The following is a 57,671-nucleotide window of genomic DNA, read 5'->3' as shown; positions in this document are numbered from 1 at the left end:
TGTTGCGTAAGTTCCGATTGCCAAGGTCTGTCGTGGTCTTTGTCGGGGCATGGGGGTCTGTGGTCTTAACGGCGCTGGCAGGAGCCGTAGAGCTTGCCTTGTCAGGTGTGGTGTCGTTGGAGTTGGCTTCCAAGGCGCTGTTGTTCTGGCATTTCTTTATCGGATTGGGAGAAGGACTCATTACCGCCTTGGTGGTTCCGTTTGCTCTTCGTTCCAGCTTCATGATCCGTAGGAAGGAGATGACACTCGAATGAACAAGCGAGTTGCTGGCTGGTTCCTCTTTTCCGTGGTGATTGCGGGTCTGTTGTCCCTGTTTGCATCTACTCACCCGGATGGGTATGAAACTGCGGGGGCTGAGTTAGGTTTTATCGGAAAAGCGACAAGCTATTTTCACGCACCAATCCCCGACTATTCACTGCCAGGAACCGGATCTTGGGGTTCTAGTATCGCGGGTGTGATCGGTGTATGTATTACGTTCGGCGTCTTCTATATGATCGGCAAATGGATAGGCAGAAAACCGCAATGACACATTGGATCGAACAACCGAAACTGCGTGTTATTATCGCGCTATTCCTGATTGTGATCGGCGTATCACTAAAGGAATGGCAAACGATCCTTCTGATTCTTCTATTTGGGCAGGGGCTTCTGACGATCAGTCGGGTGCCTTTTTCGCTTTTCTGGAAGCGGCTTCGGCTTATTTTGCCGTTTATGCTGTTTACTTTTCTCTTCTTCCCGCTATATGAGCAGGGGTCTGTCGCTCTATCCCTGTGGGGCGTCACTCTCTCGTGGCAAGGGCTGGAGAAAGCTTTTCAATATACAGGAAGATTAATTTTCGTGACCCAAATTCTGACGCTAATGTTTCAGACGGTGACGATTCCGCTGTTTATCCAGGTTTTGCACCAATTGAAGGTACCTGATATCATTCTTCAATTAATCCTGTTTGCCTTGCGGTTTATGGAGGTCTTTGCGGAAGAGGCGAGGGTGATGACTAAGGCGATGCAAAGCAGGGGATTTCGCCCCAGCAAGTGGTTTTCCTATCGTGGCTATTCGATATTGGCTTCACTCATCGGTAGTCTGCTGATTCGTGCGATGCGCCGTTCTGATCGAATTTATCTCGGTATGCTGTCACGGGGGTATCAAGGAAGGATGCCGGTCATCTCATGGTCCCGACCTTCCGTACAAGATTGGTTGAACGCTGGAGTTTCCTTGGCAGTTATGCTTGTCGCTTTAGTCTGGAATTTGTGGTAGGAGAGGGAGAAGTCAGGCATGTTTGAATTCCGAAGTGTTACGTATCGATACAAGCAAGAGAAGGATGCCCTTCATAATCTGTCCTTTCGTATCAGGGCAAATTGCAAGACGGCCATTGTCGGTGGAAACGGAGCGGGTAAATCCACGCTGGTCTTCCATTTGAATGGGCTGTTTCGCACTGAGCAAGGGGAGGTGCTATTTCGAGGCGAGCCTATCACCCGCAAGAATCAGGCGCAGTTAGTCCATCACGTGGGCATTGTTTTTCAAGATCCAGATGATCAGTTGGTTTCACTTACGGTTCGAGACGATGTTGCCTTTGGGCCGATTCAATTAGGGGTGTCACCTGAAGAGGTGGAAGCGAGGGTTCGCAAATATTTGGACTTGCTCGATATCACTCACCTGGCGGAGCGAAGCCCGTCGGAGCTTAGTTATGGACAGAAAAAGCTGGCTGCGATTGCTGGAATACTTGCGATGGAGACCGAGGTCATCATTCTTGATGAACCGATGGCCTTCCTTGATCCAGCCGGAAAAAAACGCATTCAGGAGGTCATGCACGACCTTTCCCAAGCAGGTAAAACGGTCATCATCACGACACATGACATGCAGCTCGTCGCTGAATGGGCGGACGAATGCATCGTGATGAAAGAGGGGCAGTGTCTTGGTACCATGACGCCTTCAGAACTCTTTGCAAAGCCATTCCTGGTGGAGGAAGCGCGACTGCAGCTGCCCCCGGTGGCGGAATTACTCTCTGCCGTCTGGACGGGAGCTGCCGAAAGCATGCCCATCCGTCTTGAGGAGGCAAAGGAGTGGCTTATACGCCATCTAAAGGGGCACTTGTAAACTTGCCGTATTTCACACCTTTAAGGCTGATGAGCTGGTCGCTGAACGCGCGCAAATCTTTGGCTTTGCCTTTTACCACGATCAGCTCCAGACAATTGTGGTGATCCAGATGAAAATGCGTCGTAGCCATGATCACGTCATGCATCTGGTGTTGGATGGTGGTCAGCTCATGCAGGACGTCCCGCTGGTGATGGTCGTAGAACAAGAGGACACTGCCCGCGACAATTGATTCATCCGCTTCATATGCTTGTTGAACGAGGGCATGACGCACGAGATCGCGAACGGCCTCCGAACGATTCTCGTAGCCCTTCGTCTTAATCAGCTGATCAAAATCAGCGAGCAGCTTTTCCTCCATGGAGACTCCAAATCGCTTAAGCGATGAATCAGACATATCCAGTCACTTCCTATCCGATTACATAATTCATGGTATTAGTAGCTTTACTGTACCACATCAATTCGTGAGAGAGTAGCAAATCCAGCGAGTGAAGATACGCGCGGAGTGTCATTTACGATTGTAGATTGTTAAAAAAAGTAATATGCTACCCTATAGTGAAGGACTTATTATGTGTAATGGACAGAGGTGGAGACGGATATGTTTATTGTTTTGCCCAAGTATGTAAAAGGACTGGAAGAAGTAGATCAGCATATGGAAGCGCATAAAGAATTTCTGGATAAATACTATCAACTCTCTAAATTCATTGTTTCGGGTCGCCGAAATCCACGGGTAGGCGGAGTCATTCTCGTCAAAGCCGAGAGCGAGGTGGAAGTACTGGAAATCATTAAGGAAGATCCCTTCTACCAAAACCAGGTGGCGGAGTATGAGATTATCGAGTTCCAGCCAACCAAGTGGGATACGAGGTTCGAAGCGTTTCTTTCATAAGCGAATAGGTCCACATACAGATCAAAGAGGGATACTCCAAATCGTGAAAATACGAATGGGGTATCCCTTTTATTTTAACAAAACTTACTAGTAGTCTTATTCCCTACTCTTTTTATATACTCTATCGAGATGTGCACAAGTAAACGGTTACGGCCGTTTTCCCTCCATTTGGTCACATCAAAATTTATGATAAACGGCGGGACGTTTTTCACAGAAATGCGAGGAGTAAAATGAGAAAAACTATAGCAATTCTATTAATGCTTTCGATTTTTGCAGTAACTGGCTGTTCACAACAAGCGCCGATTCTTACGGACGCATTCAAGCAAGCGCAGGATTGGGACTCCTATGAATCACAATCTACGTTGAAAGTAGACACCAATATTCCTGACGCCAAGATTGATGGGCAAACCAAAGCTTATCTCCAGACGCTGCGAGACGGAATCATTTTTAACGCGCAAAAGAAAAATCTAACGGAAGCCCATGTAGGATTTTCGTTGACAAACCCTTCTGATTTAGAAGGAACAGGTCTTTGGCCAAGCAAAGTGGCACCTGCTTTGGATGTATTCGTAAAAGGCGCGGATGTTTATGCGAAAACCAGTTTAGATTCCAAATATCTTGGAGTTTCTTCGGGAATGGATTTGTCTAATCTGACAGAAGAGAATCTTGCTTTGCAAAAACGGTTGGTATCCGACTATCTTGACGGTTTTAATTTTGACTTCTCACAAATCAATACGTTGCCTGAGCAGGAAATTGAGCTCCCGGATGGCAGCAAGGTCAACGCAACTCCAGTACAAATGAAGCTTGATCTGCAACAGGCTGTTGATCTCCTGGAGTACGCGGTGAATCAAATGAAACCTGAGCAAGTAAATGAGATTCTCTCTGGAAGCAACATGCCTGAGGGCGTTTCACCAGTCTCGCTGGAACAGCTCAAAGCCCAGTGGCCTTCTCTTCTGGAAGAGTTGAAAAAAATCAACGCAAAAGAGCTACAAGCCCAAGGCTGGAACGCTGATTTCAATCTGGAGTTTTGGATTACAGCGGATCATCAATTGGTGAAAGCAGCCTACCAAGTACATGTGGAAGCGCCAGGATCTATCATGCCTGAGTGGGCTCTGAATAAACTAGAGGCGAACATCTCCTTAGAAAGTCTGTACTGGAACCAAAAGAAACCTGTACAGTTTACGGTACCAACAGGTGATCAGGTTGTGATGCTTGATCAACTGACAGAAGACCAAGCCCTTTTGGATAAATCCTTCTCGCCTGACAGTCCGTTGTACATGCTGGTTTCCTCCATGCAGACGCCTAAAGTAGAAGATTTTATCGATGTACCCGCCAACTATTGGGCATACAAAGAAATCAACGCTCTCCATCAATTGAACGTTGTGCAGGGTTACGAAAATAATCAATTTAAACCGCAAAAGCAAGTAACACGCGCCGAATTTGTTAAAATGACAGTGAACGCCTTGGGATTGGAAGGCGATGAAGCGCAGAATACCAAACTAACTTTTAAAGATAAGAATCAAGTTCAAGACTGGGCGCTTAGTTCCATGGAAACAGCGGTGAATGCCGGGTTGATCACTGGGTACAAAGATAATACGCTAAGACCGAATCAAACGATTTCCCGAGCGGAAATGACAGCCATACTTGTTCGCGCGCTTAAACTTCCAATGGAAGACCAAGCACTTACGTTTACGGATGCGAAAAATTTACAGCCTTGGGTCGTTCCTTACGTGAAAACAGCGACGGCACACAAATTGATCAAAGGGCGACTGGATGGTCGATTTGCGCCAACCGAGGTTGCTCATCGTGATGAAGTAGCTGCTGTGCTCTATAGAATTATCAATAGCGATGAACCATTGCAACAGAAATAAGGATAACCGTACAAAGCAAAACCCTCTCTAAGTAGATAGAGAGGGTTTTGCGTGTCTAAGAGAACGATTACACTTCAAATTCCATCGTATTTGGAAGTACATCGCTTTCTGTTTGTTTCACTTTATGCTTCACTCGCAAACGATAATAGAGGAGGCAGAAAGCTGTGAACGGAATCGCGCAATAAAGGGCGATTCGTTGTTCCGAGTCAAAAGCAAGGCTTACTAGAACCAGAATGTTCAAGGAGAGAGCAATAATCGGGAGAATTGGATACAACGGTGTCTTGAACTTCAGATCTTCTAACTTGCCGCCGCTGGCCAGATACTTCTTACGGAAAGCCAACTGGGAAGCGGTGATAGAAATCCAGCCAACCTGTGCGCCCAAACCTGCGAGAGAGATTAACCAGACATATACCGTATTTTCCGCGTACACGCTGGAGAGCAAGGACAACAACGCTACGCCAAAGGTCAAGTAAAGAGCATTCATCGGTACGCCTTTGCGATTCAGCTTGCCGAGTGCCGGGCTGGCCATATCTGTCTTGGAGAGAGACCAGAGCATGCGTGTCGCTGCGTACAAGCCAGAGTTGGCAACAGACAACAAGGCCGTCAAGATAACGAAGTTCATAATATCTGCAGCAAACGGGATTCCGATGTTGTCAAATACCATGACGAATGGACTCTCAACTACGCCAGCTTGTTTATAAGGAATCAGACCGGACAGGATGAAGATCGCGAAAACAAAGAAGAACAGCGTACGATAAACGGTCATGTTAATGGACTTTGGAATGTTTTTGACAGGGTCTTCACTTTCCCCAGCCGCAATCCCGATTAATTCGGTTCCCTGGAAGGAGAAGTTTACCGTAATCATGGTAAGCAAGAGACCGACAATTCCGTTAGGCAAGAGTCCAGCAGTGGAGAAGTTGCTGAACATTGGAGCAGCTTGTCCACCTTTCATATGGATAAAACCAAACATGGCTCCTGCACCCAAAATGATAAACAATACAATCGCCGTTACTTTCACACTGGAGAACCAGAACTCTGTTTCACCAAAAGCGCGGGCAGACATAGCGTTCAAGAGGAACAAAATCACACCGAAGATGGCGCACCACATCCAGATTGGGGAACCTGGGAACCATCTTTGCATCATCATACCGGAAGACAACAGCTCAAGTGCGACGGTTACTGCCCAACCTAGCCAGTACAACCAACCTACTGTGAAACCAAGAGCAGGGCTGATAAATCGAGTGGTATAGGTTTGAAAAGAACCGGATACAGGCATTGCCACAGATAACTCACCAAGGCAGAGCATCGTCAGATACATAATGAATCCGCCTACTAAATAGGAGAGAATGGCTCCGATTGGTCCAGCTTGGCTTATGGTGTAACCGGAACCGAGGAATAGTCCGGTACCGATAATACCCCCGAGTGAGATCATAAATAAGTGTCTACTTTTAAGGGCACGCTTCAATTCAGTGTTATTTGGTAATGACATGGACACCTCTCCTTTGATGATGGTTTCTAGCAGATGAATGCGCTTTCAAGGATTGTATTGCAACAAGCGTGCCAATTTTCAGAAGAATGATGCTTATTGCTATTGAGTCAGGTGTATGCAAAATAATTTGTCACTAATCCGCAAAAAATCTTTTCCCTGCCAATAAATTTGGCGGTTATGTGTCGATTTCTGGTCTTTCATTGCTTTTGAGATTCAGTTTGCGGAGTCGGTATTGCAAACTTTGACGACTGAGTCCCAGCTGTTGAGCGGAACGGGAGATATTTCCCTGGTTTTGCTCGACAAGCTTTTGGATATAGAATTTCTCAAACTCTTGAAGGGCATCTTTCAATGGTTTGGTTGTATTTGTTTGCATATCAATGAATGGGGGAGCTTCTATTTCGAGACGCTCATCAAGTGGCTGAAGAAAAGGTTTACGCTTGGTATGATGAATCGGCAGATGAGCATAATTAATGGTCGTTTCATCGATGATGAGATTCATGGCGCCTTCAATCATATGCTGCAATTCTCGTACGTTTCCAGGCCAGTCATATTGCTGGAAGAACTGGTGGACTTCCACGCTTGCATCCGTTACATCCATTTGAAAAGCTTGGTTGTATTTCATAATGAAGTGATTGACAAGCGGCAAGATATCTTCTCGTCGATCGCGCAACGGAGGAATAAAGATCGTCACAACCCCAAGGCGATAGAACAGGTCTTTGCGCAATTGCTGGTTGGCGATGGCTTCAATGGGATCTTCGTTGATCGCTGCAATGATGCGCACATTGATTTTCTTGTCTTTGGTGTCTCCAATGCGCCGGATTGATTTTTCCTGCAAAGCCCGCAACAGCTTGGCTTGGAGCGAAAAGCTGAGTGAGTTGATCTCATCCAAAAAGAGTGTCCCACCCTCAGCCTGTTCAAATAAACCAGGACGCTCAACGGCTCCGGTGAAAGCTCCGCGAGAAGTACCGAATAACAAACCCTCAATGAGGCTGTCTGGCAGTGCCGCGCAGTTTTGAGAGATGAAGGGGGCTTTGGCCCGTGAGCTTGCATTGTGAATGCTTTGGACAAACAGCTCCTTACCAGTTCCAGTCTCTCCCACAATAAGGACGGAGGAAGATGTTCGCGCCGCCCGCTTGGCATGCTCGATCACATCATGAATGGCTTCGCTTTTTCCAATGATGCTCTCAAAGGTATATCGGGTGCTGCCCTTCTCTTTATCGAGTAGGTTCTCTCGGATTAAACGTTCCATCTTGGTCACGTCATTGGCAATCTCGACTGCGCCGATGATTCTGTCCTCGTCCATAATGGCAAAGGTGTTATTAATCGTGGTGATCTCTTTTCCTTTATGGTTAAAATAAGTTTGCCTTACATGGCGGGTACTTGACCCTTGTCTTAGTGACTGTAGAAGGGTGCTCTCTTCACCGTCTGGAAACTGGAAAACGTCTGACAATTTCTTGCCTAGCACTTCATGCTTGTCCAACGACTCTAATTCAGTCATTTTGCGGTTGTATACGACAGAGGTGCCTTCTGAATCAATTACATGAACGCCATCATTAATTTCATCCAAAATGTGCTCATAAACCTTTTTATACTGATTTAATAAGGTAATTTGGTCTTCCAGATACATATCCTCTCACACCTTTTGACAATGTCCAACTATTTTCGATATTGTTCGACAATTGTATTGTAACAAAATGTTCACAATAACGCAAAAATATTTTGCGATTTGGACACTTGTATTTTCTGGTGTGCAAAATTATTTTGCGCTTTTTAGGGTAACATCGAGGCGTGTTCAGCTAAAAAGTGCGTCAATTCACGGTTTTAACCCTTTGGCATAGAAATTGAATAAGAAATTGATCGGATTTTAACATGAAGGAGGCTTCTTACTATGAGCAAGACTCAATCCGTGATTAAACAGACCGAACAATATGGTGCTAGAAACTATCATCCATTGCCAATAGTGATTTCCAAAGCAGAAGGAGTATGGGTAGAAGATCCAGAGGGCAACCGCTACCTCGATATGTTGAGTGCTTATTCCGCGTTGAACCAAGGACACAGACATCCCAAAATTATTCAAGCGCTTAAAGATCAGGCGGATAAGGTAACGCTGACTTCCCGCGCATTCTATAACGATCAATTAGGTGAATTCTACGAAAAACTGTCTCAAGTAACCGGCAAGGATATGATCCTTCCGATGAATACTGGCGCGGAAGCTGTTGAAACCGCTATCAAAGCGGTTCGTCGCTGGGCTTACGACGTGAAGAAGGTACCTGCCAACCAAGCGGAAATCATCGTTTGCGACGGCAACTTCCACGGAAGAACGACCACCATTACGTCTTTCTCCTCCGCCGAAGAGTACAAACGTGGCTTCGGACCTTTCACACCTGGCTTCAAGCTAGTTCCTTACGGTGATATGGAAGCATTGAAAGCAGCGATTACGCCAAACACGGCAGCATTCTTGGTAGAACCGATTCAAGGGGAAGCGGGTATCGTGATTCCTGAGGATGGCTTCTTGAAAGCGGCTGAAACACTTTGCAAAGAAAACAATGTACTACTTGTATGCGACGAGATCCAAACAGGCTTTGGACGTACGGGCAGAATGTTCGCAAGCGACTGGGAAGATATCACTCCAGATGTGTACATCATGGGGAAAGCATTGGGCGGCGGAGTATTCCCGATCTCTGCAGTAGCGGCTAACCGTGAGATTCTTGGCGTGTTTGAACCAGGCTCCCATGGCTCTACTTTTGGCGGTAACCCACTCGGTTGTGCTGTAGCTGTAGCGGCATTGGAAGTATTGGAGGAAGAGGGATTGGTCAAGCGTTCTCTCGATTTGGGCAACTACTTCGTGGAGCAGCTCAAAACCATCGACAATCCAATTATCCACGACATCCGCGGACGCGGCTTGTTCATCGGTTTGGAACTGACAACTGCGGCTCGTCCTTATTGCGAACAGCTGAAGGAACTGGGCTTGCTGTGCAAAGAAACCCATGACACGACGATTCGTTTTGCTCCACCGCTTGTCATCTCCAAGGAAGAATTGGATTGGGCAATTGAGCGTATCAAGCAGGTATTGCATGTAGAAACCACGGTAACCAAGTAGGAGAAGGTGCAGACGATGAGCCAAACAACCGTACAAACCAGCCAAGAGACAAGCAAAAAGTCGGAGAACTTGAATGTGTTGGATAGAACGAAGCAAGTCTTCAAGACAGCATTGGACAGCTTGGGTCATGAGCCAGCCATGTATGAATTGTTGCAAGAGCCTTTGCGCTTGCTGACTGTTCGGATTCCGGTTCACATGGACGACGGATCGGTGAAGGTGTTCACAGGGTATCGTGCTCAACATAACGACGCTGTTGGCCCAACCAAGGGGGGTATTCGCTTCCATCCAGACGTAACCGAAGAGGAAGTGAAGGCGCTCTCCATGTGGATGAGCATTAAGTGCGGAATCACTAATCTTCCTTATGGCGGCGGAAAAGGTGGCATTCAGTGCGACCCAAGAACGATGTCCTTTGGGGAATTGGAGCGTTTGAGCCGCGGGTACGTTAGAGCTGTGAGTCAAATCGTTGGCCCAACCAAGGACATTCCGGCGCCAGACGTATTCACCAATGCTCAAATCATGGCGTGGATGATGGATGAGTACAGCCAAATTCGCGAATTCGACGCACCAGGCTTCATCACCGGCAAACCGCTTGTTTTGGGTGGTTCTGTTGGTCGTGAATCCTCTACGGCAAAAGGGGTAACCATCGTCATGGGCGAAGCTGCCAAAGTTCTTGGCATGACCATCGAGGGCTCCCGTGTGATTATCCAAGGCTTCGGTAATGCTGGAAGCTTTTTAGCCAAATTCTTGCACGATGCTGGCGCCAAGGTAATCGGTATCTCCGACGCAAATGGCGCCTTGTACGATCCGAATGGGTTGGATATTGATACTCTTCTGGATAAACGTGATTCTTTTGGTTCCGTTACCCATTTGTTCCCGAACCGTATTTCCAACTCCGAGTTACTGGTTCAGGAGTGCGACATTCTGGTTCCAGCGGCGATTGAGAATCAGATCACGGAGGACAACGCTCACGAGATCAAGGCCCGAATCCTCGTGGAAGCAGCCAACGGACCAACCACGCTGAAAGCAACCGAGATTCTGACTGAACGCGGAGTGCTGATCGTTCCAGACGTATTGGCAAGTGCGGGCGGAGTAGTCGTTTCGTACTTCGAATGGGTGCAAAACAATCAAGGCTTCTACTGGTCTGAGGAAGAAGTAGACAGCAAGCTGGAGAAAATCCTGACGAGCTCGTTTACCAACGTTTATCAAGCTTCCCAAGAAAAACGCGTAGACATGCGTCTGGCTGCTTACATCGTCGGTTTGCGCCGTATGGCAGAAGCCAGCCGCTTTAGAGGTTGGGTATAGAATAGAAAATCACCAGAAGGCCCATGTTGGCAGGGTAGCCCCCTTGCTGAGGTGGGCTTTAAAAAATTTATAAGATAGGAATGTCCAATTGCTTTACAATGGTAAAATGATTGGACATTCCTTCCATCCGCGCAAGCCCACTAAAGAAAAGACTTTGTCACTCGACGCTCATTTTAAGCGCAACCAAGCGCAGAGAACGAAGGAAGGAAAAGAGTCGTCATTCTTTACATCAGACTGAGAAGCGAAGTGATTTTCTTGTCGACTCCATTCCGTAGAAAGCGGAGCGGACATTAACGCTACAAGCAAGCTTAAACAGAGCACAGAGGGACGAAGTCTTTTCTTACTTTTTCCAAACTGCCCATTGCATACATAAGGGGGGTATAGTATTATTATAATCAGAAGGAGGTAAGACCAATGGAAAACACTCATGACACAAATGAACATTGCTGCCACACATCCGAAAGACAAAGCCACCATTCCGATAAATTAAAGAATAACCTGACAACCAGATTGAACCGAATCGAAGGACAGATTCGGGGAGTCAAGGGAATGATCGAAAAAGACGTCTACTGTGACGATATCCTCAATCAGATTGCCGCGATTCAGTCTGCGCTCAACTCTGTCGGGAAACTGTTGCTTGAGAGCCACATGAAAAGCTGCGTAATTGAGCGAATTCAAGCTGGAGAGCATGAAGTATTAGATGAACTTCTGACAACGATGAATAAATTGATGAAATAATTGGCTTCGTGCCTTTTCTTTTTAAAATATACATACCTTACATGGGTATAGTAAATGAGAGGTGAGATGGATGGATCACAAACAATCAAGCCTGCAAATAACGGGAATGACCTGCGCCGCTTGTGCTACACGGATCGAAAAAGGACTGAAGAAGCTGGACGGTGTAGTTGACGCCAATGTGAATCTGGCCTTGGAGAAAGCCAGTGTTACCTTTAATCCGGAGAAATTGCAAGTCGCTGATTTGGAGAAGAAAATTGAGTCACTTGGATATGGAACGGTGAAGGAAAAAGCGGATTTTACCATCACGGGAATGACTTGTGCCGCTTGTGCTAACCGCATTGAAAAAGGACTGAACAAACTTCCCGGTGTCGTGCAAGCCAACGTCAATCTTGCGCTGGAGACTGCCACAGTGGAGTACTCTCCAAGTGACGTGACGGTAGCCGAGATGATTCAGAAGGTGGAGAAGCTTGGCTATCACGCACATCTCAAAGCGGAGCAGCAAGAAGGCCAAGTGAATCACCGTGAACGAGAAATCAGTAAGCAGAAGCGCAAATTTGTCATCTCAACCATTCTGTCCATTCCTTTGCTGTGGGCGATGGTCAGTCACTTTTCCTGGACGTCGTTTATCTGGGTGCCTGATGTTTTTATGAATCCGTGGTTTCAATTAGCATTGGCAACTCCCGTTCAGTTTATGATCGGCTGGCAGTTTTATGTTGGCGCTTATAAAGCTGTGCGTAACGGCAGCGCCAATATGGATGTACTGGTCGCATTGGGTACATCAGCGGCCTATTTCTACAGCCTTTATTTAACCCTCAGGAGCATCGGTAACGAACATATGCAGGTGGAAATGTACTATGAGACGAGTGCTGTCCTCATTACCTTGATCTTGCTTGGAAAGCTGTTTGAAGCGTTGGCGAAGGGGAGAACATCGGAAGCGATCAAGAAGCTAATGGGACTGCAAGCCAAGACCGCCACGATTATTCGCGAGGGGCAGGAGCAAGTGGTTCCAGTCGAAGAGGTAGTCGTTGGCGATCTCGTGATCGTGAAGCCAGGGGAGAAGATCCCAGTCGATGGGGAGGTCACTGAAGGGCGATCCGCAGTAGACGAATCGATGATTACCGGTGAGAGTATTCCAGTGGATAAACAGCCGGGCGACCTCGTCATTGGAGCTACGATCAACAAAAATGGGATGCTGCAGATCAAAGCGACTAAAGTCGGCCGAGAAACCGCATTGGCCCAAATCATTAAAGTCGTGGAAGAAGCCCAAGGCTCCAAAGCGGAGATTCAACGGGTGGCTGATGTCATCTCTGGCATTTTCGTTCCGATTGTGGTTGGGATTGCCATCGTTACGTTCTTGATCTGGTATTTCTGGGTAGCACCGGGTGATTTTGCGAATGCCTTGGAAAAATTAATCGCCGTCCTTGTCATCGCTTGTCCGTGCGCGCTCGGTTTAGCTACCCCAACCTCGATCATGGCGGGTTCCGGTCGGGCCGCCGAACTAGGGATTTTATTCAAAGGAGGCGAGCATTTAGAAACGACTCATAAAATCAACGCCATCCTCTTAGACAAAACAGGTACGATTACCAAAGGCAAACCAGAGTTAACCGATGTGCTCGTAGCGGACGGTGATGAGCACTTATTCCTGCGATGGGTTGGAGCCGCCGAGAAAAACTCAGAGCATCCACTGGCAGAAGCCATTGTAGAAGGTATCCTGGCTAGAGGCATAACGATTCCCGCAACCAGTCAGTTTGAAGCGATTCCTGGCTACGGTGTCCGCGCTGTTGTTGAAGAGCAGGAAGTATTAATTGGAACCAGAAGGCTCATGATGAAATACGAGATCGAGGCCCAGGAAGCGTTTGAATCCATGAATCAGCTGGAGACGGCAGGCAAGACAGCGATGCTTGTGGCGGTGAATGGCCGTTACGCCGGATTGGTAGCGGTAGCCGATACGATCAAAGAATCATCCAAGGAAGCCATCTCTCGTCTGAAACAAATGGGGATACAGGTCATCATGATTACAGGAGATAATGAGCGGACGGCCAAGGCGATCGCGCAGTCAGTCGGAATCGATCATGTCCGCGCAGAGGTACTCCCCGAGGGAAAAGCAGATGAAGTGAAAAAACTGCAAGCAGAAGGTAAACTTGTGGCCATGGTTGGGGATGGAATTAATGACGCGCCTGCATTGGCTACTGCCAATATTGGGATGGCCATTGGCACTGGCACAGACGTGGCGATGGAAGCGGCTGACGTCACCTTAATGAGAGGCGATCTGAACAGCATTCCAGACGCGATCTATATGAGTCGCAAAACCATGTCCAACATCAAGCAGAACCTCTTCTGGGCATTAGCCTACAATACGCTGGGCATCCCGATCGCTGCAATCGGTCTTCTAGCCCCATGGGTAGCGGGTTCTGCAATGGCACTTAGCTCTGTATCAGTCGTCATCAACGCTCTTCGCTTACAAAAAGTGAAGGTGTGATTAAATATATATGAATAAACCAAATTAGGGAGGAATTGTATTATGCAAAACACAGTATTGAAAGTAGAAGGAATGTCTTGCGGTCATTGCGTCAATTCGGTGGAAACTGCGTTGAAGAATATAGGAGCGACCGGGAAAGTGGATCTCGCCAGCAAAACCGTTAGTGTGCAATATGATGAAAGCAAGCTTAACCTCGAAGCAATTAAGGAGGCAATTGAAGATCAAGGCTACGATGTAGTCTAAGGACATAGGGTAAAAAGGATGCGATGAGCATCCTTTTTATTTATAACCAAACAAATTAAGGTTGACCGAGATGAACAAACTTGCGGTATAGTAGAAAAGGGGAAACTTTCCATCAGGAGGCCTATATGTTTACCATTAAACCGATTGCCGCCGTGTCTAATGCTCGACTCACCCCAGAGGACGATTACTGGGGTCAAGTTGTCTCGATCATTCGTCTAGCCGATTACTTGCCGGATGAAAGTCTAGCCGAAATTGAATCATTCTCTCACTTGGAAGTGATTTTTTACTTTGATCAGGTGGAGGATGACAAGATCCAATATGGCTCCAGGCATCCGCGTAATAATCCAGCTTACCCAAAAGCGGGAATTTTTGCGCAACGTGGAAAAAACCGACCGAATAAACTGGGCTTGTCCATCGTTAAACTTCTCAAACGAGAAGGGCGAGAATTGTTTGTAGAAGGATTGGATGCCGTTGATGGGACACCGATTATCGATTTGAAGCCGGTCATGCGTGAATTCTTGCCGATGGAGAAGATCCGACAACCTGATTGGGCAACAGATCTCATGCAGCATTATTGGAAAGTAAAGTGAAGTAGCTTTTTGTCGGTCTTTGGATGAACACCCAGCCTTCTCTTAGGATAGTTCCAGCCATAAATCCCACAATAAAAATGATCATCAAGGAAAGGAAGCTGAACAATGAGCCAAATTCTCTATATTACTGCTAATCCTAAATCCGAAAGTACATCCTTCTCGATGAGCGTAGGCCGCGAATTTATCAATGCCTATCGCGGAGCCAATCCCAACGATTCCATAACCGAGTTGGATCTGTACAAAGCCAATATTCCAGAAATCGACGAAGATGTGTTCAGTGGTTGGACGAAGCTTCAGCAAGGTTCTTCCTTTGAGAATCTTTCCACTAATGAGAAGGCTAAGATTTCTCGAATCAACGAGCTGACCGATCAGTTTGTTCAAGCAGATCAATATGTGTTTACCATCCCATTATGGAACTTAAGCATACCACCACGCTTGAAGGCGTACATTGATACGATCTGTATTGCCGGGAAAACATTTAAATACACCGCCGAAGGACCAGTTGGTCTGTTGGAAGGCAAAAAAGCCGTTCTCATCCAAGCGGCCGGCGGCGTCTATTCCCAAGGACCTGGGCAGAATATGGATTTCTCCACTCGTTATTTGAAGACGATCTTGGGCTTCATGGGAATTAAAGACGTGGAAACCATCTGGGTGGAAGGAATGGCTGCTGCGCCAGAGCAAGCGGATTCCATTAAATCCAAAGCGATTTCACAAGCTCAAGAAGCTGCAAAACGTTTTGGACGAGCGACTGTAAATTCGTAGGACAAGCTTGAAAAAACGTAATTTCATAAGTTAAACAAATGTTTAAACAGACTCCTAGCCATTTTGGAGTCTGTTTTTTATTAGAGGACGTAAAGAACCGTACCGGGCATTTGTGCATACAATAAAGAGGCGATTGACCAGTGGGAGAGTAACGGTCTGAGAAAGTTTGAACACCTTAATTCATACTTGACAACTAGGAATTGTCGGATTAAACTCAGAAGCAAGATTTCGAACACAGCATAGCTTCACCTTGTACACAATCAAATCCCTACTAAAAAACTCAAGATTATCGAGATGGGGGGAACCAGCGTGAAAGTTTCCAGCAAAGGTGAATATGCCTTACGCGCTTTGATTTATTTGGGACAGCGCGAAGGGAACGTGTTATCAATTGCAGAGATTGCGGAGAAAACTTTGGTTCCTGTAAGCTATCTCGAACAAATTTTATTGCAATTAAAAATGAACGGACATGTCAAAAGCAAGCGAGGTGCAAAGGGGGGATACTCCTTGCGATGTAGTCCATCCGAGATCAATATCGGTGATGTGATTCGTAAACTCGAAGGACCTTTGGCACCAATGGGATGTGCCAGTATCACCGCCTATGAGGCTTGTGAATTGGAATCAGCTTGCGTGTTGAAGCCACTTTGGACACTTGTGCGTGATACGGTGGCGCAGGTTCTTGATCAGACGACCTTGGAAGATTTGTTAGCCAGAAGACTAAATAGATAAAGGGTACGAGGAGAGAAGCAGATGAATAAAATAAAGAATTGGCTGGTCAGTCTCGCGTCCATCAGTTTACTTGTAGGTCTTGCGGGCTGCGGAAAAAGTGAGTCTCCAGAGCCTGCGGATAAAAGTCAAGTCACGTTGCTGAATGTCTCATACGATCCAACTCGAGAGTTTTATGAGGCCTACAATCAGAATTTTGCGGCATATTGGAAGAGTAAAACAGGGCAAACGGTCACGATCAAGCAATCACATGGGGGATCTGGCAAGCAATCCCGCTCGGTACTCGATGGGTTGGAAGCGGATGTAGTGACGTTGGCGCTTGCTTATGATATCGATGCGCTAACCAAGAAGCAGTTGATTCCTGAGGATTGGCAGAAGCGTCTTCCAGAGCAAAGCTCTCCTTATACTTCCACGATTGTGTTTCTGGTACGCAAAGGAAATCCCAAGGGCATCAAGGACTGGGGAGATTTAATCAAACCAGATTTACAGGTAATTACGCCCAATCCCAAAACCTCAGGGGGCGCGCGCTGGAACTACCTGGCTGCCTGGGGCTATGCGCTTCGAAAGAATCATGGCGATCAAGCCAAAGCAAAAGCGTTCGTCCAGGAATTGTTTAAGCATGTACCCGTGCTCGATTCCGGCGCACGCGGTTCGACTACTACCTTCGTTGAGCGGGGGATTGGAGACGTACTGCTCGCTTGGGAAAATGAAGCTTTTCTGGCTGTAGACAGTTTAGGCAAAGACAAGGTGGAGATAGTGGTTCCGCCGAGCAGTATTCTGGCCTTACCACCAGTCAGTGTAGTCGATAAATACGCAGAGAAGCATGGAACAAAGCAAGTAGCCGAAGAGTATCTGAAGTATCTATACTCCGAGCAAGGTCAAGAAATTGCAGCCAAATATTATTACCGTCCAACTTCAAAAACCGTTGCCGCTAAGTATGCGGACCGCTTTCCAAAATTGGAATTGTTCCGACTTGAGGATGTCGCAGGCAGTTGGAAACAGGCCCAACAAACACATTTTGCCGATGGAGGCATATTTGATCAAATCTATAAACCATAACAGGTCAGTGGAGGAATTGGCATCATGAAAGGAATTCAGAAGCGCTATAGTATACTACCAGGCTTCAACTTGACTTTAGGGTATTCCGTTCTGTATTTGTGCCTGCTTGTCTTGATACCGCTTGCCGTCATGCTCATCAAGACGACTTCTCTTACTTGGGGGGAGTTCTGGGCAACGATTACGGCGGAACGAGTCGTGGCTTCCTACTGGCTTAGTCTCTATGCTTCGTTTATCGCGGCAACGCTAAATGCGGTATTTGGCTTATTGGTCGCTTGGGTCCTGGTACGCTATCAGTTTCCGTTGAAACGCTTGGTTGACGCTTTGGTGGATTTGCCTTTCGCATTACCAACCGCAGTGGCCGGAATTTCTCTGACGACCATTTATTCACAGAATGGATGGATCGGTCACTACCTTGAATCTATTGGAATTAAGGTGGCCTTTACCCCGCTTGGAGTCATTCTGGCGCTTACGTTTATCGGCTTGCCTTTTGTGGTGAGAACCGTTCAACCGGTTCTGCACGATTTAGACCAACAGTATGAAGAAGCGGCGGCCATCTTGGGAGCCAATCGGTTTCAGACCTTTCGAAGAGTGATTGTGCCTCATTTATTGCCGGCTGTTCTGACTGGTTTTACGTTGGCATTTGCTCGTGCGATCGGGGAGTATGGCTCGGTGGTCTTTATCTCTGGAAATATGCCGATGAAAACGGAGATTACTCCGCTTCTGATTATGACGAAACTGGAGCAATTCGACTACGTGGGGGCAACAGCCATTGCCAGTGTTATGTTGGTTAGCTCGTTCGCAATTTTGTTTATGATTAACTTTCTCCAATGGAGAAGTGGCAAGAAGTTTTCGATCCACTAAGAGAAAGGGAGAGAGGTATGACAAGCAACAACAGCAGCAACTTACATTCTGGGACGTGGCTACGTTGGTTGATGATCGTGATCGCTCTGGTGTTTCTCTGTTTCTTTTTGTTTATCCCTTTGGCGACCGTATTTGCTGAAGGATTAAAAAAGGGATGGGAAGCCTACCGAGATGCCATCTTGGAACCGGAAGCTCTCGATGCGATCAAGTTGACCTTGCTGATCACAATCGTTACCGTGCCAATCAATCTTATTTTTGGCATTGCCGCAGCCTGGTTGCTTGCCAAATTTGATTTTCGTGGAAAGAATCTTCTGATAACCCTAATCGATCTTCCGTTTGCAGTCTCACCGGTTATCTCCGGATTAATCTTTATCCTGTTATTTGGGGCACAAGGGGTTCTCGGCCCTTGGTTGGAAGCCCATGATATAAAAATAGTGTTTGCAGTTCCAGGAATTATTCTCGCCACTTTGTTCGTTACCTTTCCGTTCGTGGTTCGTGAGGTCATACCTGTGATGCAAGCCGCTGGTTCAGAAGAAGAAGAGGCGGCACTTGTACTGGGAGCAAGCGGTTGGCAGACCTTCTGGCGGATTACGCTGCCCAACATCAAATGGGGACTGCTCTACGGGGTCATCCTGACGAGCGCTCGTGCGATGGGAGAATTCGGAGCCGTCTCGGTGGTTTCCGGACATATTCGGGGCATGACGAATACGATCCCGTTGCATGTTGAGATCTTATACAACGAATATAACTTCGTTGGAGCATTCGCGGTCGCCTCACTGCTTGCGATCTTGGCGATTGTTACATTATTCGTGAAAAGTACAGTGGAGTGGCTTACCAACAAACAGAGAAATCAGGTACTAGGTGATGGAGAAGAGGAGGCGTTGAACGTTGAGTATCGAAGTGAAAAGTATCTCCAAGACGTACGGTAAGTTTCAGGCATTAACGGATATTAATCTTGAGATCGCAACGGGTGAGCTTGTTGCGTTGCTTGGTCCGTCAGGCTCTGGAAAAACTACGTTGCTTCGGATGATTGCTGGTTTGGAAGATACGGAAGTAGGAAGGATCAACTTCCATGGAGAGGATACAACGAATCAACCGGTGGGCAAGCGACAGGTCGGATTTGTGTTCCAACATTATGCGCTGTTTCGGCACCTAACGATTTTTGACAACATCGCCTTCGGTTTACAAGTGAAGAATCGCAAGGAGCGCCCATCGCGGGAATTCATTCGCAAGCGCGTAACGGAGTTGCTCCAATTAGTTCAGCTGGAAGGCTTGGGGAATCGCTATCCCACTCAGTTGTCAGGTGGGCAGCGACAACGGGTGGCATTGGCAAGGGCACTCGCTGTTGAGCCCAAGGTGTTGCTCCTCGACGAACCGTTTGGAGCGCTGGATGCCAAAGTTCGACAGGAGTTGCGACGCTGGCTGAGACAGCTGCATGATAAGCTTCACATCACAACTGTGTTCGTGACGCATGATCAAGAGGAAGCCTTGGAGATGGCGGATCGGGTTGTCATTATGAACCAGGGCAAAATTGAACAGGTCGGCTCTCCCGAGGAAATCTACCACTACCCGGCGAACCCATTCGTCTACAGTTTTTTGGGACGTGTAAATCGCTTTAATGGAGAGAGCTTCAAGCCAACCAGCGACACTGGATCAGCGGCGATCGGGTACGTCCGACCGCATGAAATCGATCTGTCCCGGATCCCGGTGAGTAAGAACTCCTTTGAAGCCACCATTCAGCATATTTATCCGATCGGGCCGACCATTCGTCTGGAGTGCAAGCGTGTGGATAGTGAAGTTTTATTTGAGGTCGAAATCAGTCATGAACGCTACAAGGAATTGGGTTTAAAAATTCACGATAAGGTGTACGCAACGATCAAGAACTTGCGTATGTTTCAAGCCACCAATCAAGTTACGACGGTAATTGCGGAACAAACCAATATTCCCTTCTATACAGCCAATGCCCATAGCTAAAGTTCACCCCCCTTAACTTTCGGGATAAGGGGGGTGATTTTTATAGAATTAGTTCGTAATAATCATTGGCGCCAGTTTCCGTGAAGCCACAGGATTGATAGAGTGTTAGGGCATTCTTGTTCTCGACGGCCACTTCCAACGCAATTCGCTTTGGTTGTTGAAGGAGCAACAGATCGATGGTTTGCTGAAGAATCTGACGTCCATATCCACGCCCTCGCAGCTCAGGAGTGACGCAGAAGCCGAAGATAAAACCATTGCCGCCTTCCAATTGGATGCAGATTTTGGCGATTGGTTCTCCGTTTAATGAAGCAATATAGGTACGATCGGATTTGGAACTTAGCGTAGAATCTACATAGTCGCGGGAATCTTCTTCCGTCATGGAGAATCCGGTAACGTTCAGGTGAATAACCGTGTCTCGATCTGCTTCTGTCGCCTTGCGCAATTCAATATCTCCTGTAACCGCAACACCTTCGCTTCCAGCCTGATACTCCATCCAATATTCGGAGAACGAGTAGGGCACATTCAAGGATCCCATCAACTGTTTTCCTGATTGGGAACGGTTGTGAACGATAAAAATAATCTTGGGAATCTCTCGTTGTTTACACTCATCAATCGCTTCTTGGAGGAGTGAGCGGAAGATACCCTTCCTGCGATAATCAGGGTGAACCATTCCACTTACTTCAGCCTCTGTAGAACGGAAGGAGTAGATTCCTAAGAATCCAACAAGTTGATTATCCTCGTAGTAGAGAAAATCATTGGTTTCATTAGTGGGACGGTTGCGCAGCATGTCCCGATTTAGTTTGAGTTGAATATTTTCCGCTTGGTCACAAAGCGCCGCCAATTGCTCTATCTGCTCCAGCTCTTCTTTGGTTAACCCTTGTTTTTTTACCAAACCATTGTTTATCATTCGATCACCCTTTTTGCACGATATCTTTTCAAAGACTAACTAAAGTATAATGAAATATGTTTATTATACAAATTTTCGTACTAGTACATACCGCAATAATTGAGATGACAACGCGGCAAATATTGAGGGGGTGCCGAGCGTGGAAATGGTACTGGAAATGAACTTTAGCGGGCTGCGAATATTTCATCTGGAACCCCACTCCTCCGATGTATTGCATGGCCATGGAGATTGCTATCAAATGAGTATTCCGCTAGCAGGTACACCATCTATTCAGTGTAATCAGGAAATTCGCCGCTTAAGTACGAAGAATCGGTTAGTCGTGTCTCCAGATGACGAGCACAGGCATTATACCGATGAAAAACCTGCCAAAATCATGGTGCTTGGAATCAAACAAACATATATGGCGCAAATACTGGAGGAACAATGGGGGGTATCCGCTAATCGATTCCAGTTGGATAAATGGGGAGAAGGGTGCAACCGAGATTTCTATCAACTGGCTCAACGTGCCTTCTTAGAGACCATGCAGATGACATCTATCCCGTTTATGTTAGAAGAGCTGGAGTATCAGTTGGTCAAACAGTTGTTACTCGTCCAAGAGGGGACGCACAGAAACCATCGCGATCGAGTAGAGCAACGGCAAGCGGGATCTGCTCTTTACCATCCTGCCTTAAAGCGGGCAATGGAATACCTTCAAGAAGAATTTACCTCTGAGCTTTTTCTTGATCAAGTGGCGCGTATATCGGGAGTTACCAAATTTCATTTAATTCAACTGTTTCGTAAACAGTTGGGAACAACGCCGAGCCAATATTTAACGGAGCTACGGTTGAAAAAAGCGCGTTGGTTGGTCCAATTCACCGCACAGGATATCACTTCTATTGCATTTGAAGCAGGTTTTGGAAGTCTTAGTGCTTTTCAACGATCGTTTAAAAAAAGATATGGAATGAGTTGCCGGGAAATGAGACAGCAACGCTAAAAGGACCGCTATAAAATATTTGGAATTTGAATGAAACTGTCTATATTTTCATAATGAAAAATGGTACATTGGTACTAAGAATTACCAAATCGAAAAATGGGAGCGATGATCGGTCATCTGTATCTTGGGCACTTGGATGACACGGAGCGATTAGTGCAACCGACCAGTTAATTCCAAATGTAACTGGTCTATTTTACTTGTATACTGTTACTTCCTTTTAATGGAATGGTGAAAACGATGAAAATAGTAATAGCAGTGGACGGAACAGAATTCTTAACCAAATTTCACGAATTTATTGAACGTTTTTTTCCGGGAATCCCCAAGGAAATCCACGTTCTTCATGTAATTCCAAGCTATGCCGCTTTAATGGATACGTATCCGGAAATAAAGCAGGTCGTCCATCGTCAGGCGGAAGAACTAGTGAAAAAAGTGATGGATTTTTTCACTGATTTGGACGCCCAGTTGGAAGGCATTGTATTGGAAGGCACGGTAACGAAGATGATTCTGGAATACTCGAATCAAAAATCGGTAGATGCGATTATTTTGGGATGCAGAAGCTTAACCAATTATTCAACATTGTCACTGGGAAGCGTCAGCCTCGGAATTGCTAATCAATCCCAAATTCCGGTCATGATCGTGAAGTGAGGAGGATGCGCCATGATGATCAAGAAGATGTGTTGCTTTTGCTTCGGAGCCTCGGTGTCTAGTCTCAGAGAGGAGGAAAAATGGATTTGCCCCCATTGCGGCAAGGACATTAGTACGCTTCCAACTGTTTCTGAGGAGGAGTCGTTTTCCGAAGAGTACATTAAAACGATTTTGCAATATAAGGAAGACTCCTATCAGTTTGATACCGTTGAAGAGCGCGCTCGAATGAGGGAGCGGTCTGTTGAAGCTGAGGTTAAACACCTGCATGATCAGACAGAGATGATTTTACAGGCAGCGGGTGAAGGAATCTTCGGGTTGGATATCCAAGGGAATATCACATTTATTAACCCGGCTGCTTTGAAAATGCTGGGATTTCGTCGAGAAGAACTGCTCTATCATAAAATCCATCAGTTAGTCTATCGCGTGAATCCAGAGGGGGAGGCTGAAGAGTGTCCCTTTGTACAGGCCATGCAAGAGGGAATCCCACAGTTGCGGACAACCGACAATTTCTTGCGCAAGAATGGGGCAAGTTTTCCCGTTGAATATGTAGTGAGTTGCATACGGAAAAATGGCGCAGTAGCTGGAGCGGTTTGTATTTTCAAGGACATCTCAGAACAGTTGCTAGCCCAAAAACAGATTCGAGAAGCGAAGGAGCAGTTGGAATCCTTTATTAACCATACAACAGACGCTATTGCCATTGTCGATTTGGAAGGAATATTACTCTCAGTCAATACCGCTTATGAAATGATTTTTGGCTGGAAAAAGGAAGAATTGGTCGGACAAGCCTTCCCGATTATCTTCCCTAATCTGTATGAGGAGTATAAGATGAACTGTCAACGCGTCATGGCAGGCGAGAAATTGACTGCAATGGAATCGATACGCCGACACAAAGATGGCACCTTGATAAACGTGAATGTGACCTATTCGCCTGTTCATAACGGTTCGGGAGAGGTTGTGGCCATTGCCAGTACGATTCGGGATATGCGGGATCGCAAGCAAATCGAGAGAGAATTGAAGGAGAGCGAGGAGCGGTACCGCCAGCTAGTCGAGTTTTCTCCAGATGCTATGCTCGTTCATTGTGACAATCGAGTAATCTACGTCAATCCAGCCGCGATGCAAATGTTTGGCGCGAAAAACGAGGAGGAGCTGATCGAGAAGCCTGCCATTGAGTTGGTTCACCCAGATTCCCAACAATTGGCCAGATCTCGTATGGCATTCTTACAAAACGATCATGCAAAAGTTGAACCTCTTTATGAAAAATTGGTTCGATTAAATGGAGAAGTCGTTGATACTGAGGTAACGGCTATGGCTTTTCTTTATCAGAACAAGCCAGCTGTCCTGTGCATTATTCGCGATATTACTGATCGTATGAAAGTGGAAGCGGCTTTGCGAGCAAGTGAAGAGAAACTGCGTCAAATCACCGATCACTCTTCGGACGTTATCTGCCAAATGGACCAACAGTTCGTCATCGAGTATATCAACCAGGCTTGTAATCATGAATTTGGCTACACTCAAGAGGAGATAGTTGGGAAGTCTATTGTTGAGTTTATCCATCCTGATGACCGTAAGATGCTTACAAGTGAAATAACGAGATGTATGCGTTCGATGAACTCCTGCAAAACAGAAATTCGCCTGCGCCATGCCAAATCGCATTACATTTGGCTTGAGGTAGCGATTAGCTTCATATTGGATGATCAGGGGAAATGCGAATCGATTATTCTTGTCAGCCGCAACGTAACCGAGCGCAAACAAGCAGATGAGATGATTCAGAAACAAGAAAGACTCCTCAAAGGAGTTGCCGATGCCGCTCACTATTTATTGACGATGCCTGAGGAATTCGGAGCAACGATTCACAAGGTTTTAACGATCCTTGGAACGAACGCCGACGTGGACCGGGTCTATGTGTATGAGAACCATCATGACCCACAGACGAATGATCTTCTGGTCAGCCACCGTTATGAATGGGTGCGTGATTCGGTTGAGCCGCAATTAAGCAATCCGCTGCTTCAAAATATCTCCTACAAGAAAATGGGCATTTCACGTTGGTACGATCGGCTGTCTTCTGGAGGGCTAATTGTAGGTCTAGTGAAGGATCTACCCGAGGAAGAGACAAGATTGCTTGAATCACAGGGGAGTCTTTCCTTTCTCATTGTTCCAATCTTCGTAGGTGATACCTTCTGGGGTTTTATCGGATTTAATGATTGCAACAATGAAAGAGTTTGGAGCATTAATGAAGAAGCGATTCTGATTGCCGCCGCTGCCAGTATCGGTGGAGCGATTAGACGGTACAATCAGGAGGAGCTGTTAAAGCGTGACATCGAAGAGCGTATAAAAGTAGAAAGGGAGCTTGCGGCCACCAATCAAATCTTGCAAGAAATCTCTTCTGTCGATGGACTTACAGGGATCCCTAACCGACGTTTTTTTGATGAAAATTATCAAAAAGAATGGAATCGGGCTTTGCGAAACAATAAGCCGTTATCCATTATTATGTTTGATATCGACTTCTTTAAGGGATATAACGATAGCTATGGCCATCAAGCGGGAGACGACTGTCTCAAGCAGGTAGCCCAGCTAATCAGTGCGCCTTTAAGACGGCCGGGTGATTTTGCGGCAAGATATGGCGGGGAAGAATTTATTGTAGTTTTACCAGAGACAGATTGCGCCGCCGCTGCTATGATCGCCGAGAAAATTCGCCATAATGTGGAGACGGCTCAGTTCCCCCATAATCAATCGAGCATTAGTCCGTATGTCACCATTTCTGGTGGAATTGCGAGCACGATACCAACTTCGGAACAGCAACCCAAGACACTGATCGCAACAGCAGATAAAAACTTGTACGAGGCAAAACAAAAAGGACGTAATCAAGTAGTAATCTCATAGAAAAATGATAATAACGGGGGATATTATGAGGATTGGTATTACCGGGAAAATTACGATGATTGTATTATCAATTGTTTTAGTAAGCATCAGTCTTCTCACTGTGGTCAACTATGTGACCAGCTACGAGCAGGTGAAACAGGCTGCCGGTGTGGAATTGATCGGGTGTGCCAACATCACGACGGGAATCCTGAACCCAGGGGATATCGAGAAGCTGACAGCTGGAGATGAATCCATTCGCCAGCCAATAGAAGAGCGAATCAGCTGGACAATCGCCAAAAAACCGATCTTCAAAAACGAATATATCTTATCGCTAGATGGCAAGCTTCTGGCGGCGGACAAGTATTTGCAACAACAAGGCATTAAAGCCGGTGACCACTTCGACATCGATCAGAAGGCTTTTGAGATGGTGAAAAGCATGAAGCATCCGGCGTTCTCTGATGTGTATACGTTTGGTGGAATTGATCGCATCACCGGCTACGCCCCAATCTATAAAGACCACGATGAAAGTAAAGAAATCATTGCGATTAACGCTATTGACTTTGATGCCAGTATTTTGTCCAAACGCACGTGGGAGATGATCAAGGGTACAATCATCATCGGTATTATTTTGCCGTTCCTCGCGGCGATCATAACCTTCCTTGTCGTCAGAATTACCGTTCGCCCGATCAAACGAGTGATTGATCATGTCAATCTTGTGGCAAGCGGAGATTTTACGGTTTCCTCACTTGAAGTAAAGAGTAAGGACGAGATTGGCGAACTGGCGACTAATTTCAATCGAATGGTCAGAAATCTTTCCACCCTTGTCAAAGAAGTGAAGCTGAATTCGAATCAATTGAATGACAATAGCCAAGAACTTCGCCAGGCAGCCACTCGGACGGGCGAATCAGCTGATCAAATCGCCACTTCTATTCAAGAGGTGGCAAGCGGGACAACCCATCAGTCAGATCAAGCCAACACAGTGCTTTCGTTAGTGGAGAACGTCAAGCGCGAGGTTTCGAATGGAGACGAGCGCGCTCATTTGACTGTTCGTCTGGCTATGGACTCAACTGATGAGGCCCGACGTGGGGAAGAAGCCATTAATAAAGCCATCGAACATTTAAGTACGGTAACCAATACAGTTCGTTTTGCCACAGACTCGATTCAGAAGCTTGGGAAGCGTTCGGACGAAATTGGCGGAATTATTACGGTCATTACGAATATCTCGAACCAAACGAACCTGCTAGCCTTGAACGCGGCGATTGAAGCGGCGAGGGCGGGAGAGCAAGGAAAAGGTTTTGCGGTTGTAGCTGATGAGGTACGCAAGCTGGCAGAACAGTCTTCACAAGCTTCCCAACAAATCACGGAATTGATCAAAGATATTCAAGCGGAAACCTCAGTGACCGTACGCACGATGGAAAGTAATCTGGATGCCGTCGAACAGCAGGTTAGCATTATTCGTCAAGGTGGAGAAGCGCTTACGAACATCGTATCGCAGGTTGTTCGAACAGAAGGCAGCGTCAAGGAGATGCAGCAAGTTTTTGATCAAGTATCGCAGATGATGGATTGTGTATTAACCTCCGTCGAAATGATTGCCAGCATTATCGAGCAAACTGTAGCTTCTTCTCAAGAAGTATCAGCCAATGCGATCGAACAGACAACCTCGGTGGAGCGTATGGTGGGGAATGCGGCATCACTCGCCGAGATGGCCAAACGTCTGCAAATGGAAGTAAGCAAGTTCAAAGTGGAATAATCGGGTGATAAAGCAAGGTTAAAGGAGGGCAGTGGCATGAGCGTCCAATCCATAAATAATCCACTAGAGAAACCGTCTATCATCGTACGTACGCAAAAAGTAAGGGATTATCAGAAGGTCGTGTTTATTGGGAAACTAGTGTACGGACAGACAGAATCAGCTAAGAAACAGGCTTATGAATTACTTGAGGATGCTTCCGGTTACATTTTTGATATCCGGCAGCTTGATTCAATCGATAGTACCGGTTTTGGTGTCTTGATCAATATCGGCAAAAAGATTAATCAATTAAATCGAAGCATGGCGATTATTGTTGAAAATGGATGGATAAAGGAGCTTTTGCACATCGCGAAGTTCCAATTAATTTTTCCAATCGCTCATGCCGAAGAAGAAGCCCTGGCTTTTTTGCAAAAAAACCATCAGCCTTTGCTTCGTTTTGATGAATATTAAAGATTATCGCAGTGAAGCCATGCCCATAGGGTATGGCTTTCTTTATTGTATTATCAAAAAGTTTAATTGCTTTACGGTGGTAAAGTGATTAAACTTATCCATTCGTGCAAGCCCTCCAAGAAAAGACTTCGTCCGCTTGTAGCCTCCTTGGAAGTGAAGCCTAGTGACGTTTCAGCCCCCCGATGAGAGGGGGAGGAAAGGAGAAAGGGAAAAGAGTCGCCACCCAACCCCGTAGGGGCGCGAAGCGTTTGGCGACTCCCTTTCGGATTGAGAGAACGGACTTTTCAACATCATTGCGAGCTTCCACAGAGCGTAAAGGGACGAAGTCTTTTCTTCTCGGAGTAGCTAAATCCCCCCTGGCCAATATCCTAATAATAGGGTGAGTGAGGAGGGAGACAAATGAGTGTTTATAAAGCCAACGACCAAAATCTTCAGATGGTCATTGATCGACAGGGCTTGGTGCTCGTCAGCTTTTGGGCCCCTTGGTGCAGTTCTTGCCGGAATCTAGGACCTGTTTTGGAGGAAGTGAGTAATGAGCTGGCTGATACGGTGATGGTCGCCAAGGTGCATATCGAAGATAATCCCGTGAGCCGAGGTTATTTTGCGATTAAAAATGTTCCCACGATGTTGCTTTTTAGAGACGGGTATCTTATCAATACGTTTCGTGGCTACAAACCAAAAGCAAGTTTAATTCAACTCATTCATGGTGTGCTGTGATCCATGATGACAGGTCCTGAATTGTGATAAACTGGAATTCCCCCTGAATTTGTATTTCCGAAAACTTTTTGAAGCTGTTGTGCATCTAATTGTGTGAAAGGAGGAGAGTAGCTGTGGAAGAACAACTCACCAAGGAACTGTTTTCCATGAAAGAACGCGCATACCGAATCGCATATTCTTATCTGCACAATGAACAAGACAGTTTGGACGCGGTTAGCGACGCGCTCGAAAAAGCGTTGGCGAATGCCCAACGTTTGGAGAGACCGGAATATCTGAAAACCTGGTTTGTACGCATCGTGATTAATCAGTGCAAGATGATGAAACGCAAGAACCATCGACTGGTTGTCCTGCAAGAAGAATTCACTTCTGATGAAGGAACAGATCAACCGCTTACCGAGGAGAAGCTGGATTTGGAAGAAGGGTTAATGCGGCTCTCGCCTGCTGATCGCAACTTAATTTATTTGAGATATTACATGGGATATACACTGGATGAGATTGCTCAGGTAACCCAGATGCCGATTGGAACAGTCAAAACGAAGCTGTACCGGAATCTGCGGGATTTGCGGCACAAGCTTACGCCAGTCAACATGGCCGCTTTATCGATACAGTGTATGGCTGCTTAATTCAATCTTCAGGGGGAATGAACATGAGTTTAGTACCTGTAGTTGTTGAACAGACCAGTCGTGGTGAGCGATCCTACGATATTTATTCACGTTTGTTAAAGGATCGAATCATTATTCTGGGAAGCGAAATTGATGACAACATCGCGAATCTGGTGGTCGCACAGTTGCTTTTCCTAACGGCAGAAGATCCCGAGAAGGATATTCATCTCTATATTAACTCTCCGGGTGGTTCTGTAACGGCTGGAATGGCAATCTATGATACCATGCAATTCATTAAGCCTGACGTCTCTACGATCTGTATCGGCATGGCCGCTTCGATGGGAGCGTTTCTACTGATTGCGGGTGCACAAGGCAAGAGATATGCGCTGCCGAATGCAGAAATCATGATCCACCAGCCTCATGGCGGAAGCCGAGGGCAAGCATCTGATATTAAAATTCAGGCGGAGCGAATCCTAAAATCGAAGGCTGCCATCAATAAAATTATTGCCGATCGATCTGGTCAGCCGCTGGAAAAGGTGGAAAAGGATTCAGATCGGGATTTCTTCTTATCCGCAACGGATGCCAAAGCCTATGGGCTGATTGATAAGGTAATTGAGAAACTGTAAAGACCAACGAAGCAAAATGGTAATTGCTTGACGGGAGATTGGTAAGGTAAACTGTATAAAAATGGGTAAGGCTCTCCAGTAGATGGAGAGCCTTCATTATAGAGAGAGTGCGCATAGAAAGCAGGTGAATCCGATCGATCTCAAAGTCTTGCAAACCTTTGTAGTAGCGGCCACAACGGAGAATTTTCATCAAACAGCGGAAACCCTGTACATTGCTCAGCCGACGGTAACCCAGCATATCCGAACATTAGAAAAAGAACTGGGAATCGAGCTTTTCCTACGAGTAGGCAAGCGCGTCATGCTGACACCTGCCGGCAAACGGTATTTGACTCATGCCAGAACGCTGATTGAGGATTGGCAAAAGGGAGTGGAAGATTTGTTAGCCTGGAGGCAGGGCTATCACGCTCAGCTGAAGCTGGCGGTATCACCGATTATTGCCAGAACCTCATTGCCTCATCTCCTCAGGCGGTTCACTAAGAATTATCCGGAAGTAGATGTGTCGATTCGGATTGCGGATTCGGAAGATATCGGCCCGATGGTACAAAGCGGCAAAGCCGATCTGGGATTGACCCGCATTAAACCTGGGGAATTTCAACTGGCTACCTATTTGATGGCGGAAGATCCCGTCGTCTTAGCTGTACCATTGAATGGCGGAGATATGGAGGCGCCCCTGCCGGATTGGGAGGAAGAACTCCAATCCAAGCGATTGCTGACGCACAATCATCCCGGTTATTGGGATGAGCTGTTGTTGGCGTTAAGGCAGCGCGGACTCTCTTTTCGTACCATGGTCGTAACGGAGGTAGACATTACCAAACGATTAATCGAAGAGGGGTTGGGCGTGTCCTTTTTGCCTCGCTCGGCCGTTACCCGAGAATTGTTCGAGAATCGGTTTATTGAACTGAACACACCGGGACTAACCTTGCCGATTACAGCTTCCTACCTGACGATTCCCAGGGTTGGACCGAGTGAACCGGCTCGTTGGATGCGGGATGTCTTGGCTGAACTATATCCCCCATTGCCTGTTATCGAGGACGGACAAACAGGCATAATTGATTATGTTTTGTAATCAATTGGGCGCTTTTATTTTATTTCCCCTTTTAAAATAAGGTTGATATACTAGTTACCAAAGAAAACTTTAGAAACTAAAAACTTTATTAATAAACAAAATAGGGGTGGGGGACAATGACACAACCAATTATCTCCATTGGACTTGAAGGGATTGCGGTGGCAGAATCTTCACTAAGTTTAGTTGATGGTACGAACGGACTTTTAGTTTATCGAAATCATTGGGCACGTGATTTGGCGGTTGCTCATACATTTGAGGAGATCGCTTATCTGCTGTGGAAGGGTCATCTGCCGAATGAAGAAGAATTGGCCTCTCTTAAAAAGCAGTTAAAGGACAACAGAGCGTTGCCTAACTACGTAAAGCTGGCATTGGATCAAATTCCGCTTGACGTGGATATGATGAGTGTACTTCGCACGGGTGTATCCCTTCTCGGAACGAGCGGCGTACAGTGGCCTCCAACCTTGGAACAGGTGATTGCCGTAACAGCCAAATTCCCAACAATTGTCGCTTACAGACAAGCGCGGTTAGAGCATCGCGAACCGCTTGATCCACGTGATGATTTGGATCATACAGCGAACTACTTATATATGTTGACCGGGAAAGAACCACATCCAGCCCATGTGCGTGCATTGGATGCCTATCTGATCCTGACGCAAGAGCACGGAATGAATGCTTCCACCTTCTCGGCTCGTGTAGTTTCTTCTACACAATCCGATATCTATTCCGCTTTGACCGCTGCGATTGGAGCGCTGAAAGGTCCGCTTCACGGTGGGGCACCTTCGGAAGTGACGCAGATGATCGAAGAGATTGGAACGAAGGAAAATGCGGAACCGTGGCTGCGTAATGCCTTGGAAAAAGGAGAGCGCCTCATGGGATTCGGCCACCGCATCTACAAGACGACCGATCCACGGGCAACGGCACTGCGCGTAGTTGCTTCTGAGCTATCCGAGGAGGATCCGTGGTTTGATCTGGCAACCCATGTGGAGAAAGTGGCGCTTCGCCTGCTCGACGAATATAAACCAGGCCGCAAGCTCAATACGAATGTAGAATTCTTCGCCGCTGCCGTCATGCGTTCGATTGGCTTGTCGGAATCGTTGTTCACCCCTACTTTTGCTGTAAGCCGTGTAGTTGGCTGGTGCGCTCATATCCTGGAGCAAGCGGAGAATAACCGGATCATTCGTCCGCAATCCATCTATACCGGCCAAATTCCTGAACAAGTCGGCACCAACTAAGCGAACCCAAAACACCTCCAAAATCGTGATCACTCGATTCATGGAGGTGTTTTTTTTCGTGGGGGGCACGTTCATCTAAAAGGAATGGCCTTGAGAACTTCTACTATTCCTTTAGCGTATTCTGACCGGGTCACTTGCGGATGCAAGCGCTTCGCTTCTTCCGTAGCATTAGCCAGTAAATAGCCATGTTTGACGGCTTTTAACATATCGACATCATTCCCGCTATCTCCAAAAGCGATTGTGTTGGTAAAAGGAACGTTGTAATGATTCATCATAAACGTGACGATCTCTTGTTTACCTGTACACAGAGGAATGAAGTCCACATCAAATGCGTCAGCGGGATCTCCCGCTTTTGGGTTGCAGCGGTTGATATTTAAGCCAATTCCATTTATTTTGGCTAGATGCCGAATGATCTGTAAATCATAGTGGGTTTGTGTCTTGGAGCTTTCATAGTAGTAATAATTGAGCTTGTATCGCTGATGACTGAATTGAGTCTGCTCTACAAGTTCGATTCTGTATTGATGATATAATTCTTTCACTAGCTCGATGACCATTTCGTGCGAGAAGCCGGATTTCTGCAGTCTGCTTTCCCAGTCCGTATTCGCAATTAATTGGCCATTTTCTCTTACGTCGTAGACTTCGGTTCCCAGGTTGCTTGCGATAAAATGAGGAGTATAACGCATATGGGCCCGCTCCATTTTATGGACAATATGATGGAGATTGCTGCCCGTTACCCAACCAACTTTGACGAAATGTTCTCGAGAGAGCTTATTCAAGTATTCTTCCAGCTCGTATAAACTGTTTAACAGTTCGTCTGTACAAGCGTGGGGATAATACGTTTCGTCAAAGTCGAAAAAGATTAAATACTTCGCCTCCTGAGTAGCAGAAGGAAAAGCAGATTGATTAAGTGATACATTCATCATCAACACCCCATTCCATTACCTACTTTAAAGATAAAGGATGGGATCGATCCCAGGTCAATACTTTTTCTGAGGTGCATCATGGCTATTACGATATATGATATTGCGCGATTAAGCGGTGTTTCCAAATCTACTGTTTCAAGAGTGCTTTCCAACCATCCTTACGTGTCACAAGAGAGTCGCCTCAAAGTCCAAAAAGCGATGGAAGAGCTACATTATGTTCCTAATTCTCTCGCTAAACAATTTCGCACAAAGCAAACGAAGTGTATCGGGATCCTCATTCCCGATTTGGATCATCCCTATTTTAGTGAACTGGTTAGTTCCATCTCATTGGAATGCCATAAAAGAGGATATAAAACGGTCGTTCATCAGACCTTTTCAGATAAAAGGATAGAAAAAGAAGTCTATGCCCAGCTAAGGAATAAAGAGCTGGATGGGATTATTTTGACGTCATCGCTTCTGTCAGAAGAGGAGATAGCCGAATGTGTGGAAAATCGTGCAATAGTCGCTTGCAATGAAGATTTTCGGGGGAAGTGCTTTGACGCTTTTTGTCTGAACGAGGAAGAGGTCATACGGGAAGCAACTACCCATCTTCTACAGAAAGGCTTAACCAAGCTGGGATTCTGCTCAGATCATATCGATACCCCTTCCCAACAAGCGAGATTAAGAGGGTTTATTCAAGCGCATGATCAGCTAGGGTTACCGTACAATAAGTCGTATATTTTTAATCAAATTTCGACCGTAGAAGATGGGATGCTGCTAGGAGAACGGCTTTTTAAAAATCATACAGACATACAAGGGATGATTGCGGGAAGTGATTTCGTAGCTGCTGGCTTAATCAAATCAGCGGCTAACCACGGCTTAAGAATACCGCAGGATTTTTCGGTTATCGGCTTCGATAATCATCCGATCTCAATGGTGACGACTCCACAGATTTCTACGATAGGCAATCGCATTACCGATATGACTCGAGACTTAGTGGATCGAATCATGAATCAGCTGAATGGCAACAAACAGGCTCCAATGAAAAAGATTTATGACGGAGAACTGATTATAAGGGAGTCTGATTGAATCATTTTTGAAAAAACCACATCCGCTTCCTGTAATTTGGTTTTTGGTAAAAATAAAAAAAATAACCACTTTGCAACAACTGCAAAGTGGTTATTTTTTTTCATTCGAGTAAGCCCGCTCAAGAAAAGACTTCGTCGCTCTAGCTCATTTTAAGCGAAACAAAGCGCAGAGAACGAAGGAAGGAAAAGAGTCGGCATTCTTTACATCAGACTGAGAAACGAAGTGATTTTCTTGTCGACTCCCTTCCGTAGTGAACGGAGCGGACAGTAGACGCTACAAGCGAGCTTAAACAGAGAGTAGAGGGACGAAGTCTTTTCTAATTAAGTTGCAACCCCTTCGCCAATTGTTGCTGACGCGTACGAGAAAAGCGGAAAGAAAGAGTAGCGGAAAAGATTGCAAAAACGACTCCAATGGCTCCAATCAAGGGAATAGCCGCAAGTGACAGATGCGTGACCACGAGTCCTCCGATTCCGGCGCCTGCAGCCATGGCAAGCTGGAGGAATGAACTGTTTAAGCCTAACATAATTCCCGATGCTTCCGGAGCTAGCGAGATCAGGTTATATTGCTGCGTCGGACCTGTTGTCCAAGCGGAGAACGACCATAGGATGAGTACAACGAACACGGCCATGGCAGAGTGCGAAAATAACGACAAAAGGATGAGCGAGACGATGTGAAGGGTAAAACCTCCGATGAGCGTAGGTTTAACTCCCCATCTATCTGTACTATATCCACCAAATTGCGACCCAATCAGGCTTGCCAGACCAAATACGAACAACGCGGTGCTTAAGGCGCCTTCTTTTAACCCGGTAACCGTAAGCAGAAAAGGAGAAATGTAGGTATAAGCAATCGCATATCCACCGATCCAGAAGAAGGTGGCCGCCAAAGCAGCGAATATTCTCGGCTCTCTTAGCAAAGTCAATTGTTTGCGCAGCGGTATAGGAGTCTCCCCATTTGACTGAGGGATCACAAAATAGATAATGAGCATCGCAAGTAAGCCTAAAACGCCAATTCCCACAAAAATAGTTCTCCAATCGTAATAGGAAGCGACCAATCGACCAAGGGGGACACCGACAATTAAAGAAAGCGTGAAGCCCATGAGTACGATCGCAATAGAGCTGCCTACCTTTGCTGGTGGAGCAATCTTGGACGCTACCGTTAACAAGTTAACAACGACAATTCCGGCACCGAGCGCCGCTAGGATTCGAGCCGCAATGAGCCATTCAAATCCAGGCAGGATAAAAGTAAGCAGGTTGGCAATGACAAAGACGCCCAACGCATAAATGAGCAGCTTTCGTCGTTCCAGCCTGCCCGTCAAGCCAATTAAAAACGGTGTTCCAAGCGCATTGGCGAGTGAATAAACCGTAATGAGCTGGCCTGTAGCAACCACTGAAACGTTCAGCGATTCAGCGATTTTGTCCATAATTCCCGCGATTGAATTCTGCGAGGTTCCAACTAAAAAAGTAATGAGGGCAAGCAAATAAATTTTCCACATCGTTTACTACTTCCTTTCAGGGCATATGTATTTCTATGAATATCGAAACAGTAGGTAAAAAAATAAACTCATCTAAGCTGATATTTCTAGAAATATAGAAATAATCGGCGAAAAAAACAAAAAACTAATCCAACAAATAGGGTGCGTATTTTTGAGCAACATCCTTATTCAGGCTGTAATAGATAAAGGTTCCATCTTTACGTAGAGACAACAGACCCGCATCTGTCAGTTGTTTCAGATGATGAGATAGCGTCGAGTGCGGAATAGGGATCTTCTGTGTAAGTACGCCGCAGCATTGACTGTTTTCTTTGGCAAGCAGAAGGGCAATCTTCAATCGGGTAGGTTCTCCAAGGGCTTTGTAGATTTTTACCGCTTGTTGCACATTCACTTGGTCATCTCTCATCGTTTTCCCACCCTTCAAAACGGACTTATTTCCATCACTTTCGAAATAAAAATATCATAACCAAAATGGGCAGTCAAGATGTTTGACATGCCGCACAAAAAAGCAGAGTTCATGATGAGCTGAACTCTGTCTTGTCTCACTTATTCCACTCTCGGTTTCGTCGGATCGCAGTCGGGTAAAGATCCCGCTGTGGATTGAGCCAGCTTGATGAGGTAATAACATTCTTCCCTCGCCATATGGTCGGGCATCAAGGGAGATAAAGTACCCAGTATTCGTTCATCCAACTCCAATCGCTCAATCTCTTCCAGAAACTCAGTGAATAAACGAATCTCCAGCTCCACGTCGCTTGTGAATTGCGCCAAAGCGGGGAATTGTGTCAGATTGGTCCGCAGATATCCGGCTAGTTCTATGGCTTTCAAATGATAATCGTCAAAGTGCTTGCTAAACTCCTGGCTTCTCTCCATCAGGCGTTTCTCGACCAGATCAAGGTTAGCAGCGATGGAACCTGCATGACCCGAAGCATCAGGCAGCCAGAGTAAATGAAGATGAAGCGGATGACAGTTAGGCGGAACCTGCCCTGCAGATAAGTAATTCAAAATTCGCAAATATTCCTCGATCTCATTAAGCATGTGGTTGTAGAACGTCGGGGGCAGATGAGTCTTGATTTGTCCAAGCAGCTGTTTTTGCAACAGTTCCAGTTTAAAGTTTCGTAAGCTTGTAGCGTAATAGGTAGCCTGATTCGTCAAAAGCTGAAGCTGTTGTTCATTGAGATCCTGACGCGCCTGCTCCAGAAGTTGATCAAATATCCGTTTAAAATGATCTGCTTGTTGGATTTCGGCTACATTGTCAGGAGTTAAGCTCATGAAGATAAACCGGCTGTGGTCTCCAAGGATTTGCAGCCAGAAACGATGTTCAAACAAGGCTGCTGAAGCAAATTCAGTTTGCGGCAAGATAAAACCCTCCTTTACTACCCACATTCATATGTGCGGGAGCCTAGGAGGGTGCATTGTCATTGTCCAAGCAGGAATGCAATGGTTAACCGAGCTTGCGCAGTTGTTCCAGACTGTGCTTCAATTGTTGAATTTCCTCAGGTGTCAGAGCATCCTGATCATAGCGGTGGCGCTCATAATAGGCAGTAATTTGCACAGCAATAGCTTTTTTCTCCTGATCTGTCCAGTAAGTCTTCACGCGCCTCAAGAATTCGGCAGGTGTCTCGCTTGCTTCGATGATCAGACCCAGTGAGGCCATATAGCGCAAGAATTGCTCATACTGCTGTCGGACCACGTCTTGCTCAGTTGATTGGAAGCGTTGATAGAACGAACGTAGCTGATCCTTGAGAGAAGGAGAAGCGGATAGGTGCTCCAGCGATTGCGTCGTCTGATTCTTCGGTACGCTAATCGCCTGTCCTCCAGTTGCCGCCAACTGCTTGCGCCGCCACATGATTATCCCAAGCACGATGGCAAAAATCAGAATGGACCCAGCAATCAGATAAGGCTCCAGCTGTTCGATGAGTGTAGGGCTTTGTTCGACAATGTCTTTTCCTTGGATGTCACCGTTGGAATTCATTTGGGAGATGATTTGTTGAGTGTTTTTGCTTTTGCCGATGATGGCACTCAGTTTGTTCACTCCGATCATGATGAGCGCGATAATCGGGTCCATGACCAAGGAGAGAATCTGCCCCAGGGGTTTCTTGATGACTTGCCAGATGAAATAGAAGAGAGACAGAACCGCTCCAGCGGAAACTAGATAGCCCAACACCATGAGAAGCTGAGTAATTACCACTTGTGGCACATATTGTGAGAAGGCCGCTCGAGAGATGGATAATGCCTCTTTGTGTTCTCTGGTCATATATTCGCCCCAACGAATGAGCATGTACCAACCCAATAGAGTAGATAACTGCCAGAAGATCGGAACACAGTCAATGTGAATGATCACAAAATAGATGAGACAGGTAGCATAAAGTAATCCGGCCAAGAGAAACCGCTTCAGATAGTCCTGTTCTGTGAACTGATTGGACATAGCAAACTGGATTCGCCAGTAAAATAGGCCAGAAATCACTAGGGACAGAATCAATCCAAACGCTTGATAGGTCATATACAAGACGATTGCCACCAGCGGATAGAGCAGCACGTGGTAGATGATACTGCCGTTACCGCCTTGATACAGCCAGCATCCCAGGCTGATCAAGCCAATCCCGAGAAACGTCAATTCGAGCAAATTGCTGGTTGTACTATCGACAAACAAGCATAAAACGAGTCCACCAACGACCAGATAAACTTCGAGCGACACTAGCAGGATCGAGCGGAGCAGGAGCATGGTTTTGGTTGTCATGAACCGACCACTCCTTTTCGCGCGAATGGAGCTACATCCTGATAGGAAATCGTCTCTTGAGAAGAGTCTAGTACCACAACCTCGTGTCCGAGGCGAACCAAGCGCTGCATGGCTGCTTGAAGCTGATCATCAAGCCGCGGAGTCACAAACAGAATCGTTTCTTTGGAAGTGCTTTGCTCCAATCGATGAAAAATAGCGAGTGGATGAGTTGGAACAAAATGATGCAACCGCGCAAGATGCGACATGACTTGTACATGATGGGATTTGCCGCTGCCTTTGGGGAAGCGGTAGAATTCCTGACCTCTTAGTTTGACACTCAGCAGAAGCTCGTACGCTGTTTGGCTTCGGCGACAAGAGGTGGCAAGCGACGCGATGATGGAAATGGTTCGCTCATTGATCTCGTCGTTATATTGCTGAATTCTCGCTTCATAGCTTGGCAGGATATAGCCAACGATCCGCCATTCGGCGTGTGCTGTGTATTCGAACTGCTTGGTGTGCAGCGAGAGGGTTTTGGCGCTTGTTTTCCAGTCAATGTGCTTGAGACGGTCACCCGCTGAGTAAGGGCGAACCCCGCGCATGAACGTTGGGTCGGTATGCAGTCTTTGCTTCGCCAGGCGATTTCCCAGCGGTTGAGTCGTTCCCATGGTCAGAGGCGGAACGGAAACGACCTCAGGATAAATCAGCAAGGTGAACGTAGACGGGATGTCGATTGGAGAGACATTAATAGCAAATGGACTGACGATCTCTGCCTGTACCTCCGTCATCCATAATACGCCTCGTTTGTTCGGGATGATGGTGATCGTTCTGGTGACTTGTGATCGTCTGGGAATGCTGAGCCAAAGTTTAACCGTCCACCGTTTGTTCGCCAAGGTGAGTTCATCCGCATCGGTTACCTCAACGTGCTCTGGCAAAGCAAAGTGGATACACGTACGTGGAAGCGGCAGCCACGATTTATTCGTGAATCGGATCAACAATTCTACAGAAGTTCCCGGCATGACTCGAGTGGAGTCGGTTTGCAGGGAGATTTCTACGAGTTTGCGAATGTTGGCTAGCCACAAGCGTTCAAGGACTACAAGGAACAGGAAGAATCCTCCGAACAACCAGAGAAATGGACTACCCGAGACGAAACCGAACAATAAAAAAGTACTTCCCAATAATTGCAGAGATTGCCGAGTATTCATTTAGCGAACGCCTTCTTCTACCGGAGCTGGGGTGGATTGCAGGATTTCGTTGATGATTTCGGCTTCGGTCACATGTAATTCGGCTTCCATCGTCAAAACAATTCGATGGGTAAAGAGGGCAGGGACAACTTGTTTGACATCATCGGGTAGGACAAAGGATCGTCCATTCACATAGGCGTAGGCTTGGGATGCTCGAACTAGAGCGAGCATGGCCCGAGGGCTGATTCCCACTTCTACAGATTTGTGCTGACGAGAGGCTTCGGTGAGATCGATGATATAATCTTCAATCGCCTCGCTGACATGAACCTGTTGGACTTCGTTTTGCATTTCGGCAATTTGTTGAATGGTCACTACAGGCTCTACAATCTCCGCTTGTTGGTCTACGCGGAAACGACGCATGATTTCTCGCGCATCCTCCCGATTCCCATATCCCAACGAGATGCGGAACAAGAAACGATCTAACTGGGCTTCCGGAAGCGGATAGGTTCCTTCTGATTCAATTGGGTTTTGGGTTGCGATGACGAAGAAGGTGGACGAGATGGGAAGCGTGATTCCTTCGATCGTGGCTTGTCGTTCTTCCATACATTCCAGCAAACCGGATTGGGTCCTCGGAGTGGCGCGATTAATCTCGTCAGCCAACAGAATGTCCGCGAATACGGGTCCTTTTCGCAGCTCGAACTCACCATTTTTGGGATTAAAGTAGTGAAGGCCCACCACATCGGACGGCAAAAGATCGGAGGTAAACTGCAACCGGTTAAAGCAGCCGCCAATCGCTTTGGACAAGGTTTTGGCCAGGACGGTTTTTCCCATTCCAGGCAAGTCCTCAAGCAGAACATGGCCCCGCGCCAACAGAGCGGTGACTAGCAGATTGATTTGTTCCTCTTTTCCGACAATGGTGCGATTAATGATCTGAATCAAGGGTTGAATGCTTTTCTGGGACATATGCGCCCTCCTTCTTTTTGGGAAAATAGGTAATTTTCATTATAAACAAAAAATTAACGAGAATGGAGGTTAATCCCCAATATTTGTAGATAAATAATTATAAAGAGTGGTCAGGGGAATGGTCGCTGTGAGTCAGGTTCATCGGCAAGATTAGTCCCACTATGCCCATCAGAAGGATAATTCCTCCGATCATGCCGAACAGCTGCCGGGTTCCCCAAAGCTCCGCCAATGATCCGCCAGCCAGTACACCCAATGGCATCGTGCTGCGAACAACGAAGAGACGAACGGAAAAAACTCGCCCGCGCAAATCGTTCGGCACCAGCCGCTGAAACAGGTTGGTGCTTCCGACGTGAAAGAAGGGAGCGGTCAGCCCCGCCAATGCTTCGATCAGGATAGCCACTAACAGATCATGATTGATGGACAAAGCGATAAAGCTTACGCCTCCTAATGAAAAAGCCGAGAGCATTGTGATTTTGCCGATTCCAACCTTTATTCGGGCGAGAAGAACGGTCCCGATAAAATAGCCAAAGGGGTATCCGCCGATAAAGAGTCCGTACATAAAGGAACTGCCTCCTAGTTCGTCTGTTATGTAAGGCAGATTGATCACCATCGTAACTCCTACGGCAAATTGGATAGAGGCAATCCACACACTTAAGAAGACCAGTACCGATTGTTGGAAGTAATACTGATACCCGCTCTTCAGTTGTTGCCACCAGCTATCTTGAAGTGGATTCTTAGGTGAGGAAGTCAGTCCCAAACGAGACAAGCAGAGAGCAGAGAGTCCATAAGCTACCACCACGATGATGAGCGTCTGCTTTACCCCAATGGCCGCCAAGAGCAGTCCACCAATCATCGGGCCCAAGAACATCATCAGTCGCGTGGTCCCGTCCAGATAGGAATTCCCCGCGGTTCTTTGCTCAAGAGGGACGACCTGCGGCAAGGCAGCCATACTGGAAGGGGAGTATAGCGCTTGAATGGTCCCGTTTAGACAGGATACGAGATAGAACAGCCACGGCTCCAGATGTGACCCGATAGCCAGTAGACTCAACAGACCAAAAAGAACGGCGCGTGAAAGCTGAGAGAAGACGAGCACTTGCTGACGGTTCCAGCGATCCAGATAAGGGCCAGACAGCATCTGAACGAGCAGAGAGGGCAAAAGATAAGAGAGCCAGATTCCTCCCATGGCTGTCTTGGAATGGGTAGCTTCATAGATGAACCAGGTCAAGGCTAGTGTCCCCAGGCTTGCGCCAAGAGTGGAAACAGTCTCTCCCAGCCACAAGTTGATAAACCTCCAGTTATGAGAAAGAAGAACGGGCTTAGAGGGTCTCATCCGTGGTTCCTCTTTTCAGGTATTGCAGGAGTTCCGCATCGGCTAGGGATAGCAGGGAATGATTCAATCCGTAGAGGTGATCCTTGGTTTCGACAAGATAGGCCGATTTGAGCAAGGCCAGGTGGTGATGAACGGTCGATTTAGCAATCTCGAGGATATCAGTTAATTCGTGCAGTGACCGATTCTGTTTATAAAGAAGCTTGAGAATCCGCAGCCTTGTTTCATCCCCCAAAGCCTTATAGCGTTGCACAAGGGCAAGGGGAGGACGGTACTGATCTTCTTCCCAGTCGAGGCTTTGGTCGGCAACCGGATAGTAGAGAATCTTGGTTCCTTCCATATCGGCCTGAATCGTCCATGGGCGATAAGCATAGTGCGGGACGAGCAACACACTCGTGACGGTTGGTTCCGGTGGATAGGAGACGCCTCCTGTGGCCCATCTGACAAAATCCTCGGGAGCAAGGTTTGGCAGCATGGCTTGTTTCTGCTTGATGTCTCTTGTGAGGATGCTCATGGTGTCAGGGGCATGAACGAGCAGATATTGATCATGCCAAAGCTGAATCAACACAATCAGATGTCGCCGCAGTTCTTCCCCGTCGACCCCCGCAACAAAGCGGATATAGGCAGGAAAGAATTGATGAAGCTGACAAGTAGCCACCAGAGCTTCTGTCGCAAGAGCATCTCCATGCGCGGATTTGCGACGATCTTCCTGGCTCGACCCACCCAGAAAGGGAAGGGACAGATAACGAAGTTCCTCTTGGGACAAGGTTTCCAAATACCCAATAAAAGTGTGAATGTCAACGAAATCCTGCTGGTGCAGAAGCTGAAGTAGGGTCTTCCAGGTATTATTTCGTTCACAGTATTCCAGCTCGGTTTGCAGTTGTTTGGATAATTGACTTGTGGTTTCCTTCCAGTATGCCTCGGGTTTCTCCAGAGTAGCGTGCATTTGGGGATAGGTAGCAATCGCAATACCTAACGCGCATTCGAAAAGAACCGAATACGTAAAACGAATTTCGTAGCTTGTCCGTCCATAGGTAAGATCAAGAATATTCAAGCTGGATCGTCTCCTTTTTCCGAATACTGGTTATCCAAATTCTATAAAAATCGAATGATAAGTTCAATAAATTTCGAATGTCTAAAAATCAATTGATACTCAGTGGAGAAGATTCAATCCCATTAAAATGTCAGATTATGTTGTTGTTCCTTACTAGAAAATGACTGAGATTTCGACAATATACAGCTATTGTCAGGTCTATAGGCCTGTCGTACTATTAAATTTATCACTTGGAAATTGTCATCCAATTTTAACAATTTTACGAAGAGATGGGACTGTAATCATGCTGGGTTCAGTTGGAACATTGCGTTTATATATAATCATGGTTCGGTGGGTCTTGTTCTTAACGGGATTTTTGTTTTATGTCCGAACGTTTTCGGATGGTTACCTTCTTCTCATGGGCCTCTTTGCTCTTAACGTGATGTACACTTTTTTTTACTTTTACCGATTGCCGAGGAGCCTCTGGGTCTTCTTGATCCTGGTGGAATTGGTGTTTGATACACTTCTGGTTTCTCAAACGGGACAATGGAACAGCCCTTTTTTACTCTATGCCTATACGACATTGGTTTGGTTGGGGACATATCTCGGGGGAAGCTGGCTGTTTCTCATGATTTTCTCCACACTTTTAACGATCTTCATCAGCGCGTTTTTCAACATCCATCGTCTTGTACTCCCAGATAAAATCTATTCTCAGGTTCAATACGTCCTTCAGATGCTGCTTTGTACAGGAGTTTTTTTGCTTACTCAGTTTGGCAGAATGCAAGGAAAACAAATCTACCGTCAAATTCTGGTACTGCTCACCTTTCAGCGCAAATTGGCCAGAACCAAGAATCTGACCCAAATCAATTGGCTTACGGAAAAAGTAATCAAGCGAATACTCGGCACGAAACAGGTCTTCGTGTGTTGGCTACAGCACCGCGAAGGAAGCAATGAATGGGTTCGGGCCTACTATACCTACACTTTGGTGGAAAATGGGTTGATTCACAATCGGAAACCGCTCGTCCACACGTTTACGGATTACATGGGAAAGGAAGGGCAAGCCTACTATTTTCCGTTAATTCGGAAAAATGAAGTAGCGGGAGCGATCCTGATTCCGCTTGAATCAAGAAAACTGGTCTGGAATGGAGCCTTTCTCATTCTTCATTTAATCTCCATTTCTATTCTCAACCAAGAGCGGCATATACATATGAGGCAAGAGATGGAGACTGCCATGCAACTCGAAGTGCGCAAAAAGATGGCGCAGGATATGCATGATGGTTTGGCGCAGCAGCTGTTTTTCGTCTCCGCCCAGATTTTCCAATTGAAACAAAACCTACCCGAGGATGCTCCAGAGCAGATGAAGGCAGCCGTCCTGAAAATGGAGGGGCAGGTCAAGGATTGCCACCTGGAAGTCAGAGGCTACATTCACCATCTGCGAGACGATCGAGAAGAGGGGCATATCTTTGACGCGATTGAACAGCTGCTCCATCGGTTAACGAAAAACAGCAAAATGCAAGTCAACTATTCAACCAAGGGGTATACCTCTCAAGAAAGATTTGAAGTAGAGGAAACGATTTATCGCTTTACAGAGGAGGCTGTATATAACGTATTAAAGCATGCGAGAGCGACTTCTCTGGAAGTCAATCTGGAGGTTACAGCGGTTCAGTGGACGATTCGAATCAAGGATGACGGAGTGGGCTTTACCCCAGAAATCGTCGAGAGCAAAAAGAACAGCTATGGGGTAGTGGGTATGAAGGAAAGAATGGAGCGTTTTGGTGGAATATTATCGATCCGTTCGCAGCCGAATCAAGGTACGGAAATCATTGCGATTATTCCTAGAGAGGGTGGAAAGAAGTATGCCTAATATACGAGTGCTTTTAGCGGATGATCATCGGATCGTGCGAGAAGGATTGCGCATGATTCTGGAGTCATCCCCGCGGTTTGAAATCGTGGAGGAAGCGTCGGATGGGGATGAGCTTGTCGCAAAATCGCTGATAAGCAAGCCTGATCTGATCGTGTCCGATTTAAAAATGCCGGGCCCTTCTGTCATTGACAGCTGTAAAAAACTGAAGGAGCAGCTTCCCGAGGTGAAAGTAATGATCCTGACCGCGTTTGATGAGAGTGAGGATATTTTTCGGGCGCTCGATTCTGGAATTGACGGGTATATCATGAAAGATACGCTGCCTGAGCAGATCGTAAATACGATGGAAATGGTGCTTATGGGGTATTCCTGTTTTCAGCCAAAATTGAAGCGTTCCAAGAAAGAAGAAACGGATGATTTGGTTTTGACAGAGCGGGAGCAGGAGATTTTTCAATTGATTATTGAGAATTTAAGCAATCAGGAAATCGCTCAAAAATTATATATTTCAGAAGCGACGGTAAAAACCCATGTGAGTAGTATCTTGCGAAAAACAGGTCAGCCCAATCGATCGCAAGCTGTGCTATACGCGCTGAAAAAGGGGTATGTACAGGTGTCGTAATCGGGGAAGGGGATTCGCATGCTGAAGAATAATGACGCTTCCAGAAGATTAGCTGATCGGTTTATCTTCTGGTTGTCGACACTGGTGAGCCTGAACCTTGTTGTGCAATGTATGAACGATTTGATCGAGTCAAATATGAAGTCGGGTAAATTTACGATCGGGCTTGCGGTTTGCGCGTTGATTTTTTGGATGTTTTATTTTATACATCGGACTCATTTGTTCAGTCGTACCTTTTCTACACATGGTACGGCATTTGTTTGTCTGCTTTTGTTTGTTTTTCTCGGATTTTATAATCCCTATCAAACTTCTGCCCTGGGCATGATCTTTTTGTTTTATCCGGTCATGATGAGCCTGTTTTCGGATAAAAAATTATTTCTTGGCTGGAGTATGCTCTCGTATCTGTTCCTGGCCGTTTTTCTGTTGCACGAACCGAATGGGCGGCAGATCAGTGGACTCGACAAACAAAACGTGATGGAGTGGGGCTCGTTGGTGTTGGGGAGCTTCATTCTGGGATGGGTCATTTTGATCCACTTCTCCTATGTTCGCGGCATATTCCGTCAAGAATGCGAGGAACGAAATAAAAACTACGTGTTCCGCATGCTTCATTCCTTGATCCCGATTGTAGAACGTAAGTCTCAGACATCCGCGAAGGAAATCGAACAGATGGCGGGGCTGATCAAACGAATCATCTCTGAATTTGCTGAAGAAGACGTGCAGGATTGGGAGATTCAATTGATCTCGTTGGTTCATTATGTAAGCCGAATCAAATGGCCGGACTACGTATTTGAGAAACAAGGGAAGCTGACTAGCTATGAATACGAGATTGTTCAGGAGCATTGCTATATGGGAAGAGATCTGCTGGGTGACTATCCATCCTTTAAACGGGTGATCGAGGCCATAAGCTACCATCATGAGCGTTTTGATGGAACGGGATACCCCTTTCAACTAAAGGGAGAATCTATTCCGTTATTGGCGCAAGTGCTTGGAATTGCCGAGAGCTATCTGGCAATGACGACCCCTCGTTCTTATCGGGAAGCCCTTATGCCAGAGGAGGCCTATAAGGAGATCAAGTCGATGGAGGGCATGGGTTTTGAACAGAAACTCGTCAGGGCCTTGGGTCTTGCCCTCCATTTTAGGGAACCCGTCGAAAACGATTCCAAAGTCACACATCTAGTTGGATAACAAGCTTCAATCTCAAGAGGGAGGGGAGTTCCTTCCCACATCGGATACTCGGCGCCTCTTCCTTTTGTTACCATGAGAGGAAAGGGCTATAACGGAGGGAACGCGATGTATCAGAAAAGGTGTGATCGTTGTGCAAGGCATTCCTATAGCAGTGACAATTTAGGACGCTGGGTATGCCCTTACTGTAACCGAGATATCAGCCATGTCAAAGAGGGGGCGACTGAGTCTTGTGAACATCAGAATATGTATGTGGTAAAAGATCTGTTGAAAGAAGACTCTGCCTGAGTAGTAAGGAATACAACGCTTCCGTTGGTAACGGGGGCGTTTTCATTTGAACGGAAATCGTCTAATACTTCAGGATGAGACGCGACTAGCTGTCAGGATGATCCAATTGATCCCGTCAGGATGAATAAGATCACTCTGATAGGAGTAAATTGTCGTACCCATGGTGGAAGATAGACGACTTCTGGATCAGTAGAATGAGAGTAAGGGGTGGTGTGCATTGAAGAAGATACCGATGAAGCACATAGGTGTAGGATTTATCAGCCTATTTATTCTGATGAATCTGTTCTTCGGGCTTACCCCCAAGCTGAATTCGGATAAAATGCCCGGGATTGGCAAGTGGAGGGTGCTATCCGTGTTAACGGGAAGCATGACACCGATGATTGATGCCGGAGATATGGTGATCGTCGCCAGGTTTGAGGATGCCAAGCCGGCTGTTGGTGACGTGGTAACCTTCTGGCAGGATCAAGCGAAGCAATCCCTCATTACGCACAGAGTCACACAGCGTCTGGATAACGGATTTCTGGAGACCAAAGGAGATGCCAATCATGAGGTGGACGGAGGATGGACGCCACCGGATCTGGTCGTAGGGAAGGTTGTCATGACACTTCCCTATGCTGCGAACCTGCAGAAATTCATCCAGCATCCCTTCGGATATATAACGGTAGTGCTGCTGTGCGGTTATTTCATCTACCGGGACAAGAAGCGTAAAGAACCTAAAGCAATCCCTAATGTTCAGATAATCGAGGAGGAACGTATATGAATCGTGACGTGTTAGTAAACATGAAAAATTGGCCGTGGAAAAGAGTCCTGATCGGAGCAGCAGTTGTCTCCTCAATTGCGATCAGTTCAAGTTTCGGTACATACGCCTACTTCACGAGCGAGCAGAATTCGTCTACGGCGTTTGCTGCAGGCAAATTAGAGATTGGCTTAGGGCAAACTCAAGCTACTTTCAAAGCGGAAGATGATAAACCATTCATGCCGGGAGTTCGTTTCGAACGAGATTTAACGGTTGAAAACCGCAGTGACGTACCAGTCAAATACGCGATATTGGCAAGCAAAAGCTCTGGAGACGATGTGGTCTATAACCAGCTGATGGTGGAGATTCGAAGCAACGGCGGTAATGGAGATTTGATTTATACCGGCAAAGTCAATCAGTTGTCGGAAGCCAATGTGGTTATTCCGAGCATTGAGAAGAATGGGGAGAGCGCCCTGCACTTTACCGTCTATTTGCCGGAGAGCGCGGGTAACGAGGTTCAGCAGAAGAAAGCGGAGGTTGACTTCGGCTTCCTCGCTACGCAGCAGGAGAATGGCGAATACTTTGCGCAAAAAGGTCCAGTCATTACGTTATCCCCACAAGAATTATCAAGTGATATGAAACAAAAAGCGTTCCAAGCGCTTAACGATAAGGTAGATGGCGCCACGTTTATTCTGGCGGAAGGCTCGTATAACATCGATGATCTGACCCATTTGCCTAAACACGCGACATGGAAAGCCGAGAAAGGAAAAGAAGGCAAAGTCATCATCCAAGCCAATGGAACGAAGGTCGAAGAGGTTACAATGGATGGTCTGAAAATTCATGGTGGTATTCAGGTCGGCTCTCATGTGAGCATCGTGAACTGCGAATTTGATGGAGGGGCAGAGAATATCATCCAGACAGCACAAGCTACTTCCGATTCGGCATCATGGGAAGGATTGACCATTAGAAAGAGCAAGTTTGTCGGGGGCACCAATGCGATCATGCTAGATCAAGCGATTATCGGTGTTGTGATTGATAACAACACGTTTGAGCAAGTCAATCATGCAGTGATCGCGTCAGACAACAAGAAGTCTCAGCTTCAGATCATGAACAACGATTTCAGCAAAGTAACAGATGCTGCGGTAATTGGTGGGACTAATCGGATTGGCGATGGGATCGAAGGGTTCAAAGAATTGGTGGAGAGCGATCGGAGGATGAAAAAACTAGCGCTGCACCAGTTAAATCTGGATGTATACCTTCAAAACAATCAATATTCTACCAAAGAATAAGTACGAGAAAAATAGATGTTGCGTGGAAGGAGCAGACGGCGTTGAAAACCAGAGACCGATGGATTAGTGGCGTTTTTCTCTTCGGAGTTGCCGTCGCTTTATATGGGCAGCCAACTACAACCTACAGCTGGATGTGGAACGAAGTAAAAGATGTAGGGCATGAGTTCTCAGTAGGGCTGCTCGATATTTCTCACAGTTATTTTGGTAACCAGTGGACGGTGATTGAAGGAGGAAATCAAGCGATCAACTTATCTAAAATGATTCCAGGGGATGCGAGACGATTAGAAGCGACCCTCTCCAAAGGGAGTAGTGATCTAGATTTTCTTTATAAGATCGTCGCAACAGTAGAAGACGGAGCAAAGCAAGGGTCTGCCGAGAAACTGGCTGCTGTGCTGCGCATAAGAGTGGAAAGAAGCGGTGAAGTCATTTTTGATGGACCCATTCAGCAACTATCGCCAGTAGAGGGAACAGTAGCTCCCAAAAATACGACTGAGGATTCTATGAGCAAAAACGATGCAGACAAAAAATTTGTGATTACTGTGTATGTACCTGAAAAAGGGCTCGATGCATCCTTTCAGGGTTTAAATGCCCAAGTATCCATACGATTCTTGGCAAAACAGGCAACTTCAAACGCTGTCTATGGAGGATAGGAGGGAAGTGTACATGAAGAAATGGACTGTTTATGCAGCTGTCGTGGCCTCTCTCTACTACTGTCTTCCTTTTGATACCACCTTGTCCTTTCTTACCAGTGAAAAAAGCTATACGGCTCCTATCTCCCTTGGAACTAACGACGATATATTCGAAGTAGATAACAAGCCGATCAGGCTAGAAACGACCGTCAAGAAAAATATCAAGATAAAAAAAGAAAAGCAGAGTGACGGATCTTCTAAAGAAAGCAAACAGGCAAATACCAATGTGTCACTTGGCTCTCAAGTCATTATATTCATTCCCCAACGTCCTAACCTCAGCTTAGATGTCAGTAACTTCAAGATAAACGGATTCCCTGAAGGCACAGTGAAAGTAGAAGCGGCCCAGCTGCCGAATACTTCTGATTCTTCAGCGAGGATGGTGTTCCGCATTTCTCATTCGATCAATTCTGTTGAGTTCAAATCCTCCCAGCTAAAAGGTGAGATGCATGTTCAAGCGCTAGGGGGGTTCTATGATCTGAAAATACCTCTTATTCTGGCCACCCACTATAATGAGGACACGATTGTGGAGGAAACCAAACCTGATGTACAGCAGCCGCCTGTACAAGAGACGAATCCGACAACCCCAACTCCTCCCGCTAACCCAGAACCTGTGACTAACCCAGAACCTGTGACTAACCCTGAACAATCAGCACCCAAGAACGACTCTGAAACCTCACCGAAGACAGAGAATAGTCTTGGAACGGTGATTGTCCCAATGCCATCCCCTAATCCTCCTGATGGGACCAAAAGCAAAAACTAAAAGTCCTTTGAAGAGTAACGATACCTTCAAAGGGCTTTTCCTGTTCTATAAGTGTCGAGTGCTACCTCCAGCATCCGCCTTCAGGATGATAAGGCTGGAGATAAGTTGTACGCCGAAATCCACCGCTTATCGCATAATGTTCAGCTTGATGAATGAAGCTGAAAAAGCTCACGACAACTACAATGAGTTTTATAGGCATATGTTTGGACACTAATAACCAAGGAGGAAACAAACCATGGGCTTAACAAAACAATTCGCGCTGACATTAGCTTCATTAGGACTGGGAGCAGCGCTAGTTGGAGGCGGGACGTTTGCGTGGTTTAACAGTACGCAGGCCATAGAAAAAAATAAGTTTGAGGCAGGTACGCTTGACATGAAAGTGGCGGCTGTTAATGGATATCAAATGAATTTTGACTTGTCTAACCTAAAGCCAGGGGACTATATGACGAGACGCTTTAATATCATCAACACAGGTTCATTGGATATTAAAGAAGTATTAATGAGTCTTAATTTCGATCCGATGAAGGATTTCCATGAAGGGCAAGATTCAAACGGAAAAGAAAATACGAATAATCCAGGAGATCGTAAAGCCAGCGCTCTCGATTACCTTAATCAGTATCAAATCGATGTATTCCGCACAGAAGCGGATTCTCCTTACAACACCAGTGATATGGATCTGCTTAGACAGCTGAAATGGAGAGTGGGGAAGAGTTCCGTTACGTTAAAGGATCTTTATGAATTATGCAAAACCGATCGCTTTGATATTGCCTATCGCAACCTGCTAAATCCCAAACCGGGTTCACAGCAGCCTGATAATGATGTGATTGAAATAAAACTGAGTTTCGTAAATAACGATCAGAAAAATGCAGATGGAACTTACCTTCAGAACAAGTACCAAGGTGATTCGATCAAGGTCGCCTTCATGTTGGAGGGAACACAATTTGAAGGAATCAATCGTAAGGAGAACGGAGATAAACCGCCAATTCTTATCGACTAAATAGGTAAGGGGTGTAAGGAGCTGATCGCATGTCGCCGTCAGTTCCTTTTTTTGTTCATCTAATGCTCTGCTGCCATCATCGATAAAGAGTTCTTGGTTACTAATTCGTGCGTGTAGGGATGATTCTCCTACTTTGGTATGAGGTGATGGGAAGCAAAGTCGTACATGAATACCATACAGTCCATCTATTCTTTTTCAACCTGATGCAGGAAGTTAAGCCCATGAAAAACCCGTAGAATAAAAACTGTGAACGGCACGATCGCAAGCCGGAACGAAGGAAAGTGAGGGAAGTAAATCTGTGATCTATGTAAAAAAAATCTTATCTGTACTAACGACAACGCTGTTGGTCCTCATTGTTGCCCTTTGTTGTTTCCTCTTCGTAGGAAAGATGAATGGAGGCAAGACGACGCTGCTTGGGAATGACATTATGGTTGTACTAAGCGGCTCCATGTCACCGACCTTCAATACAGGTAGCATCGTTGCTGTAAAGCCAGTTGAATTCTCAGACATCCATAAAGGGGATATCGTCACTTTTAAGGACTTGGAACAAAGAACGATCACTCACCGTGTTATCGACATTGTAGATGGACAGTTGATAACCAAAGGGGATGCCAATGACGGGAAGGATACCTCTCCAGTATCAAAAGATCGCGTGATCGGTAAAGTACAATACTCAGTCCCCTATGCAGGATACGTGATCGAGTTTATCAAGTCCAAATTAGGGATGCTACTCTTCCTGGCAGGTCCTGGGTTGTATCTCATCATCAGCCAAATAATCAAATTGTTTAGAATAATGAAACAACAGGAAGCGGCTAACGAAGCGAAAACGCAAGTGTAAAACGAATGGCCCTAATTGGGTGATACCTTGTGGGTTGGTAATATGGCTATCCGCTTTGTTACCAAGCTTCAAGTCATCATAAATAAAAATTATTTAAAGGTGGAGGTACTACGATGAATTTGAAAAAGCAATTCGCATTAACTTTGGCATCAGTAGGTTTGGGAGCGGCTTTAATCGGTGGAGGAACTTTTGCATGGTTTAACACCACTGATAAAATTGAGAACAACACATTCGCTGCTGGTACAATGAAAATCGCTGGAAAACCAACTGCGCAAGTGTTTGATGTGAAAAACTTGAAACCAGGTGACTGGATGGAAAGAACCTTCACTGTAGAAAACCAAGGAACCCTTGATGTAAACAAACTGCTCATGAGCATGGATTACCAAGTGAACGATCAAGGCAACAATAACGGTACTGACAACTTTGATAACAACCTCAAAGTATATCTGTTGAAGAGCGACGATGCTAACATACCATTCCCAGAACGTGTTATTCTCAACCCGAAAAATGGTAAAACGTTGAAAGAATTCAAAGAAATGGGCAATTTGGACATCAGCAGCTGGTGGACTCAAAACTTCAATTTGAAACCAGGAGATAAAGACAAGATCTACATCGGTATCAAATTTGAAGATGATGGCAAAGATCAAAACCGCTTCCAAGGCGACGGTGTGAACATGACCATGATTCTTGAAGGTACTCAAACTGGTGGCGTAAAGAAATAAGGACATATCAATCCAAGGTGGAGAAACCTCTCCCCCTTGGATTTTTTGTTTAAACAGAATGAAGCTACTGTCACACTGAACCCCCATTTCGAGAACGAAAAGGGGGTTTTTGTGTCATTCTTCTTTATTTCACCGCTACCTTCAACGCCTGATCCAAATCCTCCAAAATATCCTCAATCGCCTCTGTACCCACTGAGATGCGAATCATCTCAGGGCTGACACCCGCTTTGATTTGATTTTCTTCCGTCAGCTGCTGGTGAGTGGTGCTGGCCGGATGAATAATCAAGGATTTGGAATCTCCCACGTTGGCCAGATGAGAGAAGAGTTTGACGGATTGGATCAAGGTTTTGCCTTCCTCGACTCCACCTTTAATCCCAAACGTCAGAATGGCTCCTTGACCTTTAGGTAAGTATTTTTGAGCAAGCGGGTAGTAAGTATCCGTTTCGAGTCCCGGGTAATTGACCCACTCGACTGCCGGATGCTCCGCGAGGAACTTGGCTACCGCCAGAGCATTCTGGCTATGGCGCTCCATTCTCAGGTGGAGAGTTTCTAATCCTTGCAGGAACAGGAACGAGTTAAAAGGGGATAAAGGCGCACCCAAATCACGTTGAAGCTGGACGCGAGCCTTGATGATATACGCCAGATTGCCAACCGCTTCCGTGTAAACGACACCATGGTAGCTTGGGTCAGGTGTGGTCAGTCCCGGGAACTTGCCGTTGTTCCAGTTGAAATTGCCGGAATCGACGATAACTCCACCGATGGAGGTGCCGTGTCCGCCAATAAACTTGGTTGCGGAGTGAACGACGATGTCTGCGCCATGCTCTATTGGACGGCAGAGAATAGGGGAAGCGAATGTATTATCGACAATCAAGGGAATACCGTGTTCATGGGCGATATCCGCAATGGCCTGGATATCCGCAACGTTAATTTTCGGGTTGCCAATCGTTTCAACGAAGAGCGCCTTGGTCTTCTCGTTGATCTTTTCGCGGAAGTTGTCAGGATTGGATTGATCGACAAAATGAAACGAGACTCCCAGCTTCGGCAAAGTGTTGGCAAAGAGGTTGTAGGTTCCGCCATACAAACTGCTGGAAGACACAATCTCGTCTCCTGCTCCGGCGATGTTCAGGATAGCGAAGGTGATCGCCGCCTGACCGGAAGCGGTGGCCAATGCGCCTACGCCTCCTTCTAATAGAGCGACACGCTTTTCAAATACATCCTGGGTAGGATTCATAATGCGCGTGTAGATATTGCCGAATTCCTTCAGTGCAAACAGATTAGCGGCGTGCTCAGCGTCACGGAATACATAGGATGAGGTTTGATAAATCGGCACCGCGCGAGATCCTGTTGTAGGATCTACCTCTTGTCCTCCATGCAACGCAAGTGTTTCTGCTTTCCATTGTTGGTCTGCCATCGTCATCTCTCCTTTTTTGGCCCGCTCAAGTAAGCCTCTTAAAACCTACTCAAGTCAGGAAAATGAAAAAGCCTTCTTCTGAGTAGAAGAAGGCGCGTACACAAAGTCGCTTCGTTCATCTCTCAGAATCACAGTGATTCTGCAGGATTTAGCACCTTGCATGACATCATGCCGGTTGCCGGGTTTCATCGGGCCAGTCCCTCCACCACTCTTGATGAGTTGTATGAAATTTGGGTATGTTCTGATAATGACTTAATTCTAAGCGGTCTTGTCGGAATTGTCAACTGAATAACTGAAAAAGAATGAACATCGCTTCCGTCACCAATTCGACTCGATTCATTCACACTATATTCACGTTGTTAAAATTAAAAACGAATGGATTGTGATAAAATTTGCCATACAGGAAATACCAAATACTGTAGGAGGGTGAATAATGGGACTGGATACTGCTATGCTCGCGCGAATCCTGACGGCGTTTACGCTTGGGTTTCATATTATTTTTGCCACTCTTGGCGTTGGGGTTCCCGTAATGATCTCGATTGCCGAATGGATTGGTATTCGTAAGAACGACAAGCTGTACCGGATGATGGCCAGACGGTGGGCCAAAGGATTTACGGTGACGGTTGCCGTTGGTGTTGTGACAGGTACATGTATTGGTCTTCAATTAAGCTTGCTGTGGCCAAGCTTTATGAAGGTAGCGGGTGAAGCGATTGCGCTGCCCTTGTTTTTAGAGACGTTTGCGTTTTTCTTTGAAGCCATATTTCTGGGGATTTATTTGTATACGTGGGATCGCTTTCGTAACCCGTATATACACTGGATATTTTCAATACCCGTTGTGATCGGCTCCACGATGTCCGCTTTTTTTATTACCACCGTGAACGCGTTTATGAATGCGCCACAGGGGTTTGAATTGGTGAAGGGAGCCATCCATAATGTTCAGCCAATCATGGCTATGTTTAATGCGGCAACTCCGTCCAAAACGGGTCATGTGATTCTCTCCGCCTACGCCACTTCGGCTTTTGCTTTGGCGGGTATCGCCGCTTTCCAGCTATTAAAAGCGAGAGGCGTGGAGTATTATCGCAAGGCTCTGACGTTGACAATGGTGCTTGCCTTGACTTTTTCTGTCGGAACGGCTGTCTGGGGAGATATTTCCGGCAAATACCTGGCGGAGTATCAACCGGCAAAGCTTGCCGCAGCTGAATGGCATTTTCAGACGCAAAAGGGAGCGGAATTCATCTTTGGCGGGATTTATGATCCAACGAAGCAGGAAGTAAGATACGGGGTGACGATCCCCTATCTGCTTAGCTTTCTCGCCACCAACTCGTTTCAGGGCATGGTCATCGGGCTAAATGACATTCCTCCAGATGAGCGACCGCCTTTGTACATTCATTACTTGTTTGACGGGATGATCGTCATTGGTTCGTATATGGTCATTGTTCCGTTAGGGTACTTTTTCTTTTTGTGGAGGAAGAAAAAGATGCCCAGAACTATCCTGTACGGAATCCTCTGGGGGGCTCCGCTTTCTATGCTGGCAATTGAATTGGGCTGGTTTTTTACGGAGGTAGGGAGACAGCCGTGGATTCTGGTTGGCTTTATGCGAACGAACCAGGCCGCGACAACTGCTCCTCACGTAGGTCAAATGCTGGTTCTTTTCGCTCTTCTCTATACGTTTCTGGGGATATTCGTGACGTCTATCCTGATCCGAATGTTTAAGAAATCACCAATCGAGCAGGAGTTGGCTGGTCCAAATCAGCAATAGCGGGAAGGAAGGGACAGAAGATGAACCTGGAGTTGCTTGGGATAACGGTTTTGTGGATTTTTCTGTACGGCTATATCATTGTCGCTTCGATTGATTTTGGGGCGGGGTTTTTCTCCTTCTACTCTAGGCTGATCAAGCGCGACCAATTGGTCAATAACGTGATTGCCCGTTATTTATCTCCAGTCTGGGAAGTAACCAATGTCTTTCTGATTTTTTTTATCGTCGGTCTGATCGGTTTCTTCCCGGATACCGCGTATTACTATGGAACAGCCTTGCTCGTGCCAGGCAGTATCGCGCTTGTTTTATTGGCGCTGAGGGGCTCGTTTTATGCGTTTGATCATTACGGTGCGAGAAACAGCACGGTTTATCAATTTATTTATGGGGTAACGGGCTTGTTCATTCCTGCTTCATTGGCAACGGTCCTCACGATTTCTGAGGGTGGATTCATCCGAGTCGAAGGGGGGCAGGTCATTCTGGAGATGCGCCAGCTCTTCACGAACTCCTACTCGTGGGCGGTTGTCTTACTAGCCATCGTCAGCGTGTTGTTTATCAGCGCAAGCTTTCTGACGTATTACGCGAATAAAGCCAAGGACAGAGGAGCGACTACTTTGCTGCGTTCGTTCGCGATCGGCTGGAGTCTGCCGACGATCTTTGCCAGCTTTCTCGTGTTCCTCTCTATTCGAAAGCATAATTCGGAGCATTTTGCGAAGATGCTGGACACGAGTGGGCTCTTTCTTCTTTCGTTCGGATGCTTTCTTGTCGCGTTGTCGCTTCTTCTGAAAAAGCGGAATTACGGATGGGCCTTCGTCTTCGTGATGCTTCAATTTGCGTGCGCGTTCTTCGGCTATGGAATCTCACATTTGCCGTATCTGCTGTACCCGTACATCACGATTACGGACAGCATTACAAGCCCGGAGATGGGATTTGCTTTGGTGGTCGGATTTATTGCTGGCTTGTGTTTGTTGGTTCCCTCTCTGATTTTGTTGATGAGACTATTCCTGTTTGACGCGAAATACGTTCAGGGCAAATAGCCAAAACTGTCTTGCCTAGTTGGGGATTCACCTCAAAATATGCTACAATAAGGTAATCGCTTTCTAGGCACGGTACTTAACTCGGGTTTGTCAGTAGGAGGAACGAATTTAGATGGATAATCAAGTAAAAGAAATCCTGCCTGAACAGGTGGAGACGCTCATCCAGCGGGGAGAAAAGATGCAAATTATCGATGTGCGGGAAGTGTATGAGTGGAACGAGGGTCATATCGCACAGGCGAAGCTGATTTCATTGGGAACACTTCCAGATCGGTTGAACGAACTGGATAAATCAACTCCTATTATTATGGTGTGCCGAAGCGGCGCCCGCAGCTGGAGCGCGACGGAATTTGTTCAACGATACGGATTCGAGGTGGCCAATATGACTGGCGGAATGCTGGCTTGGCAAGGAGATATCGTGAAGGAATAGGCGCACAAGGCTCGGCAATTGCCGAGTTTTTCTACATATAAGAATAAACGTGTGAAAGTTTTGAACACATGGGAGAGTGGTCTGATGAAGAAACTTGTCTTCGTGATGAGCTTGCTTGCGATAGTGGTAAGTGGATGTGGACAAGATTCCTCCCGGGAAAACAAGTCGATCCATTTGGAAGCAACGAGCAAAGAGTATACCGCTACCGTGGAGATGTCCCCCGGGAAGGTTGGCCCCAATGACTATCTGGTCACAATTACAGATGACAGCAAGCAGGTAATGCATGATGGACAAGCGATCCTTCATTTTTCCATGGAAGGAATGGATCATGGGAACAGCCAAGAGGAGCTCCATCCCGAAGCCGATGGCAAATGGCATGGGCGTG

At 46.4% G+C, this 57,671-nt stretch carries 57 protein-coding genes and 2 riboswitches (2 of these 59 cut by a window edge); of the genes, 43 read left to right on the top strand and 14 right to left on the bottom strand.

Features of this window, described 5'->3' with window-relative positions; genetic code table 11:
* The 4 genes in view from ACQCN2_RS22335 to ACQCN2_RS22320 are tightly spaced (at most 18 nt apart) and all read left to right on the top strand, a layout consistent with a single transcriptional unit that may run on beyond the window.
* Nucleotides 1-254, top strand: the 3' end of a protein-coding gene (locus ACQCN2_RS22335) for an energy-coupling factor ABC transporter permease (protein ID WP_426931174.1). The gene continues 382 nt to the left of window position 1, outside the view; the window shows 254 of its 636 coding nt (coding positions 383-636); the start codon falls outside the window, past its left edge; it ends in the stop codon at nt 252-254.
* Entirely contained in the window at nt 251-526 is a 276-nt protein-coding gene (locus tag ACQCN2_RS22330) for a PDGLE domain-containing protein (RefSeq protein WP_426931173.1), read from the top strand. The genes ACQCN2_RS22335 and ACQCN2_RS22330 overlap by 4 nt, the downstream gene beginning before the upstream one ends.
* Entirely contained in the window at nt 523-1,248 is a 726-nt protein-coding gene (gene cbiQ / locus ACQCN2_RS22325; RefSeq protein ID WP_426931172.1) for a cobalt ECF transporter T component CbiQ, read from the top strand. Before ACQCN2_RS22330 ends, cbiQ begins: the two co-directional genes overlap by 4 nt.
* Nucleotides 1,249-1,266: 18 nt before the next feature.
* Nucleotides 1,267-2,088, top strand: coding sequence for an energy-coupling factor ABC transporter ATP-binding protein (locus ACQCN2_RS22320; RefSeq protein ID WP_426931171.1), 822 nt, complete (start codon nt 1,267-1,269; stop codon nt 2,086-2,088).
* Here ACQCN2_RS22320 and nikR read toward each other — a convergent pair.
* Nucleotides 2,060-2,479 carry a nickel-responsive transcriptional regulator NikR gene (nikR, locus tag ACQCN2_RS22315; RefSeq protein ID WP_426931170.1) on the bottom strand — a complete coding sequence of 140 codons (420 nt, stop codon included), beginning with the start codon at nt 2,477-2,479 and terminating at the stop codon, nt 2,060-2,062. The genes ACQCN2_RS22320 and nikR overlap by 29 nt on opposite strands.
* Before the next feature lie 201 nt (nt 2,480-2,680).
* Here nikR and ACQCN2_RS22310 point away from each other — a divergent pair, with 201 nt between their 5' ends.
* Together ACQCN2_RS22310 and ACQCN2_RS22305 are read left to right on the top strand one after the other, a co-directional pair.
* Complete coding sequence (locus ACQCN2_RS22310) at nt 2,681-2,968, top strand: YciI family protein (protein ID WP_426931169.1); 288 nt, start codon at nt 2,681-2,683, stop codon at nt 2,966-2,968.
* 230 nt (nt 2,969-3,198) lie between these two features.
* On the top strand, nt 3,199-4,836 hold the full coding sequence (locus ACQCN2_RS22305) for an S-layer homology domain-containing protein (protein WP_426931168.1): 1,638 nt from the start codon (nt 3,199-3,201) through the stop codon (nt 4,834-4,836).
* Nucleotides 4,837-4,903: 67 nt separating this feature from the next.
* Here ACQCN2_RS22305 and ACQCN2_RS22300 read toward each other — a convergent pair whose 3' ends face one another.
* Complete coding sequence (locus ACQCN2_RS22300; RefSeq protein WP_426931167.1) at nt 4,904-6,325, bottom strand: amino acid permease; 1,422 nt, start codon at nt 6,323-6,325, stop codon at nt 4,904-4,906.
* Nucleotides 6,326-6,500: 175 nt separating this feature from the next.
* Nucleotides 6,501-7,952 carry a sigma-54 interaction domain-containing protein gene (locus tag ACQCN2_RS22295; RefSeq protein WP_426931166.1) on the bottom strand — a complete coding sequence of 484 codons (1,452 nt, stop codon included), beginning with the start codon at nt 7,950-7,952 and terminating at the stop codon, nt 6,501-6,503.
* Nucleotides 7,953-8,213: 261 nt separating this feature from the next.
* Between ACQCN2_RS22295 and ACQCN2_RS22290 the strand changes: the two genes are divergently transcribed.
* The 12 genes from ACQCN2_RS22290 (at nt 8,214) to ACQCN2_RS22235 (ending at nt 20,156) form a co-directional block, all read left to right on the top strand.
* A complete protein-coding gene (locus tag ACQCN2_RS22290) occupies nt 8,214-9,425 on the top strand; it encodes an ornithine--oxo-acid transaminase (protein ID WP_426931165.1) in 1,212 nt (403 codons plus the stop codon).
* Nucleotides 9,426-9,440: 15 nt separating this feature from the next.
* A complete protein-coding gene (locus ACQCN2_RS22285; protein ID WP_426931164.1) occupies nt 9,441-10,727 on the top strand; it encodes a Glu/Leu/Phe/Val family dehydrogenase in 1,287 nt (428 codons plus the stop codon).
* 414 nt (nt 10,728-11,141) lie between these two features.
* Complete coding sequence (locus ACQCN2_RS22280; RefSeq protein WP_426931163.1) at nt 11,142-11,465, top strand: metal-sensitive transcriptional regulator; 324 nt, start codon at nt 11,142-11,144, stop codon at nt 11,463-11,465.
* A 70-nt stretch (nt 11,466-11,535) separates the two neighbouring features.
* Nucleotides 11,536-13,944 carry a heavy metal translocating P-type ATPase gene (locus tag ACQCN2_RS22275; RefSeq protein WP_426931162.1) on the top strand — a complete coding sequence of 803 codons (2,409 nt, stop codon included), beginning with the start codon at nt 11,536-11,538 and terminating at the stop codon, nt 13,942-13,944.
* A 42-nt stretch (nt 13,945-13,986) separates the two neighbouring features.
* Nucleotides 13,987-14,187 (top strand): cation transporter, encoded by a 201-nt coding sequence (locus ACQCN2_RS22270; RefSeq protein WP_426931161.1) that lies wholly within the window; start codon nt 13,987-13,989, stop codon nt 14,185-14,187.
* Nucleotides 14,188-14,312: 125 nt separating this feature from the next.
* Nucleotides 14,313-14,777, top strand: a complete 465-nt coding sequence (locus tag ACQCN2_RS22265; protein WP_426931160.1) for an SAM-dependent methyltransferase — start codon at nt 14,313-14,315, stop codon at nt 14,775-14,777.
* Nucleotides 14,778-14,882: 105 nt separating this feature from the next.
* On the top strand, nt 14,883-15,539 hold the full coding sequence (locus ACQCN2_RS22260) for an FMN-dependent NADH-azoreductase (protein ID WP_426931159.1): 657 nt from the start codon (nt 14,883-14,885) through the stop codon (nt 15,537-15,539).
* Between the two features lie 309 nt (nt 15,540-15,848).
* Nucleotides 15,849-16,265: an RrF2 family transcriptional regulator gene (locus tag ACQCN2_RS22255; RefSeq protein WP_426931158.1), complete on the top strand. Its 417-nt coding sequence runs from the start codon at nt 15,849-15,851 to the stop codon at nt 16,263-16,265.
* A 21-nt stretch (nt 16,266-16,286) separates the two neighbouring features.
* On the top strand, nt 16,287-17,321 hold the full coding sequence (locus tag ACQCN2_RS22250) for a sulfate ABC transporter substrate-binding protein (RefSeq protein WP_426931157.1): 1,035 nt from the start codon (nt 16,287-16,289) through the stop codon (nt 17,319-17,321).
* A 24-nt stretch (nt 17,322-17,345) separates the two neighbouring features.
* Nucleotides 17,346-18,182 (top strand): sulfate ABC transporter permease subunit CysT, encoded by an 837-nt coding sequence (cysT, locus tag ACQCN2_RS22245; protein WP_426931156.1) that lies wholly within the window; start codon nt 17,346-17,348, stop codon nt 18,180-18,182.
* 17 nt (nt 18,183-18,199) lie between these two features.
* Complete coding sequence (cysW, locus tag ACQCN2_RS22240; protein WP_426931155.1) at nt 18,200-19,111, top strand: sulfate ABC transporter permease subunit CysW; 912 nt, start codon at nt 18,200-18,202, stop codon at nt 19,109-19,111.
* Nucleotides 19,071-20,156: a sulfate/molybdate ABC transporter ATP-binding protein gene (locus ACQCN2_RS22235; protein WP_426931154.1), complete on the top strand. Its 1,086-nt coding sequence runs from the start codon at nt 19,071-19,073 to the stop codon at nt 20,154-20,156. Before cysW ends, ACQCN2_RS22235 begins: the two co-directional genes overlap by 41 nt.
* A 40-nt stretch (nt 20,157-20,196) precedes the next feature.
* Here ACQCN2_RS22235 and ACQCN2_RS22230 read toward each other — a convergent pair whose 3' ends face one another.
* Nucleotides 20,197-21,063 (bottom strand): GNAT family N-acetyltransferase, encoded by an 867-nt coding sequence (locus ACQCN2_RS22230; protein ID WP_426931153.1) that lies wholly within the window; start codon nt 21,061-21,063, stop codon nt 20,197-20,199.
* A 145-nt stretch (nt 21,064-21,208) separates the two neighbouring features.
* On the opposite strand from ACQCN2_RS22230, the gene ACQCN2_RS22225 reads away from it, so the two are divergent.
* The 10 genes from ACQCN2_RS22225 to ACQCN2_RS22180 all read left to right on the top strand — a co-directional run bounded on the left by ACQCN2_RS22225 (nt 21,209) and on the right by ACQCN2_RS22180 (nt 31,980).
* On the top strand, nt 21,209-22,036 hold the full coding sequence (locus ACQCN2_RS22225) for a helix-turn-helix domain-containing protein (protein WP_426931191.1): 828 nt from the start codon (nt 21,209-21,211) through the stop codon (nt 22,034-22,036).
* 91 nt (nt 22,037-22,127) lie between these two features.
* Nucleotides 22,128-22,210, top strand: a riboswitch (cyclic di-GMP riboswitch).
* A gap of 63 nt (nt 22,211-22,273) precedes the next feature.
* Nucleotides 22,274-22,681 (top strand): universal stress protein, encoded by a 408-nt coding sequence (locus ACQCN2_RS22220; protein ID WP_426931152.1) that lies wholly within the window; start codon nt 22,274-22,276, stop codon nt 22,679-22,681.
* Nucleotides 22,682-22,693: 12 nt separating this feature from the next.
* Entirely contained in the window at nt 22,694-25,561 is a 2,868-nt protein-coding gene (locus tag ACQCN2_RS22215) for a PAS domain S-box protein (RefSeq protein WP_426931151.1), read from the top strand.
* 25 nt (nt 25,562-25,586) lie between these two features.
* Nucleotides 25,587-27,290 carry a methyl-accepting chemotaxis protein gene (locus ACQCN2_RS22210; protein WP_426931150.1) on the top strand — a complete coding sequence of 568 codons (1,704 nt, stop codon included), beginning with the start codon at nt 25,587-25,589 and terminating at the stop codon, nt 27,288-27,290.
* 36 nt (nt 27,291-27,326) lie between these two features.
* Nucleotides 27,327-27,737, top strand: a complete 411-nt coding sequence (locus tag ACQCN2_RS22205; protein WP_426931149.1) for an STAS domain-containing protein — start codon at nt 27,327-27,329, stop codon at nt 27,735-27,737.
* Nucleotides 27,738-28,136: 399 nt separating this feature from the next.
* On the top strand, nt 28,137-28,454 hold the full coding sequence (locus ACQCN2_RS22200) for a thioredoxin family protein (protein ID WP_426931148.1): 318 nt from the start codon (nt 28,137-28,139) through the stop codon (nt 28,452-28,454).
* Nucleotides 28,455-28,567: 113 nt separating this feature from the next.
* Nucleotides 28,568-29,077 carry a sigma-70 family RNA polymerase sigma factor gene (locus tag ACQCN2_RS22195; RefSeq protein ID WP_426931147.1) on the top strand — a complete coding sequence of 170 codons (510 nt, stop codon included), beginning with the start codon at nt 28,568-28,570 and terminating at the stop codon, nt 29,075-29,077.
* A 23-nt stretch (nt 29,078-29,100) separates the two neighbouring features.
* Nucleotides 29,101-29,682, top strand: coding sequence for an ATP-dependent Clp endopeptidase proteolytic subunit ClpP (gene clpP, locus ACQCN2_RS22190; protein ID WP_426931146.1), 582 nt, complete (start codon nt 29,101-29,103; stop codon nt 29,680-29,682).
* Between the two features lie 133 nt (nt 29,683-29,815).
* Nucleotides 29,816-30,748: a LysR family transcriptional regulator gene (locus ACQCN2_RS22185; protein WP_426931190.1), complete on the top strand. Its 933-nt coding sequence runs from the start codon at nt 29,816-29,818 to the stop codon at nt 30,746-30,748.
* Between the two features lie 116 nt (nt 30,749-30,864).
* Nucleotides 30,865-31,980: a citrate synthase gene (locus ACQCN2_RS22180; protein ID WP_426931145.1), complete on the top strand. Its 1,116-nt coding sequence runs from the start codon at nt 30,865-30,867 to the stop codon at nt 31,978-31,980.
* 71 nt (nt 31,981-32,051) lie between these two features.
* Here ACQCN2_RS22180 and ACQCN2_RS22175 read toward each other — a convergent pair whose 3' ends face one another.
* Nucleotides 32,052-32,903 carry an HAD-IIB family hydrolase gene (locus ACQCN2_RS22175; RefSeq protein ID WP_426931144.1) on the bottom strand — a complete coding sequence of 284 codons (852 nt, stop codon included), beginning with the start codon at nt 32,901-32,903 and terminating at the stop codon, nt 32,052-32,054.
* A gap of 78 nt (nt 32,904-32,981) precedes the next feature.
* Here ACQCN2_RS22175 and ACQCN2_RS22170 point away from each other — a divergent pair, with 78 nt between their 5' ends.
* A complete protein-coding gene (locus ACQCN2_RS22170) occupies nt 32,982-33,971 on the top strand; it encodes a LacI family DNA-binding transcriptional regulator (RefSeq protein WP_426931143.1) in 990 nt (329 codons plus the stop codon).
* Nucleotides 33,972-34,287: 316 nt separating this feature from the next.
* Here ACQCN2_RS22170 and ACQCN2_RS22165 read toward each other — a convergent pair whose 3' ends face one another.
* The 8 genes from ACQCN2_RS22165 to ACQCN2_RS22130 all read right to left on the bottom strand — a co-directional run bounded on the left by ACQCN2_RS22165 (nt 34,288) and on the right by ACQCN2_RS22130 (nt 42,701).
* The gene (locus tag ACQCN2_RS22165; RefSeq protein ID WP_426931142.1) at nt 34,288-35,463 is read right to left on the bottom strand and encodes an MFS transporter; all 1,176 of its coding nucleotides are present in this window, start codon (nt 35,461-35,463) and stop codon (nt 34,288-34,290) included.
* Nucleotides 35,464-35,587: 124 nt separating this feature from the next.
* Nucleotides 35,588-35,866: an ArsR/SmtB family transcription factor gene (locus ACQCN2_RS22160; RefSeq protein WP_426931141.1), complete on the bottom strand. Its 279-nt coding sequence runs from the start codon at nt 35,864-35,866 to the stop codon at nt 35,588-35,590.
* Nucleotides 35,867-36,006: 140 nt separating this feature from the next.
* A complete protein-coding gene (locus tag ACQCN2_RS22155) occupies nt 36,007-36,816 on the bottom strand; it encodes a DUF2935 domain-containing protein (RefSeq protein WP_426931140.1) in 810 nt (269 codons plus the stop codon).
* A gap of 85 nt (nt 36,817-36,901) precedes the next feature.
* Nucleotides 36,902-38,197 carry a DUF4129 domain-containing protein gene (locus ACQCN2_RS22150; protein ID WP_426931139.1) on the bottom strand — a complete coding sequence of 432 codons (1,296 nt, stop codon included), beginning with the start codon at nt 38,195-38,197 and terminating at the stop codon, nt 36,902-36,904.
* Complete coding sequence (locus ACQCN2_RS22145; RefSeq protein ID WP_426931138.1) at nt 38,194-39,378, bottom strand: DUF58 domain-containing protein; 1,185 nt, start codon at nt 39,376-39,378, stop codon at nt 38,194-38,196. Before ACQCN2_RS22145 ends, ACQCN2_RS22150 begins: the two co-directional genes overlap by 4 nt.
* Entirely contained in the window at nt 39,379-40,320 is a 942-nt protein-coding gene (locus ACQCN2_RS22140) for an AAA family ATPase (RefSeq protein WP_426931137.1), read from the bottom strand.
* A gap of 97 nt (nt 40,321-40,417) precedes the next feature.
* Nucleotides 40,418-41,650, bottom strand: coding sequence for an MFS transporter (locus ACQCN2_RS22135; protein WP_426931136.1), 1,233 nt, complete (start codon nt 41,648-41,650; stop codon nt 40,418-40,420).
* Nucleotides 41,637-42,701 carry an ArsR/SmtB family transcription factor gene (locus ACQCN2_RS22130; RefSeq protein WP_426931135.1) on the bottom strand — a complete coding sequence of 355 codons (1,065 nt, stop codon included), beginning with the start codon at nt 42,699-42,701 and terminating at the stop codon, nt 41,637-41,639. Before ACQCN2_RS22130 ends, ACQCN2_RS22135 begins: the two co-directional genes overlap by 14 nt.
* 481 nt (nt 42,702-43,182) lie before the next feature.
* On the opposite strand from ACQCN2_RS22130, the gene ACQCN2_RS22125 reads away from it, so the two are divergent.
* The 10 genes from ACQCN2_RS22125 to ACQCN2_RS22080 all read left to right on the top strand — a co-directional run bounded on the left by ACQCN2_RS22125 (nt 43,183) and on the right by ACQCN2_RS22080 (nt 52,658).
* Complete coding sequence (locus tag ACQCN2_RS22125) at nt 43,183-44,544, top strand: sensor histidine kinase (protein ID WP_426931189.1); 1,362 nt, start codon at nt 43,183-43,185, stop codon at nt 44,542-44,544.
* A complete protein-coding gene (locus ACQCN2_RS22120) occupies nt 44,537-45,160 on the top strand; it encodes a response regulator (RefSeq protein WP_426931134.1) in 624 nt (207 codons plus the stop codon). Before ACQCN2_RS22125 ends, ACQCN2_RS22120 begins: the two co-directional genes overlap by 8 nt.
* 18 nt (nt 45,161-45,178) lie before the next feature.
* Nucleotides 45,179-46,342 carry an HD-GYP domain-containing protein gene (locus ACQCN2_RS22115; protein WP_426931133.1) on the top strand — a complete coding sequence of 388 codons (1,164 nt, stop codon included), beginning with the start codon at nt 45,179-45,181 and terminating at the stop codon, nt 46,340-46,342.
* Between the two features lie 502 nt (nt 46,343-46,844).
* Nucleotides 46,845-47,387 (top strand): signal peptidase I, encoded by a 543-nt coding sequence (locus ACQCN2_RS22110; protein ID WP_426931132.1) that lies wholly within the window; start codon nt 46,845-46,847, stop codon nt 47,385-47,387.
* A complete protein-coding gene (locus ACQCN2_RS22105) occupies nt 47,384-48,652 on the top strand; it encodes a TasA family protein (RefSeq protein WP_426931131.1) in 1,269 nt (422 codons plus the stop codon). The genes ACQCN2_RS22110 and ACQCN2_RS22105 overlap by 4 nt, the downstream gene beginning before the upstream one ends.
* Before the next feature lie 41 nt (nt 48,653-48,693).
* Nucleotides 48,694-49,302: a hypothetical protein gene (locus ACQCN2_RS22100; protein ID WP_426931130.1), complete on the top strand. Its 609-nt coding sequence runs from the start codon at nt 48,694-48,696 to the stop codon at nt 49,300-49,302.
* A 13-nt stretch (nt 49,303-49,315) separates the two neighbouring features.
* Complete coding sequence (locus ACQCN2_RS22095) at nt 49,316-50,101, top strand: hypothetical protein (RefSeq protein ID WP_426931129.1); 786 nt, start codon at nt 49,316-49,318, stop codon at nt 50,099-50,101.
* A gap of 235 nt (nt 50,102-50,336) precedes the next feature.
* Nucleotides 50,337-51,098, top strand: coding sequence for a TasA family protein (locus tag ACQCN2_RS22090; protein WP_426931128.1), 762 nt, complete (start codon nt 50,337-50,339; stop codon nt 51,096-51,098).
* Nucleotides 51,099-51,396: 298 nt separating this feature from the next.
* Nucleotides 51,397-51,936, top strand: a complete 540-nt coding sequence (locus tag ACQCN2_RS22085) for a signal peptidase I (protein ID WP_426931127.1) — start codon at nt 51,397-51,399, stop codon at nt 51,934-51,936.
* Between the two features lie 113 nt (nt 51,937-52,049).
* Nucleotides 52,050-52,658 carry a TasA family protein gene (locus ACQCN2_RS22080; RefSeq protein WP_426931126.1) on the top strand — a complete coding sequence of 203 codons (609 nt, stop codon included), beginning with the start codon at nt 52,050-52,052 and terminating at the stop codon, nt 52,656-52,658.
* Between the two features lie 124 nt (nt 52,659-52,782).
* Here ACQCN2_RS22080 and ACQCN2_RS22075 read toward each other — a convergent pair whose 3' ends face one another.
* Nucleotides 52,783-54,069: a homocysteine synthase gene (locus tag ACQCN2_RS22075; RefSeq protein WP_426931125.1), complete on the bottom strand. Its 1,287-nt coding sequence runs from the start codon at nt 54,067-54,069 to the stop codon at nt 52,783-52,785.
* 112 nt (nt 54,070-54,181) lie between these two features.
* Nucleotides 54,182-54,290, bottom strand: a riboswitch (SAM riboswitch).
* A 212-nt stretch (nt 54,291-54,502) separates the two neighbouring features.
* Here ACQCN2_RS22075 and ACQCN2_RS22070 point away from each other — a divergent pair.
* From ACQCN2_RS22070 to ACQCN2_RS22055, 4 genes are all read left to right on the top strand, one after another.
* The gene (locus tag ACQCN2_RS22070; protein WP_426931124.1) at nt 54,503-55,828 is read left to right on the top strand and encodes a cytochrome ubiquinol oxidase subunit I; all 1,326 of its coding nucleotides are present in this window, start codon (nt 54,503-54,505) and stop codon (nt 55,826-55,828) included.
* 20 nt (nt 55,829-55,848) lie between these two features.
* Nucleotides 55,849-56,859 carry a cytochrome d ubiquinol oxidase subunit II gene (locus ACQCN2_RS22065; protein WP_426931123.1) on the top strand — a complete coding sequence of 337 codons (1,011 nt, stop codon included), beginning with the start codon at nt 55,849-55,851 and terminating at the stop codon, nt 56,857-56,859.
* A gap of 112 nt (nt 56,860-56,971) precedes the next feature.
* Nucleotides 56,972-57,286 carry a rhodanese-like domain-containing protein gene (locus ACQCN2_RS22060; protein ID WP_426931122.1) on the top strand — a complete coding sequence of 105 codons (315 nt, stop codon included), beginning with the start codon at nt 56,972-56,974 and terminating at the stop codon, nt 57,284-57,286.
* 84 nt (nt 57,287-57,370) lie between these two features.
* Nucleotides 57,371-57,671: the 5' portion of a FixH family protein gene (locus ACQCN2_RS22055; RefSeq protein WP_426931121.1), read on the top strand. Its footprint extends 113 nt past the window's final position; 301 of the gene's 414 nt are visible here — the first part of the coding sequence; its start codon is at nt 57,371-57,373; its stop codon lies off the right edge, out of view.

It is taken from the genome of Brevibacillus ginsengisoli (assembly GCF_050113715.1).
GTDB lineage: Bacteria > Bacillota > Bacilli > Brevibacillales > Brevibacillaceae > Brevibacillus_H > Brevibacillus_H ginsengisoli.
Note: the sequence above shows the minus strand (reverse complement) of the source record. Positions and strands in the feature narration are given on the sequence as shown.

Excerpts from the sequence above, each read along its gene's own strand:
- ACQCN2_RS22145 (WP_426931138.1), bottom strand. The coding sequence starts at position 39,378 with ATGAATACTCGGCAATCTCTGCAATTATTGGGAAGTACTTTTTTATTG.
- ACQCN2_RS22135 (WP_426931136.1), bottom strand. The coding sequence starts at position 41,650 with ATGAGACCCTCTAAGCCCGTTCTTCTTTCTCATAACTGGAGGTTTATC.
- ACQCN2_RS22080 (WP_426931126.1), top strand. The coding sequence starts at position 52,050 with ATGAATTTGAAAAAGCAATTCGCATTAACTTTGGCATCAGTAGGTTTG.
- cysT (WP_426931156.1), top strand. The coding sequence starts at position 17,346 with ATGAAAGGAATTCAGAAGCGCTATAGTATACTACCAGGCTTCAACTTG.
- ACQCN2_RS22065 (WP_426931123.1), top strand. The coding sequence starts at position 55,849 with ATGAACCTGGAGTTGCTTGGGATAACGGTTTTGTGGATTTTTCTGTAC.
- ACQCN2_RS22220 (WP_426931152.1), top strand. The coding sequence starts at position 22,274 with ATGAAAATAGTAATAGCAGTGGACGGAACAGAATTCTTAACCAAATTT.
- ACQCN2_RS22140 (WP_426931137.1), bottom strand. The coding sequence starts at position 40,320 with ATGTCCCAGAAAAGCATTCAACCCTTGATTCAGATCATTAATCGCACC.
- ACQCN2_RS22320 (WP_426931171.1), top strand. The coding sequence starts at position 1,267 with ATGTTTGAATTCCGAAGTGTTACGTATCGATACAAGCAAGAGAAGGAT.
- ACQCN2_RS22250 (WP_426931157.1), top strand. The coding sequence starts at position 16,287 with ATGAATAAAATAAAGAATTGGCTGGTCAGTCTCGCGTCCATCAGTTTA.
- ACQCN2_RS22060 (WP_426931122.1), top strand. The coding sequence starts at position 56,972 with ATGGATAATCAAGTAAAAGAAATCCTGCCTGAACAGGTGGAGACGCTC.
- ACQCN2_RS22165 (WP_426931142.1), bottom strand. The coding sequence starts at position 35,463 with ATGTGGAAAATTTATTTGCTTGCCCTCATTACTTTTTTAGTTGGAACC.
- ACQCN2_RS22215 (WP_426931151.1), top strand. The coding sequence starts at position 22,694 with ATGATGATCAAGAAGATGTGTTGCTTTTGCTTCGGAGCCTCGGTGTCT.
- ACQCN2_RS22090 (WP_426931128.1), top strand. The coding sequence starts at position 50,337 with ATGGGCTTAACAAAACAATTCGCGCTGACATTAGCTTCATTAGGACTG.
- ACQCN2_RS22070 (WP_426931124.1), top strand. The coding sequence starts at position 54,503 with ATGGGACTGGATACTGCTATGCTCGCGCGAATCCTGACGGCGTTTACG.
- ACQCN2_RS22290 (WP_426931165.1), top strand. The coding sequence starts at position 8,214 with ATGAGCAAGACTCAATCCGTGATTAAACAGACCGAACAATATGGTGCT.
- ACQCN2_RS22270 (WP_426931161.1), top strand. The coding sequence starts at position 13,987 with ATGCAAAACACAGTATTGAAAGTAGAAGGAATGTCTTGCGGTCATTGC.
- ACQCN2_RS22210 (WP_426931150.1), top strand. The coding sequence starts at position 25,587 with ATGAGGATTGGTATTACCGGGAAAATTACGATGATTGTATTATCAATT.
- ACQCN2_RS22105 (WP_426931131.1), top strand. The coding sequence starts at position 47,384 with ATGAATCGTGACGTGTTAGTAAACATGAAAAATTGGCCGTGGAAAAGA.
- ACQCN2_RS22180 (WP_426931145.1), top strand. The coding sequence starts at position 30,865 with ATGACACAACCAATTATCTCCATTGGACTTGAAGGGATTGCGGTGGCA.
- nikR (WP_426931170.1), bottom strand. The coding sequence starts at position 2,479 with ATGTCTGATTCATCGCTTAAGCGATTTGGAGTCTCCATGGAGGAAAAG.
- ACQCN2_RS22205 (WP_426931149.1), top strand. The coding sequence starts at position 27,327 with ATGAGCGTCCAATCCATAAATAATCCACTAGAGAAACCGTCTATCATC.
- ACQCN2_RS22175 (WP_426931144.1), bottom strand. The coding sequence starts at position 32,903 with ATGATGAATGTATCACTTAATCAATCTGCTTTTCCTTCTGCTACTCAG.
- ACQCN2_RS22115 (WP_426931133.1), top strand. The coding sequence starts at position 45,179 with ATGCTGAAGAATAATGACGCTTCCAGAAGATTAGCTGATCGGTTTATC.
- ACQCN2_RS22300 (WP_426931167.1), bottom strand. The coding sequence starts at position 6,325 with ATGTCATTACCAAATAACACTGAATTGAAGCGTGCCCTTAAAAGTAGA.
- ACQCN2_RS22330 (WP_426931173.1), top strand. The coding sequence starts at position 251 with ATGAACAAGCGAGTTGCTGGCTGGTTCCTCTTTTCCGTGGTGATTGCG.
- ACQCN2_RS22170 (WP_426931143.1), top strand. The coding sequence starts at position 32,982 with ATGGCTATTACGATATATGATATTGCGCGATTAAGCGGTGTTTCCAAA.
- ACQCN2_RS22075 (WP_426931125.1), bottom strand. The coding sequence starts at position 54,069 with ATGGCAGACCAACAATGGAAAGCAGAAACACTTGCGTTGCATGGAGGA.
- ACQCN2_RS22095 (WP_426931129.1), top strand. The coding sequence starts at position 49,316 with ATGAAGAAATGGACTGTTTATGCAGCTGTCGTGGCCTCTCTCTACTAC.
- ACQCN2_RS22120 (WP_426931134.1), top strand. The coding sequence starts at position 44,537 with ATGCCTAATATACGAGTGCTTTTAGCGGATGATCATCGGATCGTGCGA.
- ACQCN2_RS22280 (WP_426931163.1), top strand. The coding sequence starts at position 11,142 with ATGGAAAACACTCATGACACAAATGAACATTGCTGCCACACATCCGAA.
- ACQCN2_RS22150 (WP_426931139.1), bottom strand. The coding sequence starts at position 38,197 with ATGACAACCAAAACCATGCTCCTGCTCCGCTCGATCCTGCTAGTGTCG.
- ACQCN2_RS22265 (WP_426931160.1), top strand. The coding sequence starts at position 14,313 with ATGTTTACCATTAAACCGATTGCCGCCGTGTCTAATGCTCGACTCACC.
- ACQCN2_RS22200 (WP_426931148.1), top strand. The coding sequence starts at position 28,137 with ATGAGTGTTTATAAAGCCAACGACCAAAATCTTCAGATGGTCATTGAT.
- ACQCN2_RS22225 (WP_426931191.1), top strand. The coding sequence starts at position 21,209 with ATGGTACTGGAAATGAACTTTAGCGGGCTGCGAATATTTCATCTGGAA.
- cbiQ (WP_426931172.1), top strand. The coding sequence starts at position 523 with ATGACACATTGGATCGAACAACCGAAACTGCGTGTTATTATCGCGCTA.
- ACQCN2_RS22260 (WP_426931159.1), top strand. The coding sequence starts at position 14,883 with ATGAGCCAAATTCTCTATATTACTGCTAATCCTAAATCCGAAAGTACA.
- ACQCN2_RS22285 (WP_426931164.1), top strand. The coding sequence starts at position 9,441 with ATGAGCCAAACAACCGTACAAACCAGCCAAGAGACAAGCAAAAAGTCG.
- ACQCN2_RS22305 (WP_426931168.1), top strand. The coding sequence starts at position 3,199 with ATGAGAAAAACTATAGCAATTCTATTAATGCTTTCGATTTTTGCAGTA.
- ACQCN2_RS22310 (WP_426931169.1), top strand. The coding sequence starts at position 2,681 with ATGTTTATTGTTTTGCCCAAGTATGTAAAAGGACTGGAAGAAGTAGAT.
- ACQCN2_RS22275 (WP_426931162.1), top strand. The coding sequence starts at position 11,536 with ATGGATCACAAACAATCAAGCCTGCAAATAACGGGAATGACCTGCGCC.
- ACQCN2_RS22230 (WP_426931153.1), bottom strand. The coding sequence starts at position 21,063 with ATGATAAACAATGGTTTGGTAAAAAAACAAGGGTTAACCAAAGAAGAG.
- ACQCN2_RS22295 (WP_426931166.1), bottom strand. The coding sequence starts at position 7,952 with ATGTATCTGGAAGACCAAATTACCTTATTAAATCAGTATAAAAAGGTT.
- clpP (WP_426931146.1), top strand. The coding sequence starts at position 29,101 with ATGAGTTTAGTACCTGTAGTTGTTGAACAGACCAGTCGTGGTGAGCGA.
- cysW (WP_426931155.1), top strand. The coding sequence starts at position 18,200 with ATGACAAGCAACAACAGCAGCAACTTACATTCTGGGACGTGGCTACGT.
- ACQCN2_RS22160 (WP_426931141.1), bottom strand. The coding sequence starts at position 35,866 with ATGAGAGATGACCAAGTGAATGTGCAACAAGCGGTAAAAATCTACAAA.